General features: G+C 64.7%; 50 protein-coding genes (1 of these 50 cut by a window edge). 25 read left to right on the forward strand and 25 right to left on the reverse strand.

Going from position 1 to position 57420, the window contains the following annotated elements; all coding sequences use genetic code 11:
• The 4 genes in view from mch to fae are tightly spaced (at most 1 nt apart) and all read left to right on the forward strand, a layout consistent with a single transcriptional unit that may run on beyond the window.
• Positions 1-839, forward strand: partial view of a methenyltetrahydromethanopterin cyclohydrolase gene (gene mch, locus L5014_RS22435; protein ID WP_238465937.1) — the 3' portion only. 199 nt of this gene lie to the left of the window's left edge; the window shows 839 of its 1038 coding nt (coding positions 200-1038); its start codon lies beyond the left edge, outside the window; its stop codon occupies positions 837-839.
• A 1-nt stretch (position 840) separates the two neighbouring features.
• Entirely contained in the window at positions 841-1803 is a 963-nt protein-coding gene (locus tag L5014_RS22440) for an ATP-grasp domain-containing protein (protein WP_238465938.1), read from the forward strand.
• Positions 1800-2807: a triphosphoribosyl-dephospho-CoA synthase gene (locus tag L5014_RS22445; protein ID WP_238465939.1), complete on the forward strand. Its 1008-nt coding sequence runs from the start codon at positions 1800-1802 to the stop codon at positions 2805-2807. The genes L5014_RS22440 and L5014_RS22445 overlap by 4 nt, the downstream gene beginning before the upstream one ends.
• Positions 2795-3304, forward strand: coding sequence for a formaldehyde-activating enzyme (gene fae, locus L5014_RS22450; RefSeq protein WP_238465940.1), 510 nt, complete (start codon positions 2795-2797; stop codon positions 3302-3304). The genes L5014_RS22445 and fae overlap by 13 nt, the downstream gene beginning before the upstream one ends.
• Positions 3305-3421: 117 nt before the next feature.
• Here fae and L5014_RS22455 read toward each other — a convergent pair whose 3' ends face one another.
• Positions 3422-3946, reverse strand: a complete 525-nt coding sequence (locus tag L5014_RS22455; protein ID WP_420800114.1) for a dihydroneopterin aldolase — start codon at positions 3944-3946, stop codon at positions 3422-3424.
• A gap of 333 nt (positions 3947-4279) precedes the next feature.
• Between L5014_RS22455 and L5014_RS22460 the strand changes: the two genes are divergently transcribed.
• The 4 genes from L5014_RS22460 to L5014_RS22475 all read left to right on the forward strand — a co-directional run bounded on the left by L5014_RS22460 (position 4280) and on the right by L5014_RS22475 (position 7701).
• A complete protein-coding gene (locus L5014_RS22460) occupies positions 4280-4903 on the forward strand; it encodes a flavoprotein (protein WP_238465941.1) in 624 nt (207 codons plus the stop codon).
• 66 nt (positions 4904-4969) lie between these two features.
• Positions 4970-6367: a DUF6513 domain-containing protein gene (locus L5014_RS22465; RefSeq protein WP_238465942.1), complete on the forward strand. Its 1398-nt coding sequence runs from the start codon at positions 4970-4972 to the stop codon at positions 6365-6367.
• On the forward strand, positions 6368-6988 hold the full coding sequence (locus L5014_RS22470; protein WP_238465943.1) for a DUF447 domain-containing protein: 621 nt from the start codon (positions 6368-6370) through the stop codon (positions 6986-6988).
• Between the two features lie 17 nt (positions 6989-7005).
• Positions 7006-7701: a (5-formylfuran-3-yl)methyl phosphate synthase gene (locus tag L5014_RS22475; RefSeq protein WP_238465944.1), complete on the forward strand. Its 696-nt coding sequence runs from the start codon at positions 7006-7008 to the stop codon at positions 7699-7701.
• A gap of 661 nt (positions 7702-8362) precedes the next feature.
• Here the strand turns inward: L5014_RS22475 and L5014_RS22480 are convergent.
• The 3 genes from L5014_RS22480 to L5014_RS22490 are packed head-to-tail and all read right to left on the reverse strand — an operon-like array spanning position 8363 to position 11159.
• Positions 8363-8953 (reverse strand): amino acid kinase family protein, encoded by a 591-nt coding sequence (locus L5014_RS22480; RefSeq protein WP_238465945.1) that lies wholly within the window; start codon positions 8951-8953, stop codon positions 8363-8365.
• Positions 8954-8989: 36 nt separating this feature from the next.
• Positions 8990-10048, reverse strand: coding sequence for a hydantoinase/oxoprolinase family protein (locus L5014_RS22485; protein WP_238465946.1), 1059 nt, complete (start codon positions 10046-10048; stop codon positions 8990-8992).
• Entirely contained in the window at positions 10038-11159 is a 1122-nt protein-coding gene (locus tag L5014_RS22490; protein ID WP_238465947.1) for an ATP-grasp domain-containing protein, read from the reverse strand. The genes L5014_RS22485 and L5014_RS22490 overlap by 11 nt, the downstream gene beginning before the upstream one ends.
• Before the next feature lie 12 nt (positions 11160-11171).
• Between L5014_RS22490 and L5014_RS22495 the strand changes: the two genes are divergently transcribed.
• The 5 genes from L5014_RS22495 to L5014_RS22515 all read left to right on the forward strand — a co-directional run bounded on the left by L5014_RS22495 (position 11172) and on the right by L5014_RS22515 (position 17133).
• Positions 11172-11942: a HisA/HisF-related TIM barrel protein gene (locus L5014_RS22495; protein WP_238465948.1), complete on the forward strand. Its 771-nt coding sequence runs from the start codon at positions 11172-11174 to the stop codon at positions 11940-11942.
• 439 nt (positions 11943-12381) lie between these two features.
• Positions 12382-13665, forward strand: a complete 1284-nt coding sequence (locus L5014_RS22500) for a molybdopterin-binding domain-containing protein (protein WP_238465949.1) — start codon at positions 12382-12384, stop codon at positions 13663-13665.
• The gene (locus L5014_RS22505; RefSeq protein ID WP_238465950.1) at positions 13662-15362 is read left to right on the forward strand and encodes a formylmethanofuran dehydrogenase subunit A; all 1701 of its coding nucleotides are present in this window, start codon (positions 13662-13664) and stop codon (positions 15360-15362) included. Before L5014_RS22500 ends, L5014_RS22505 begins: the two co-directional genes overlap by 4 nt.
• The gene (gene fhcD, locus L5014_RS22510; protein ID WP_238465951.1) at positions 15359-16309 is read left to right on the forward strand and encodes a formylmethanofuran--tetrahydromethanopterin N-formyltransferase; all 951 of its coding nucleotides are present in this window, start codon (positions 15359-15361) and stop codon (positions 16307-16309) included. Before L5014_RS22505 ends, fhcD begins: the two co-directional genes overlap by 4 nt.
• Positions 16306-17133 carry a formylmethanofuran dehydrogenase subunit C gene (locus L5014_RS22515; RefSeq protein ID WP_238465952.1) on the forward strand — a complete coding sequence of 276 codons (828 nt, stop codon included), beginning with the start codon at positions 16306-16308 and terminating at the stop codon, positions 17131-17133. Before fhcD ends, L5014_RS22515 begins: the two co-directional genes overlap by 4 nt.
• A gap of 615 nt (positions 17134-17748) precedes the next feature.
• Here L5014_RS22515 and L5014_RS22520 read toward each other — a convergent pair.
• A complete protein-coding gene (locus tag L5014_RS22520) occupies positions 17749-18660 on the reverse strand; it encodes a LysR family transcriptional regulator (RefSeq protein WP_238465953.1) in 912 nt (303 codons plus the stop codon).
• 265 nt (positions 18661-18925) lie between these two features.
• Between L5014_RS22520 and glyA the strand changes: the two genes are divergently transcribed.
• From glyA to L5014_RS22555, 7 genes are all read left to right on the forward strand, one after another.
• A complete protein-coding gene (gene glyA, locus L5014_RS22525; protein ID WP_238465954.1) occupies positions 18926-20221 on the forward strand; it encodes a serine hydroxymethyltransferase in 1296 nt (431 codons plus the stop codon).
• Between the two features lie 95 nt (positions 20222-20316).
• The gene (locus L5014_RS22530; protein WP_238465955.1) at positions 20317-21576 is read left to right on the forward strand and encodes an aminotransferase class V-fold PLP-dependent enzyme; all 1260 of its coding nucleotides are present in this window, start codon (positions 20317-20319) and stop codon (positions 21574-21576) included.
• A gap of 74 nt (positions 21577-21650) precedes the next feature.
• Positions 21651-22607, forward strand: coding sequence for a D-2-hydroxyacid dehydrogenase (locus L5014_RS22535; protein WP_238465956.1), 957 nt, complete (start codon positions 21651-21653; stop codon positions 22605-22607).
• Between the two features lie 57 nt (positions 22608-22664).
• Positions 22665-23843, forward strand: a complete 1179-nt coding sequence (locus L5014_RS22540; protein ID WP_238465957.1) for a malate--CoA ligase subunit beta — start codon at positions 22665-22667, stop codon at positions 23841-23843.
• Between the two features lie 10 nt (positions 23844-23853).
• Positions 23854-24759, forward strand: coding sequence for a succinate--CoA ligase subunit alpha (gene sucD, locus L5014_RS22545; protein ID WP_238465958.1), 906 nt, complete (start codon positions 23854-23856; stop codon positions 24757-24759).
• Positions 24737-27658: a phosphoenolpyruvate carboxylase gene (locus L5014_RS22550; RefSeq protein ID WP_238465959.1), complete on the forward strand. Its 2922-nt coding sequence runs from the start codon at positions 24737-24739 to the stop codon at positions 27656-27658. The genes sucD and L5014_RS22550 overlap by 23 nt, the downstream gene beginning before the upstream one ends.
• Positions 27659-27725: 67 nt before the next feature.
• Positions 27726-28712, forward strand: coding sequence for an HpcH/HpaI aldolase/citrate lyase family protein (locus tag L5014_RS22555; RefSeq protein WP_238465960.1), 987 nt, complete (start codon positions 27726-27728; stop codon positions 28710-28712).
• Between the two features lie 741 nt (positions 28713-29453).
• Here L5014_RS22555 and L5014_RS22560 read toward each other — a convergent pair.
• From L5014_RS22560 to L5014_RS22645, 18 genes are all read right to left on the reverse strand, one after another.
• Entirely contained in the window at positions 29454-30902 is a 1449-nt protein-coding gene (locus tag L5014_RS22560) for a pyridoxal phosphate-dependent decarboxylase family protein (RefSeq protein ID WP_238465961.1), read from the reverse strand.
• A 78-nt stretch (positions 30903-30980) separates the two neighbouring features.
• Positions 30981-31880, reverse strand: a complete 900-nt coding sequence (gene folD / locus L5014_RS22565) for a bifunctional methylenetetrahydrofolate dehydrogenase/methenyltetrahydrofolate cyclohydrolase FolD (protein ID WP_238465962.1) — start codon at positions 31878-31880, stop codon at positions 30981-30983.
• Between the two features lie 6 nt (positions 31881-31886).
• On the reverse strand, positions 31887-33245 hold the full coding sequence (locus L5014_RS22570; RefSeq protein ID WP_238465963.1) for an FMN-binding glutamate synthase family protein: 1359 nt from the start codon (positions 33243-33245) through the stop codon (positions 31887-31889).
• A gap of 16 nt (positions 33246-33261) precedes the next feature.
• Positions 33262-33960, reverse strand: coding sequence for a GltB/FmdC/FwdC-like GXGXG domain-containing protein (locus tag L5014_RS22575; RefSeq protein WP_238465964.1), 699 nt, complete (start codon positions 33958-33960; stop codon positions 33262-33264).
• Positions 33948-34856, reverse strand: coding sequence for a class II glutamine amidotransferase domain-containing protein (locus L5014_RS22580; RefSeq protein ID WP_238465965.1), 909 nt, complete (start codon positions 34854-34856; stop codon positions 33948-33950). The genes L5014_RS22575 and L5014_RS22580 overlap by 13 nt, the downstream gene beginning before the upstream one ends.
• Positions 34857-34915: 59 nt before the next feature.
• Positions 34916-36244, reverse strand: a complete 1329-nt coding sequence (glnT, locus tag L5014_RS22585) for a type III glutamate--ammonia ligase (RefSeq protein ID WP_238465966.1) — start codon at positions 36242-36244, stop codon at positions 34916-34918.
• A 130-nt stretch (positions 36245-36374) separates the two neighbouring features.
• On the reverse strand, positions 36375-37088 hold the full coding sequence (locus tag L5014_RS22590; RefSeq protein ID WP_238465967.1) for a hypothetical protein: 714 nt from the start codon (positions 37086-37088) through the stop codon (positions 36375-36377).
• Positions 37085-40048: a glycine cleavage T C-terminal barrel domain-containing protein gene (locus tag L5014_RS22595; RefSeq protein ID WP_238465968.1), complete on the reverse strand. Its 2964-nt coding sequence runs from the start codon at positions 40046-40048 to the stop codon at positions 37085-37087. Before L5014_RS22595 ends, L5014_RS22590 begins: the two co-directional genes overlap by 4 nt.
• Positions 40049-40306 (reverse strand): sarcosine oxidase subunit delta, encoded by a 258-nt coding sequence (locus L5014_RS22600; protein WP_238465969.1) that lies wholly within the window; start codon positions 40304-40306, stop codon positions 40049-40051.
• Between the two features lie 15 nt (positions 40307-40321).
• Positions 40322-41563: an FAD-dependent oxidoreductase gene (locus L5014_RS22605; protein WP_238465970.1), complete on the reverse strand. Its 1242-nt coding sequence runs from the start codon at positions 41561-41563 to the stop codon at positions 40322-40324.
• 71 nt (positions 41564-41634) lie between these two features.
• Positions 41635-42495, reverse strand: coding sequence for a formyltetrahydrofolate deformylase (gene purU, locus L5014_RS22610; protein ID WP_238465971.1), 861 nt, complete (start codon positions 42493-42495; stop codon positions 41635-41637).
• Between the two features lie 796 nt (positions 42496-43291).
• Positions 43292-43672, reverse strand: a complete 381-nt coding sequence (locus L5014_RS22615) for a hypothetical protein (protein WP_238465972.1) — start codon at positions 43670-43672, stop codon at positions 43292-43294.
• Positions 43659-44372, reverse strand: a complete 714-nt coding sequence (locus L5014_RS22620; RefSeq protein ID WP_238465973.1) for a hypothetical protein — start codon at positions 44370-44372, stop codon at positions 43659-43661. Before L5014_RS22620 ends, L5014_RS22615 begins: the two co-directional genes overlap by 14 nt.
• Before the next feature lie 89 nt (positions 44373-44461).
• On the reverse strand, positions 44462-45853 hold the full coding sequence (locus L5014_RS22625; protein ID WP_238465974.1) for an APC family permease: 1392 nt from the start codon (positions 45851-45853) through the stop codon (positions 44462-44464).
• Positions 45854-45928: 75 nt separating this feature from the next.
• Positions 45929-46069, reverse strand: a complete 141-nt coding sequence (locus L5014_RS22630; protein ID WP_238465975.1) for a hypothetical protein — start codon at positions 46067-46069, stop codon at positions 45929-45931.
• A gap of 4 nt (positions 46070-46073) precedes the next feature.
• Positions 46074-46457, reverse strand: coding sequence for a hypothetical protein (locus L5014_RS22635; RefSeq protein WP_238465976.1), 384 nt, complete (start codon positions 46455-46457; stop codon positions 46074-46076).
• Between the two features lie 54 nt (positions 46458-46511).
• The gene (locus L5014_RS22640; RefSeq protein WP_238465977.1) at positions 46512-46838 is read right to left on the reverse strand and encodes a hypothetical protein; all 327 of its coding nucleotides are present in this window, start codon (positions 46836-46838) and stop codon (positions 46512-46514) included.
• A 191-nt stretch (positions 46839-47029) separates the two neighbouring features.
• Positions 47030-47395, reverse strand: a complete 366-nt coding sequence (locus L5014_RS22645) for a group II truncated hemoglobin (protein WP_238465999.1) — start codon at positions 47393-47395, stop codon at positions 47030-47032.
• 327 nt (positions 47396-47722) lie between these two features.
• Between L5014_RS22645 and L5014_RS22650 the strand changes: the two genes are divergently transcribed.
• The 5 genes from L5014_RS22650 to fusA all read left to right on the forward strand — a co-directional run bounded on the left by L5014_RS22650 (position 47723) and on the right by fusA (position 54165).
• Positions 47723-48856, forward strand: coding sequence for an aminodeoxychorismate synthase component I (locus L5014_RS22650; RefSeq protein WP_238465978.1), 1134 nt, complete (start codon positions 47723-47725; stop codon positions 48854-48856).
• A 136-nt stretch (positions 48857-48992) separates the two neighbouring features.
• Positions 48993-50129 (forward strand): porin, encoded by a 1137-nt coding sequence (locus tag L5014_RS22655; RefSeq protein WP_238465979.1) that lies wholly within the window; start codon positions 48993-48995, stop codon positions 50127-50129.
• A 226-nt stretch (positions 50130-50355) separates the two neighbouring features.
• Entirely contained in the window at positions 50356-51486 is a 1131-nt protein-coding gene (locus L5014_RS22660; protein WP_238465980.1) for an aminomethyl transferase family protein, read from the forward strand.
• A 55-nt stretch (positions 51487-51541) separates the two neighbouring features.
• Positions 51542-51823, forward strand: coding sequence for a hypothetical protein (locus tag L5014_RS22665; RefSeq protein WP_238465981.1), 282 nt, complete (start codon positions 51542-51544; stop codon positions 51821-51823).
• Positions 51824-52116: 293 nt separating this feature from the next.
• Entirely contained in the window at positions 52117-54165 is a 2049-nt protein-coding gene (fusA, locus tag L5014_RS22670) for an elongation factor G (RefSeq protein ID WP_238465982.1), read from the forward strand.
• A 165-nt stretch (positions 54166-54330) separates the two neighbouring features.
• On the opposite strand, the gene L5014_RS22675 is transcribed toward fusA, so the two are convergent.
• On the reverse strand, positions 54331-55899 hold the full coding sequence (locus tag L5014_RS22675; protein WP_238465983.1) for a DUF1254 domain-containing protein: 1569 nt from the start codon (positions 55897-55899) through the stop codon (positions 54331-54333).
• 93 nt (positions 55900-55992) lie between these two features.
• Positions 55993-57408 carry a DUF1254 domain-containing protein gene (locus tag L5014_RS22680; RefSeq protein WP_238465984.1) on the reverse strand — a complete coding sequence of 472 codons (1416 nt, stop codon included), beginning with the start codon at positions 57406-57408 and terminating at the stop codon, positions 55993-55995.
• Between the last annotated feature and the right edge of the window lie 12 nt (positions 57409-57420).

Genomic DNA, 57420 nt, shown 5'->3' on the forward strand with positions numbered 1-57420 from the left:
GCGCCGAGATCGCCGCGATCTGCATGGGCGGGCTTGGCACGGTGCGCGTGCGCGCGAGCAGCGGCGCCAGCGCGCGCGACGAATGGCCCACCGTGGTCGAGATTGCGAGCGCGCAACCCGTGCTCGCCTGCCTCGCAAGCCAGTACGCGGGCTGGAGTCTTTCCGCCTCGAAAGAGGAGACCGGCGGCAAGAAGTTCTTCGCGCTCGGCTCGGGACCGGCGCGCTCGCTCGCCTGCAAGGAGCCGCTTTACGAGGAACTCGGTTATCGCGACGTCTCGAAGCGCGGCTGCCTCGTGCTGGAGGTGGACCGCGCCCCGCCCGAAGTCGTCATCGACAAGATCTTGCGCGATTGCGCGCTGCAGGCGCACGAGCTCACGCTGATCCTCACGCCCACGGCCAGCCGCGCGGGCACGACGCAAGTGGTCGCGCGCGCGCTCGAAGTGGCGCTGCACAAGGCGCATGTGCTGGGCTTCGCGCTCGGCGACATCGTCGAGGGCAGCGCAAGCGCGCCGCTGCCGCCGCCCGCGCGCGAAGCGATCGACGCGATGGGCCGCACCAACGACGCGATTCTCTATGGCGGACGCGTCCACCTTACCGTCAATGGCGGCGACGAAGCCGCGCGCGATCTCGCGCAGCGCCTGCCCTCGTCGGCCTCGCGCGACTTCGGCCGCTCGTTCGCCGAAATCTTCACCGAATACGACTACGACTTCTATCAGATCGACCCGGCCCTGTTCGCGCCCGCCGAGGTCTGGGTCAGCAGTCTCGCGACGGGCCGCACCTGGCACGCGGGCGCGACACGCTTCGACCTGCTGCATCCGCTGTGGCTCGGCGAGGCGTGACATGAGCACAAGCGCGAACCCAAGCGGACCGCGCGTCGCCATCATGACCGACGAGACCGGCTGGCACACCTCGCGCCTGAAGCGCGCGCTGCGCGAGCGCGGCGCGCAAGGGCGCTGCGTGGATCTCGCTGACTGCCGCATCGATACCACCTGGGCCGCGCACGGCCTCGTGATTCCGGGCTATGGCCGCGGCCTGCCCGATGCCGTGATCGTGCGCGGTATCGCGGGCGGCACGTTCGAGCAGGTGACCGTGCGCCTTGGCATCCTCCATGCGCTGCGCGAGCTGGGCGTGCCGGTCTACAACGACGCGCGTGCGATCGAGCGCAGCGTCGACAAGTCGATGACGTCGTTCCTGCTCCATCGCGCCGGTATCCCCACGCCGCCCGCGTGGGCCGGCGAGTCCGTGCCGCACGCGCGCCGCATCGTGATGCGCGAGGCGGCGGCGGGCCGCGAGGTCGTGCTCAAGCCGCTGTTCGGCTCGCAAGGCAAGGGGCTCGTGCGCCTTGCAGGAAGCGGTGAAAGCGGCTGCGCGGCGCTGCCTTCATTGCGGGCCTATGGCGGGCTCGCGTATATGCAGCGCTTCGTCCCGCCGGTCGCCACACCCGGCTTCGACTGGCGCGTGCTGGTGGTGGGCGGCAAGGCGGTCACGGCCATGCGGCGCGTGAGCGAGCACTGGGTTCACAACGTCGCGCAAGGCGGACGCTGCGAAGCCCAGCCGCTGACGCCCGCACTCGCGCAGCTCGCCGAGCGCGCGAGCGCCGCGCTCGGGCTCGACTATGCCGGCATCGATCTGGTGCCTTGCCGCGCCACCGACGCTGGCGCCCAGGTCATCGAAGTCAACGGCGTGGCTGCGTGGCGCGGTTTGCAGTCCGTAACATCGTTCGATATCGCAGGCTGTATCGTCGACGACTTGCTCACGCGCAGGCTCGGGTACGTATGCACGCCGCGCGAGGCGGTCGCATGAGCGCGCGGCCGGAACAGAAGTTCATCCCCGCAGCGACGACAGCGACGGTAGCGGCGATCGAAGCCGCATTTCTCTGGGCCTGCGAGCAGGACGTCGTGTGCGCGAAGCCCGGCAACGTCAGCGTCGCCTCAGCCGGGCACGGCATGAACGCGGAACATTTTCTCGCCAGCGCGCGAGCGGCCTGCACGCCGCTCGCGCGTGCCGGCGCGTCGGTGGGCGCACGCATCGAGGCGGCCATCGCCAGCACGCGTGCCGTGGCCGGGTGCAATACCAATCTCGGCATCGTATTGCTCTGTGCACCGCTTGCTGCCGCGTTCGCTGCCGCATTCGAAGCCAGTACGACGCCGGCCGCATTGCCCGCCGCATTGCCCGCCTGCGCGGCATCCTTGCGAGAGGTACTGCGCGCATTGAGCGTGGAGGACGCCTGCGCCGCCTATCGCGCGATCGCGCTTGCGAATCCAGGCGGACTCGGCGCGGCGGACAGCCAGAGTGTCGGCACGACGCCCACGGTCGATCTGCGCGCCGCCATGACGCTCGCCGCCGGGCGCGACAGCATCGCGCGCCAGTACGCCGAAGACTTCCGCGACGTGCTGGGCTTCGGCCTCGCCACGTTTCGCGCGGCCTGCGCCGCACGGTCCACTGCGCGGTCCGCCGCACGGTCCGCTTCACCCACGCCCCTCGCCGACGCGGTGCTGCTCACCTGGTTCGGCTTCCTCGCGCGCTGGCCCGATTCGCACATCGCGCGCAAGCACGGCAACGCCTGCGCGCAGCGCGTTTCGGACGAAGCGGCGGCGTGGCTCGCGCAGGGCGACGCGCGCCTTTGCGCACCGCATGCGCTCGACGACTGGGACGCGGCGCTCAAGGCCAGCGGAATCAATCCGGGCACGAGCGCGGACCTCACGGTCGCGACGCTCTTCGCGGCCGCCTGCCTCGACCCGTCGATGATTGCGCCTTTAACCGATTTTTCACTGGCTTCAACGGAGACAACCACATGGCAAAGATAGATCGCGTACTCGTTGGCGAATCGCTCGTGGGCGAAGGCAACGAAGTCGCGCACATCGACCTGATCGTCGGCCCGCGCGGCTCGGCGGCGGAAAGCGCGTTCTGCAACGCACTCACCAACAACAAGGATGGCTTCACCTCGCTGCTCGCCGTGGTCGCGCCCAACCTGCTCGCCAAGCCCAACACGGTGCTGTTCAACAAAGTGACGATCAAAGGCGCGAAGCAGGCGGTGCAGATGTTCGGCCCGGCGCAGCGCGCGGTGGCGCTCGCGGTTGCGGACAGCGTGGAAGACGGCACGATTCCCGCCGACGAAGCCGACGACGTCTTTATCAGCGTGGGCGTGTTCATTCACTGGCAGGCCGAGGACGACCAGAAGATCCAGGACTACAACTATCGCGCGACGCGCGAGGCGCTCAAGCGCGCCGTGAACCGCGAACCGCGCGCGGCCGAGGTGGTGCGCCGCAAGGGCGAGACGAAGCATCCGTTCGCCGCGAACTGAGCGGCGCGCGCGACCCAGGCACTCAACTCATCGAGCGCACCGGGCGGGGCGCTCCTGCGTTGCACACCACACCGGCGACACCGGACGGAGCTTGACAAGCCCCGTCCGTCTGCCCGTTCAAAACGTCCCTTCCGGCGGAAACATACCCGCGCCGAGCAGCGCAAGCGCCGCGCCCTCGCGCTTGTACGCGGGGGCCACACTCGCGCGACGCCGCTCGATCGTCACGCCCACCGCCTTCACATTCGCGAACTTGTTCGGCTTCACTAGCGCAACCCGCACCCAGTGCGCGCCGAAATCGACCAGCAGCATTTGCGCAATCACCTCGGCCAGCGCCTCGAGCAGTTGCACGCCATGATTCGACAGCAAGGCCTGCAACGCACCGTGGACTTTCCCATAGTCGATGGTGTCGTTGATCGCGTCGGTATCGCACGCGCGGCTGCGCGGCAGGCCCGCCCAGAGATCGATCTGCACCGGTTGCGGGTCGTGGAGTTCCTCCGGGTCGATGCCGATCACCGTCTCGCCGGTAAAGCCCTCGATAAAGATGAGATCCATCGGTTGCGCGCCCTCGCCTTCAATGTGGCGCGCCGCGTTGGCTGCCCGCCTCGCGGGCCGGTCGAACATGCTGGTGTCGATTGCGTTCATGCTTGCTCCTCTCGCTTGCCCTGGATGGGTCGGCCCGATCCCATGCAAGAACCGTCCCAGGCACGAATGTCGCAAGTAGAACCCGCGTAATGGCTCACGGCAGGTTCACGGCAACGCGACAGTGCGGCAAATACGCGGCAAATACGCGGCAAATACGCGGCAAAACGCGGTTCTGGCGTGGCAAAGCGCATCTGGCACGCCGCGCGCCCGGTGACACTGTGTATCGCAAACTGCGCAAGCTGCCAGCCGAATCAAAAATCGCATGTGAACACCGCGCCCGACAACGACCCGATAACGACCCCACAACGACCCGATAACGACAGCAGACAGACAATGACCCGAGCGCATCCATCGAACCAGGCGCACCCAACCCACGAAGGCCAGGACGACGCGGCACTGGCGAGGCCTCGCCTTGCATGGGCCATCACCGGATCGGGGCATTGCCTCGAAGAATCGCTCGCGCTTGCCGCCGAGATGCCGAACGTCGACCTGTTTCTCTCGCGCGCCGCCGAGGAAGTGCTGCCGCTCTACAAGATCGGCATCGCGCAGCTAAAGGCGCGCTTTCGCGTGTTCCGCGACAACAGCGCGAGCGCCGTGCCGGTGGGCATGTTCTACGAAGCGGGTCTCTATCACACGCTCGTGATTGCCCCGGCCACCAGCAACACCGTGGCGAAATGCGCGTTCGGCATCTCGGACACGCTGCCGACCAATCTGTTCGCCCAGGCCGGCAAGCTCGGTATTCCCGGCATCATCTTTGCATGCGACACGGAACCGGTCGTGGTCACGAAAAGCCCGTTGGACTGGGTCGAACTGCGGCCGCGCAACATCGAGTTGCACAACGTCGAGCGCCTGCGCCAGATCGATCACTGCGTGGTAGCCAATTCGATCGATGCGCTGCGCGCGGCGCTCGACACGCGCTATCGAACGCTCGGCCTGCTTGCGGCCGTGTCTGAATAACCCGGTTGGTTGACGATAAAAGCGACGATCAAAGCAACGATCCAAAGCGAGCCCGACTCACACACCATGGAACACATCGTCTTTCTCACCGGACGCCTCGCCCAGCCCGGGCTCGAACGGGTGCTGCGCAGCCTCGAGCCCGCGCCGTTCACCTGGGAGATTCGCGAGATCGGCCTGCAAGTGGCCGCGCTGATGACGGCGGACATGATCCGCCGCCGCGTGAGCGCGCCCATCGCGGCCGACCGCGTGATCGTGCCAGGCCGCTGCCGGGGCGATCTCGACGCACTCTCGGCCCACTACGGCATCCCCTTCGCGCGCGGCCCCGAAGAGCTCAAGGACCTGCCCGCCTACTTCAACCGCGCGGCGCGGCCCGTCGATCTCTCGAAGTACGACATCGCCATCTTCGCGGAGATCGTGGATGCGCCCCGGCTCGACGTCGAGGCCATCTGCCAGCGCGCCGCACAGCTTCAGGCCGACGGCGCCAACGTGATCGATCTCGGCTGCCTGCCCGCCACGCCATTCCCGCATCTGGCCGACGCGGTGCGCGCGCTCAAGGAGCGCGGCTTCGCGGTCAGCGTCGACTCGATGGACGCGAAAGAACTCGTGCGCGGCGGCCGCGCTGGCGCCGACTATCTGCTCAGCCTCTCGACCGAAACGCTGTGGATTCTCAACGAGGTCGAATCGACGCCCATTCTGGTGGCGCGCGAGAGCGCCGACGAAGCGTCGCTCTTCACCGCGATCGAAACCGTGAGCGCGATGGGGCGGCCGTTTCTCGCCGATCCGATTCTCGATCCGATTCCATTCGGTCTCCTGAAATCGCTGATGCGCTACCAGCGCGTGCGCGACGCGTTCCCCGATGCGCCCATCATGATGGGCGTGGGCAACGTCACCGAGCTTACCGAGGCCGATACGTGCGGCATCAACGCCGTGCTGCTCGGCATGGGCGCGGAACTGGGCATTGCCGCCATCCTGACGACTCAGGTCAGCCAGCACGCCCGCCGCGCGATTCGCGAAGCGGACGTCGCGCGGCGCGTCATGTACGCCGCGCGCGAGCAGCGCACGCTGCCCAAGGGCATGTCCGACGCGTTGATGACGGTTCATGCGAAGCGGCCCTTTCCCGACTCGCCCGAAGAGATTGCAGAAACCGCGCGTGCGATCCGCGATCCGAATTTTCGCGTGCAGGTATCGAGCGCCGGCGTGCACGTCTACAACCGCGACGGCCACCATGTCGCCATCGATCCGTTCGCGCTCTGGCCGCGTCTGAAGCTCGAAAGCGACGGCGCGCACGCGTTCTATATGGGCGTGGAACTCGCGCGCGCCGAAGTGGCGTGGCGCCTCGGCAAGCGCTACGCGCAGGATCAGTCGCTCGACTGGGGCTGCGCCGCGGAGCGCGACGCTGCGCGTGATGCCGATAATCTGCTCGAACAATGCGCGCCAGGCACGACGCTGCGTAAGGAGGCCTGAATGATCCACGAAACTGTAGTCACCACCTGCTCATCCGACGGCACGCCGCATATCGCGCCGATGGGCGCACGCCTCGAGCGCGACCGTGTGGTGCTGATGCCGTTCACGCCATCGACCACCTACGACAACATCATGACGAGCGGCTATGCGGTGATGAATTTCACCACCGACGTGCGCGTGTTTGCCGGCTGCGTGACGGACCGCCGAAGCTGGCCGACGCTGCCTGCCGGGACGGTGCCGGGCGTGCGTCTCGCGGGGGCGCTCGCGCATACCGAATTGCGTCTCGTCGACACGAGCGGCGACCCGGCCCGCCCGGTGCTGACGTTGCGCCGCGTGGCCGAGGCAACGCACGCACCGTTCACGGGATTTAACCGCGCGCAGGCCGCCGTGATCGAAGCCGCCGTGCTGGTGAGCCGCCTGCACCTGCTGCCGCGCGAAAAGATCGAAACGGAAATGGCGTGGCTCACGATCGCCATCGAGAAAACGGCAGGCCCCGCCGAGCGCGAAGCCTGGCGGTGGCTGACCGAAGCCACGGCTGCTTACTATTCAAACAGCGGTTCCATCAACGAATCCCTCCACGACTCACACAACGAGCGCGCCTGCATGCGCGAACCGACATGATCCGACTCCTTACCAGTGTGCGCGACCTCGCCGAGGCGCGTGAAGCAGCCGCCGCAGGCGCGGATTTCATCGACCTCAAGGAACCGCGCGCGGGAGCACTGGGCGCATTGCCGGCGACGCGCGTCGCGAGCATAGTCGGTGCGTTGCGCGAGAGCTATCCGGACCTGCCCGTGAGCGCGACGATTGGCGACCTGCGCCCCGGCGACCACGCGGCCGTGGCGCATCATGCGAACCGTATTGGGCGCTGCGGCGTGGATTACGTGAAAGCGGGCGTGGCCCCAGGGCCCACGGCGCGCGAGACGCTCGAACGCATGCGTGCGCTGCGCTGGAACATGGTGCCGGTGCTGCTGTGCGACGACGGGCTCGATCTCAGGCTGGTTGAATATGCGTGCGAGTTGAAGTTCGCTGGGGTGATGGCTGATACGCAGCGCAAGGAAGCGGGCAGCCTGTTTCATTGCGTGCCGCTTGCTGTGCTCGATAGCATGGTGCAGATTGCGCGGGCGCATGAAGTGATGGTGGGAATTGCTGGTGCGCTGCGGGTTGAGCATGTGCCGCGCGTGCGGGCGCTGTTGCCGGATTTTGCGGGGTTTCGGAGTGCGTTGTGTGATGGGGCTCGGACGGGAAGGCTTGAGGGTGAGAGGGTGCGGGCGCTGCGGGTCGCGTTGAAGGGGGGAGTGGAAGCGGTGTCGTGTGAGCCACTTCAGGCTGCGTGATTTATGGTGGTCGTGGGTTCTGGTGCGGGTTCTGGTTTGTTGTCGCGTTTCCTTAGGTTCGCGGTGGCTATTGTCGCGTTTCCTTGTATTCGCGGTGGTCTATTAGCGTTGCCCCTGTGCGGGGCGGCACCTACTTTTCTTTGCAGCCGCAAAGAAAAGTAGGCAAAAGAAAGCGGCTCAAACCGCTAGTGTGACGCAGTACACCTCTTGCCGTTGATCGAAGTGGTTCCGGGGCATCTGTCACCTCGCACCTTTAAACGTAGTGACAAAGGGCTCATTCATCCCGCTGCTCGCTACGCGCGCAGCGGTCGGGTATGCATGGGAAACCAGGGGTTCTGCCTGGGCACTCGAATACGCATGCGCTGCATCGATTCGTATGTATTCCTCTGGTTTTGGATTATGCCCCACGGCGCGCGAAGCGCCGCCGGAGGAATGAGTCCTTAGTCACTCCGTTGTACGGCGCGTGGTGACAGACGCTCCGGAACCACTCCGATTACAGGCAAGTGGTGGACGGCGTCACACTAGCGGTTTGAGCGGCTTTCTTTTGCCTACTTTTCTTTGCCGCGGCAAAGAAAAGTAGGTGCCGCCCCGCACAGGGGCAACACTAATAGACCGACACGAATACAAGGAAACGCGACAACCCACGCCCAAAAAACCACCATCAAGAAACATCCACATTCAACAGCAACTCCCGAACCCTCCCCCAATCGTTTTTATTAAGGATATCCACCGGATAAGAAGCCTCCCTGATAACCTCAGAAAATCGCTTATCAACCACCCCTTTCTCAGCATATTGCGCGAAGTCGCAAGCAAAATCGACCTCACACGACTTAACGACCATCAACCGTTCAGCATTAAGCCGATTAGCCAGCCACGCCGCCAGCGAATCCGACGTCACATCCCAGCTCGTGAGCGTATCGGCCTCCTGCCGCATCAAACCGAACGGCGCCCAAACAGCGGTCCGTCCTTCATGCAACGCATGCCGAATCTGCGACTCGGTCGCCGCAACCACGAGCCTGCGGCACAAACCCTGCATCATCAACGCATGCTGCGCCATGGCAAGCACCGCCATATTGTGCGCAGCAAGATCATCGAATCGCCAGATCGCCTGATGCTCGCGCACTTGATCTGCGAAGCCGCCGCCGCCCGGCACGATCACCACGCGCCCACCGCCCAGTTCGTTCAATTCGCGCAGCCACGTTTGCAGTAACGGGTCGCGGCTCATACTCCCGCCGATCTTCACCACCCACATAGGCGCTCCCCCAACGGCACCGGCCATCCCGCCGTGTCACACGAGCGCCGCATCGGCTGTCTCCGCGAACAGCAGCGCAACCGCCGCGCTCGGCGCGCAGACCTGCGCCCATCCAGCCGCGCCGCCCGGCGCCTCGACGAGCTTGCCGAAGCGCACGGTCTCATACCCGCACGAACGCGCGAGCGCCTCGACCAGAAATGCGCCGCAGCCCGCCGCCACCAGCCGCACGGCACCGCGCGCCGGACCGACCTTCCCCAGCACCCGCGTGAGATTCGCGGCCAGATACCCGAGTTGCAGATCGCGCCATTGGCAGGCGAAGGCAATCCATTCGGATTCCGATGCATCTCTCGCGTCATGGCCAATCATGCGCGCGAGCCGCCGGTGCGTGGCCACGGCGTCCTTGCTTGCGCCGTCCGCGGCGGGATGCTGATCGTGCATGGGGGCAAGCTCGCCGGTGAGACGGTACACGTCGGCCGTGGTCGCGAAGTGCTCGTTCATGACGTTCCAGGTTTCACCGCGAAAGCCGATGCGCTGCGCGAGCGCGCATAGCGGCGTGCGCACGACGCCCTGATAGACCAGTTCCCCCGTGCGCAGACGCGCCGCGTCGTCGGCGCCGCGCGCGGCGATCCGGCCACCGCGCACCATGATCAGGTCCGTCGTCGTGCTGCCGATGTCGACCAGCACTGCATTCGGCACCCGCCGCGCAACCACCTGGGCGGTGGCGAGCCAGTTGGCCGAGGCGATGTGCGTCCAGTGCGCCGCGACCTCGTCCAGCGCGCACCAGCGCCCCTCGCCTGCATAGAAGGCCACGCGCTCGCCCAGACGCGCAGCGAGTCGCTGCGCAAGCGCGGCCACGCCGGCCTCGCGATGCTCGAAGAGATCGACCATCTCGCCCGTCATCGTCACCGCATGGCAGGCCTCGCGATAATCGGGCCAGCGCGCGGCGGCCTGGGCCAGCACCGCGTCCAGTTGCACGAGGCCTTGCCAGAGCGGGCAGGGCCATTGCACGACGTCGATCACGCGGCCCTCCTCCACGCGCGCCGCCTTCACGTGCGCGCCCCCGATGTCCCAACCGATCACGAGGTCATGCGACATGGCAGATCTGCTCGGCGGTGTCATGTGCCGTGTCGTGTGCCGTGTCGTGTGCCGTGTCGGGCGCCGTGTCGGGCGCCGTGTCCTGCGTGATGTCGTGCATCCCGTCGCTCGCTTCGTGTTCGAGTTCGTGCTCAACTTCGTATTCACGTTCGCGCTGAAATTCGCGATGCGCCGCCAGCACGCGCGCCGCGAGATTCATGTCGAGCCGCGCCGCAAGCCCCGCATAGGCGCAGGTCACGCGCGGATTGATTTCGACGATCACGGGTCCCCGCTCGCGATGCCAGACCACATCGATACCGACGAAGCCCGCCAATCCCGGCAGCGTGCGCGCCACCCGCGCCGCCAGCTCCGCGCAGGCGCGGCCAACGAGACTGTCGAGCGCAATCGCGCCCACGGTGACGCCCTCATAGGCGAGGCGTCCCTGCGTGACGTTCACGTGCTGCCAGTTGACGCTCAGCAGTTCCGCGCGGCCCCGCGTGCACAGCAGCGAAAGACTCAGCGCGTCGCCTTCCACCCATTCCTCGAGAGTCACGTCCTCCTGTGCCGCGAGGCGCGCGAGAAACGCGGACTGGGCCGCACGAAAGTCGTGATAGACATGGGTATCGATTGCGCCTGCACCGTCGTCGGGCTTGACGACCCACGCGCTAGCGCCGGGCTCCAGCGGCGCGTCGGCCGACCAGGCGCGCGTGGTTGCGATGCCCGCTTGCGCGAGATGCCGCGCCGTCCTGCGCTTGCTGCTTGCCACCTGGAGCGCGGCGGCATCGCAGCCGATCCAGCGCGACGCGCCCACCGCGCCGCACAGCGCGGCCAGCACGCCGTCCGTCTCGGGCGCAATCACCCAGACCGCGTCGTGACGCTGCGCCTCTTCACCCACGAACGCAACGGGGTCATGCCCGCGCGGCGGCACACGCCACGTCAGCGAAGGCGCGCGCGGCGCAGCGGCCGTATCGCCCGCGGCACAGATGCACGTCACCTCCACGCCCGCAGTGCGTGCGAGGTCGCCGGCCACCGGATCGCGCATCGCGCGCCCCATCGCGAGCATCTCGGGCCTGGCAGCCGCCGACGCATCGCCGCCCGCACTGATATATTCGTAGACCAGCACCTTCGTCATCGCTCGCTCCCCATGCAAATCATTCCCGTTATCGACGTGCTCGGCGGCATCGCAGTGCGTGCCGTACGCGGCGAACGCAGCCGCTATCGCCCGCTCGAATCGCAACTGTGCAGCGGCAGCGATCCGGTGGACGCCGCGCGCGCCCTCCTCGACTACTGTGGCGCCTCCGTGCTCTATGTCGCCGATCTCGACGGCATCGTGCACGGCGCACCGCAACGCGACCTGCTCGCCCGGCTCGCCGGCGCGCTGCCCGGCGTCGAGCTGTGGCTCGATGCGGGCTTTGCCGATCCTCACGCGGCCAGCGCACTGCTTGCTCCACTGCGCGAAAGCGGCACCACCGGCAGCGCTTCCCGCAGTGCTTCCGTCGGTGCCGCCCGCAGTGCCCCCCGCAGTGCCCCTCGCAGTGCCCCCCGCAGTGCCCCCATCACGCCCGTCTTCGGCAGCGAATCGCTGCAGCCCGGCGCAATGCCCCATCTGCCCGCCGATGCGCTGCTCTCGCTCGACCGCCGTCACGACACGCCGCTCGGCGATCCGCACTGCTGGACCGACACGTCGCACTGGCCCGCGCGCCTGATCGTCATGACGCTGGAGCGCGTGGGCTCGTTCGACGGCCCTGCGCTCGACACGATCGCCGAGGTCCGCGAACGCGCGGGGCAGCGGCAGATCATCGGCGCGGGCGGCATTCGCAACGCCGACGATCTGCAAGCGGCGGCCACCTCGGGCGCGAACGCGTGGCTTGTGGCCTCCGCGCTGCACGAGCGGCGTATTCCCGCGGCGTCCTGAATGGAATACGCGACCCGCGTGCGGCACCGTCCACATCGCGACAATCACGTTTCGTGCCAACGGCGCCAATGCGCGCGCGCAAAACATCGCGCCGGTGTTTAACGGCTCGTGAGGGTAGTCGGTAGCACCCCAAGGCAGCGTGCTGCGTTGCGCGTTTGATGGTGCATTGGCGTGCGCATTGGCGAGTGCGTTGGTGAGTGCGTTTGCGAGTGCGTTGGCGGCCAGAGCGGATACAACGCCGATACGAACCGCGCGTGACAATGTGTGACGCGCTCACGAATCCCCGTGCGCATTGTGTACCGCGCATGGCGCGCGCCGTGGCCCGCCCAGCGTGCGGAGCAAGACGCCAATCCGTCTGCAAAGCGGCTCGCAGGTCGCGTTGCCGGCGCACGCACCGCTGCAACATCACGCATGGCATAGCCCTTGCAAATCGGCAGGCATGGATGCGACTCTTCACTCCCCACCCTGGACCTGCCCGTTCTGCGCGCTGCTGTGCGACCGCTTCGGCGTCGCTCAAGGCGAAACGCTGACACCGGCGGGCACGAGCTGCCCGCGCGCCGCGCGCGCGCTCGCCCAATTCGGCGGCGCGCCGTCCTCGGCGACACCCGCCGTGAACGGCCAGCCGGTCGCCGCACAGACCGCGCTCGACACCGCCGCGCAGTGGCTCGCCCGCGCGCGCCAGCCGCTCTTCGGCGGCATGGTCACCGACGTGGCCGGCGCGCGCGCGCTCTATCGCGTCGCCAACGCGTGCGGTGCGATTGTCGACCACGCGCATGGTCGCGCGCTGATGCACGGCTTGACGGCCATGCAGGACCGTGGCGCGTTCACGACGACCCTCGCCGAGATCCGCAATCGCGCCGATCTGATGGTCTGCATCGGGTCCTCGCCATCGACGCGTTATCCCGAGTTTTTCTCGCGCTGCGCCGTGGGTGGCGAAACGGGCGGCGTCGGACCGGCACCGCGCACCGTCGTCTTTCTCGGTTGCGAGATCGACGCCGCGCTCGCGCAGCGCGCCGGAGTCGAAACGCTCGCGGTGCCCCTCCAGGGCGACCTCTACGACACGGTGGCCACGCTCAACGCGCTGCTCGCCGGCAAATCCCTGCGAGCACCCGCCGATCCCGCATTGGCCGCGCTCGTGGAGCGCATGCTCGCGGCGGACTATACGGCAATCGTTTGGATTCCTGCTGATCTCCCAGGCACCCATGCCACGCTGCTTGTGGAAGGATTCGACCGCCTGCTGAAGACGCTCAACCGCATGCGGCGCGCGGGCGGCCTCGCGCTCGGCGGCGACGACGGCGGCGCGAGCGTCAATCAGACGCTCACCTGGCTCTCCGGCTTGCCGTTGCGCACGGGCGTGCATCGCAGCGGACTAGAACATGCGCCGCAGCGCTACGACACGGCGCGCCTGCTCGCGGATCGCGACGTCGATGCGCTGGTCTGGGTCGCGAGCTTCGGCGCGGACCTGCCGCCGCCGCGCACCGCTCTCCCGACGATCGTGCTCGGCCATCCGGGCCTCGCCGCAACCTGCACGGACCGCGAAGGTCCGACCGTGTTCGTGCCCGTTTCCACACCGGGCATTGGCTCGGCGGGCCATCTGTTTCGCGCCGATGGCGGCGTCGTGCTGCCGCTCACGCCGGTCTACGCAGACACGCTGCCCACCGTGGCCGCATTCGCGGGCCAGTTGGGCGCAAAGCTCGCATCGTGCAAGGAGAACGCCGCATGAGCACGTTTCGTCTGCGCGGCGGCCGCGTATTCGACCCGGCAAGCCGCATCGACGGCCAGATTGCCGACCTCTGTGTGCGCGACAGCCGCATCGTCCATCTGGACGCCGAGGAAGTCGTGGACCGCGAATACGACATCACCGGCATGACGGTGATGGCGGGCGGCATCGACATGCATTCGCATATCGGCGGCGGCAAGGTGAACCTCGCCCGCATGCTGATGCCCGAGGATCACCGGATCCGGATGCAGCGCGAGCAAGCCGAAAACGCGCTGGAGCTGGCCTCGTGCGGCGTCTGCACGCCCGGCACGCTCGCAACGGGCTACCGCTACGCCGAGATGGGCTACACGGCCGCATTCGAGCCCGCGATGATCGCCTCGAACGCGCGCCACACGCATCTGGAAATGGGCGATACGCCCATCATCGATCACGGCGCCTACGTGATGCTCGGCAACGACGAGCTGTTCCTGCGCATGCTTGCGCAAGGCGAGGACTTCGAGCGCCTGCGCGATTACGTGGGCTGGTCCATCAACGCCACGAAGGCGCTGGGCGTGAAGGTCGTCAACCCGGGCGGGATTTCGGCCTTCAAGTTCAATCAGCGCAGCCTGAACGTGGACGAAACGCATGCGCACTACGCGATCACGCCCCGCCAGGTGCTGCATACGCTCGCGCGCACGCTCGCGGAACTGGGCGTGCCGCATCCGCTGCATATCCACGCGAGCAACCTGGGTGTGCCAGGCAATGTGGATTCCACGCTCGCGACGATCGACGCACTCGAAGGACTGCCCGGCCACCTCACGCATATCCAGTTCCATAGCTACGGCACCGAAGGCCCGCGCAAGTTCTCCTCGGCGGCCGAGCGCATTGCCGAGGCCGTCAACGCGCATCCGAACATTTCGATCGATGTGGGCCAGATCATGTTCGGACAGACCATCACCGCGTCCGGCGACATCATGAAACAGGTCAAGCAGGCCGACTTCGCCTCGCCGCGCAAATGGATCGCCGGCGACATCGAATGCGACGCGGGCTGCGGCATCGTGCCATTCCGCTATCGCGAGCAAAGCTACGTCAACGCGCTGCAATGGACGATCGGCCTCGAACTGTTCCTGATGGTGAAGAACCCCTGGCAGATCACGCTCACGACTGATCACCCGAACGGCGGGCCGTTCACGAGCTACCCTCACCTGATCCGGCTTCTGATGGACAAATCGTTCCGCGACGAGCAGCTTGCGAAACTGCATCCCGAGGTCGCGCAGCAATCGGCGCTTGCGAGCATGACGCGCGAACTGAGCTTCGAGGAGATCGCGATTCTCACGCGCGCCGCGCCCGCGCGCCTGCTCGGGCTGCGCGACCGTGGCCGGCTGAGCGCGGGTGCCGCCGCCGACATCGCGGTGTATCGCGACGACGCCAACCGCGAAGTCATGTTCAGCACACCCGAATATGTATTCAAGGACGGCGAGCTGGTGGCGCGCAACGGGCGCATCGTGGCAACACCCGTGGGCGGCACGCATTTCATCGAGCCGGAGTTCGACCGTTCGATCGAGCGCACGCTGGACGAATACGGCGAACGCCATCTCGCGTACAACTTCCGCCACGCCGCCATCGGCCGCGACGAGCTGTGCTCGTGCTGCAACGGCGGCCGGCTCCTGCCCGCGGCCTGCGTCGCACACGGCAACAGCACAGGAGAGCAGCCGTCATGAGCGCAAGCGCGAGCACCACGGAGAACCCGCCGCTCACCATCAACGGCGTCACCATCGACGACACATTCGCAGAAGCCTTCCCGATGAAGGCCACGCGGCTCGTGATCACCGCGCGCAATCTCACCTGGGCGCGCCACGCCGCCGTGGCCGCGACCGGCTTTGCGACCTCGGTGATCGCCTGCGGCTGCGAGGCGGCCATTGAACGCGAGATCGAACCGGACGCATCGCCCGACGGCAGGCCGGGCATCGCGGTCCTGCTCTTCTCGATGTCGGGCAAGGAACTGGCCAAGCAGGTCGAGCGACGCGTGGGCCAGTGCGTGCTGACCTGCCCGACCAGCGCGGTCTATGCGGGCATTACCGAGGGCGAAGCCATCGCGCTCGGCAAGAACCTGCGCTTTTTCGGCGACGGCTGGCAAATCTCGAAGCTGATCGACGGCGCGCGCTACTGGCGCGTGCCCGTGATGGACGGCGAATTCGTTGCGCAGGAAACGACCTGCGTGATCAAGGGCGTGGGCGGCGGCAACCTGCTGCTGCTTGCGCGCGACCCCGACGCCGCGCTCGCGGGCGCCGAAGCGGCTGTGGAAGCGATGCGGCGTGTGCCCGGCGTCATCATGCCGTTTCCGGGCGGCGTGGTGCGCTCGGGCTCGAAGGTCGGCTCGAAATACGCTGCACTGCCCGCCTCGACCAACGACGCGTTTTGCCCCACGCTCGCGGGCCTCGCCGCGCGCACGGCCTTGACCGACGAGACACGCTGCGTGCTGGAAATCGTCGTCGACGGAATCAGCGAAGCGGACGTCGCGAACGCGATGCGCGCCGGTATCGAAGCCGTGACCGCGCGTGGCGCACGAGCCGGCGTCACGCGCATTAGCGCGGGAAACTACGGCGGCAAGCTCGGCCCGTTCCACTTTCATCTGCACCGTCTGTGCGGCAACGGAGACACCCCATGAAGCGCATCACGCTGCGCGTGAAGACAGCGCCCGCGCTGCGCATCGACGCACGCTCGCTCCTGCCCGCCGCACTCGCTTCCCTGAGCGACAGCGAAGTCGCGCGCCTGCCGCTCTGGCACGGCACCGAGCGCATCGCGCTTGCGGATCTCTTCGATGTGCGTATGCAGACGACACCCGACGCCGAGGCTTGCATCGCATTTGAAGGCGACTTGAGGCGCTTCGACCGGGTCGGCTGTGCGCTGGATGGCGGCGCGATCGTCGTAGAAGGCGACGTGGGCGATCTCGCGGGCGCGCAGATGAGCGCCGGCACGCTCGCCGTGCGTGGCAGCAGCGGCGCCTTCGCGGCGTGCGAAATGGCGGGCGGGCGCATCGAGATCGGCGGCAATACCGGCGATTTCGCGGGGGCGGCGTTGCCGGGCAGCATGGATGGGATGCGCGGCGGAACGCTTATTGTGCGTGGCCACGCTGGCGAGCGCTTTGGAGACCGCATGCGGCGCGGCACGGCGCTCGTGTTTGGAAATGCCGGGGCGTTTGCTGCCTCGCGGATGGTGGCGGGTACGATTGGCATCGCCGGCAGCGTGGGCGAGCATCCCGCTTATGGTATGCGGCGTGGGTCGCTGATTCTGCTTAACCTCCGGCATGTGGCGGCGACCAATCGGTTTGTGGAGATTCACGCCGAGGTAAGCGTTTTTTGGCGGCTCGTTGCGCGTAGTCTTTCTAAGGAAGGCGGGGCGTTTGCTGAGATCGGGGGGTGGTCGCCGCGGCGGCTCGTTGGGGATGTTTCTGTTGATGGAAGGGGTGAGGTTTTTGTTGATGCGATGTGAGGGCGGTTTTTTTTGTTTTTCGCGTTTCCTTGTGTTCGCGGTGGTCTATTAGCGTTGCCCCTGTGCGGGGCGGCACCTACTTTTCTTTGCAGCCGCAAAGAAAAGTAGGCAAAAGAAAGCGGCTCAAACCGCTAGTGTGACGCAGTGGACCACTTGCCTTATATCGAAGTGGTTCCGGGGCATCCGTCACCTCGCACCTTCAACGTTAGTGACAAAGGGCTCATCCATCCCGCTGCTCGCTACGCGCGCAGCGGTCGGGTCTGCAAGGGAAACCATGAGTACTCCCTGGGTAAGCGAATGCGCATGCACTGCATCGATTCGTATGCATTCCTCTGGTTTTGGGTTATGCCCCACGGCGCGCGTAGCGCCGCCGGATGGATGAGCCCTTTGTCACTCTGTTATACGGCGCGTGGTGACAGACGCTCCGGAACCGCTCCGATCACGGGCAAGAGGTGTACTGCGTCACACTGGCGGTTTGAGCGGCTTTCTTTTGCCTACTTTTCTTTGCCGCTGCAAAGAAAAGTAGGTGCCGCCCCGCACAGGGGCAACCCAGGCAGACCGACACGAAAACAAGGAAACGCGACCATACCAAACCACACCAAACCCCTCCCCCATCTACACTTCATCCATAACCTTCTGCGCCTCACCAAGAAGCGTCCGCTTAAACGCCTCCACAGCAGCAGAAAGCCGCTTATTCTCGCGATGCACGATATACAGATACCTCACGATAGGAAACCGCTCCACATCCAGCACTTTCAAGCGCAAGGTCTCCAGCTCCGGCAGCACTGTCTGCAACGGCACAACAGCGAGCCCCATGCCCACGTGAACACAGCACTTAACAGCCTCATTACTACTCACCTCAAGCCCCGGCCGAAACCGGATCCGATGCTCCGCAAAGAATCGCTCCATCGCGCGCCGCGTGCCTGAACCCGGCTCGCGCACCACGAACACTTCATCCTCCAGCGCCGCAAGCGCAATAGCACGTTGCCGCGCAAGCGGATGATCGGGCGGCGCAATCGCCACCAGCGGGTTCTTCATGAATGGCTGCGCCACGAGCCCCTGCCCTTCGGGCGGTTGCCCCATGATCGCCAGATCGGCCTCATTTCCAGCCAGCGCGCCAAGCACGCTCTCACGATTACCGAACTTCAGCCGCACGCGCACACCAGGAAACGCCTTCGTATAGCGCGAAATACACGCCAGCGAGAGATGACCAGCGGTTCCCGTCACCGCCGAAACGCGAATTTTCCCCTGCGTGGTGTCGCGCAACTGATCGAGCGACTCCTCGAGTATCGACAGTTGCTCCTGAATCGAGCGCGAATGGCTATAGACCTCGCGGCCCGCCTCGGTGAGAAAGATGCGCCGCCCGATCTGCTCGAACACCTTCATGCCGATGGTCTCTTCGAGATGCTTGAGCTGTGCGGACACGCCCGGCTGTGTCAGATGCAGTTCTTCGGCCGCGCGCGAAAAACTCAGGTGACGCGCCGCCGCCTCGAAGACCCGCAATTGCCGCAATGTCAGGTTAAGCATCCGCTTCCTCTTCAGGCCATCAACCTCCGTTGGACCCCCGAAAAAGGCGTCCGTCCCATGCCTTCACTCTACCAGCGCGGGCCAGTGCGGCAATGCCCACGACGAGGTATTCCCGCGTGCCAGAGCCCCGCCCGCATTGGCTTCCAGACCGGGTTATGGGTTGGATAACAAACCGGAATGAGTGTTTTCCGCGCGGCGCCACTACCATCGATCTCAAGTTCCAGACACCGTCCATCGACCGAACATCGACACAGAGGCGACCCACATGTTCAGCTTCCAGCAGACCATCGCAGCAACCGACCCGGAATTGCGTCAGGCCATCGTGGCGGAATCCACGCGACAGCAGGATCACATTGAACTGATTGCATCGGAAAACTATACGTCGCCGGCCGTGATGGAAGCGCAGGGCTCGCTTCTCACCAACAAGTATGCCGAGGGCTATCCGGGCAAGCGCTACTACGGCGGCTGCGAACACGTGGACGTGGCCGAGCAGCTCGCCATCGACCGCGCGAAGAAGCTGTTTAACGCCGAATATGCGAACGTGCAGCCGCACTCGGGCTCGCAGGCGAATCAGGCCGTCTATCTTTCCGTGCTCAAGCCCGGCGACACGATCCTCGGCATGTCGCTCGCGCACGGCGGCCACCTCACGCACGGTGCTTCGGTGAACGTGAGCGGCAAGCTCTTCAATGCCGTCGCGTACGGACTCCATCCGGATACCGAAGCGATCGACTACGACGAGGTCGAGCGCCTCGCGCACGAGCACAAGCCGCGCATGATCGTCGCGGGCGCCTCGGCCTATGCGCTCACGATCGACTGGCAACGCTTTCGCAAGATTGCGGACAGCGTGGGCGCGTGGCTCTTCGTCGATATGGCGCACTATGCGGGACTGATTGCGGCGGGCCTCTACCCGAGCCCGGTGGGCATTGCCGACTTCGTCACCTCGACGACCCACAAGACGCTGCGCGGCCCGCGCGGCGGCCTGATCCTCTCGAGCGCCGAGCACGAGAAGGCGCTCAACTCCACGATCTTCCCCGGCATCCAGGGCGGTCCCCTCATGCACGTGATCGCGGCCAAGGCGGTCGCGTTCCGCGAGGCGATGAGCGACGAGTTCAAGCACTACCAGCGCCAGGTGATGATCAACGCGCGTGCCATGGCCGAGACGCTTCAGGAGCGCGGGCTGCGCATCGTGTCGGGGCGCACGGAGTCGCATCTCTTTCTCGTCGATCTGCGCGCAAAGAGCATCACCGGCAAGGATGCCGAAGCCGCGCTCGGCAAGGCGGGCATCACCGTCAACAAGAACGCCATTCCGAACGATCCGCAAAAGCCCTTCGTCACGAGCGGCATCCGCGTGGGCTCGCCTGCGATGACCACGCGCGGCTTTGGCGAGACCGAAGCGCGGCATCTCGCGCATCTGATTGCCGACGTGCTCGAAGCGCCCGCGAACGATCTCGTGATCCGCCGCGTGGCCGATTCCGTGCACGCCCTCACGACGCGCTTCCCGGTCTATGGCGACGCGCCCGAGCATCGGCACAGCGCCACGGCCCACCGGCCCGCAGTCTGATCCCACTGCCCGAGCGGGCGCTTCATCCATAACTGCTTACCTTCGTAGCTTCATACCTTCGTACCGTGCTCATCCCATCCATCAGGAGTGCAGACATGTCGAATACCACTGGAACGCGTATCCCGGGTCGCAACATTCTCGCCGTGCCCGGCCCCACCAACATTCCCGACGCCGTGCTGCGCGCGATGGTCGTGTCGATGGAGGACCACCGCTCCACGCGCTTTCCCGAGCTTACGAACGGCGTGCTGAGCGACCTCAAGCGCCTCTACAAGACCACGAGCGGCCAGCCGTTCATCTTTCCGTCCTCGGGCACGGGTGCCTGGGAGGCCGCGCTGACCAACACGCTCTCGCCCGGCGATCGTGTACTGGTTGCGCGCTTCGGGCAGTTCAGCCATCTGTGGGCCGATATGGCTCAGCGGCTGGGCTTCGAAGTCGAGATCGTCGACGTCGATTGGGGCGAGGGCGTGCCCGTCGAGCGCATCGAGGAAGTGCTCAAGGCCGACAAGAAGCATCAGATCAAGGGCATTCTCGCCTGCCACAACGAGACCGCCACGGGCGTCACGAGCGACATTGGCGCACTGCGCCACGCGATGGACAACGCGCATCACCCCGCGCTGCTGTTCGTCGACGGCGTGAGCTCGATCGGCTGCATCGATTTCCGCATGGACGACTGGCGCGTCGACCTGGCCGTGACCGGCTCGCAAAAGGGGCTCATGCTGCCCGCGGGCCTCGGCATTCTGTGCGTGAGCCCGAAGGCGCTCAAGGCGATGGAGCATGCGAAATCCAAACGCTGCTACTTCGATCTCGGCGACATGATCAAGGCCAACGCGACCGGCTACTTTCCGTACACGCCCGCGCTGTCCCTGCTCTACGGCCTGCGTGCGGCGCTCGACCTGATCTTCCAGGAAGGACTCGATAAGGTGTTCGCGCGCCACCATTACCTCGCTCAGGGCGTGCGCGCCGCCGTGACCGAAGGCTGGGGGCTCGAGTTGTGCGCCAAGGGGCCGAAGTGGTATTCGGATACGGTCAGCGCCATTGTCGTGCCGCAGGGATTCAATGCGGCCAACGTGATCGACGTGGCCTTCCGGCGCTACAACCTCGCGCTCGGCGCGGGCCTCTCGAAGGTCGCGGGCAAGGTGTTCCGCATCGGCCACCTCGGCGACCTCAACGAACTGATGCTCGCGAGCGCCATTGCGGGCGCGGAGATGGCGATGCTCGACGTGGGCATCGACGTGCGCCCCGGCAGCGGCACGGGCGCGGCCACGCAGTACTGGCGCACGCACGATCCGCGCAAGGCGCAGACGCAGCAGCACGCGGATCAAGTCGAGCCGCTGCGCCGCGTGGCCGCCGCCTGAGCCGCGTTCGCCGCGGACTTTAACCGCGCCTCGCGCGCTCAATGTCCCAAGAAAAAAGGCAGGATACCGAAATCATGCGTCATGAAATCGTCTTTCTCGACCGCTCCACGTTGAAGGCCGATGTACGGCGTCCCGCCTTCGATCACTGCTGGGCGGAGTACGACGTGAGCGCGCCGCACGAGGTGGCCCAGCGTCTCGAAGGGGCCACTATCGCGATCACCAACAAGGTGCCGCTGCGTGCCGAGACGCTGGCGAAGCTGCCGCGTCTCGCTTTGATCGCGGTGGCCGCCACGGGCTACGACGTGATCGACACGGCGTACTGCCGCGCGCACGGCATTGCCGTGGCGAACATCCGCAATTACGCCACGCATACGGTGCCGGAGCATACCTTCGCGTTGATCCTCGCGCTGCGCCGCAATCTGCTGGCGTATCGCGAGGACGTGCGGCGCGGCCGCTGGCAAGCGTCGAATCAGTTCTGCTTTTTCGACCACCCGATTCGCGACCTGCATGGGGCCACGCTCGGCATCGTTGGCGACGGCTCGCTCGGCCGGGGCACGGCGGCCATCGCGCGCGGCTTCGGCATGCGCGTGGTGTTCGCGGAACATGCAACGACGAAGGACAAGCCGCACGACGTCGCCTTCATGCCGCTCGAACAGTTGCTGCGCGAGTCGGACATCGTCTCGCTGCATACGCCGCTGCGCCCTGAAACACGCAACATGATCGCGCTCGAGCAGTTGCAGACGATGAAGCGCAGCGCGCTGCTCATCAATACGGCGCGCGGCGGGCTCGTCTGCGAGCAATCGCTCGCGACGGCCCTGCGCGAAGGGTTGATCGCGGGCGCGGGCTTCGACGTCTTGACCAGCGAGCCGCCTAAAGCCGGCAATCCCCTCCTTGAACTCGATCTGCCGAATTTCATCCTCACGCCGCATGTGGCCTGGGCATCGGACGGCGCCATGCAGTTTCTCGCCGACCAGCTGATCGACAACATCGAGGCTTACGTGAGCGGCGAACCGCAACATCTGGTCGCCTGAGCATCGGGCGGCGTTTTCAATCTCATACCGCTTTTCTCATTCGCACGGAACACCATCATGGACATCCACGAATATCAGGCGAAGGAACTGCTGTCCGGCTTCGGCGTGCCCATCCAGCGCGGGCTCGTCGCCTATACGCCGGATCAGGCCGTCTATTGCGCCACCGAACTCGGCGGCTGGCACTGGGCCGTCAAGGCGCAGATCCACTCGGGCGCGCGCGGCAAGGCCGGCGGCATCAAGCTTTGCGAGACTTATCACGACGTCCACTCGGCGGCCACGTCGCTGTTCGGCAAGCGTCTCGCCACCACGCAAACCGGCCCCGAAGGCAAGGTCGTCGAGCGCGTTTATATCGAAGTGGCCGAGAAGTTCGAGCGCGAAATTTATCTGGGCATCGTGCTCGACCGCAAGGCCGAGCGCGTGCGCGTGATCGTCTCCGCACAAGGCGGCATGGACATCGAAGAAGTCGCGCGCACGAATCCCGAGGCCATTTTGCAGGTGATCGCCGAACCGGCCGTGGGCCTGCAACCGTTCCAGGCGCGCGAGCTGGCCTTCGGCCTCGGCCTGAACATCAAGCAGGTGAGCCGCGCCGTGGCGGCGATCATGGGCGCCTATCGCGCGTTTCGCGACCTCGACGCGACGATGGTGGAGATCAACCCGCTCGTCGTCACCACCGACGACCGCGTGCTCGCGCTCGACGCCAAGGTCACCTTCGACGACAACGGCCTGTTCCGGCACCCGCATGTCTCGGAGATGCGCGATGCCTCGCAGGAAGACCCGCGCGAATCGGAGGCGGCGCAGTTCGGGCTGAACTACGTGGGCCTCGATGGCGACATCGGCTGCATCATCAACGGCGCCGGCCTCGCGATGGCCACCATGGACACCATCAAGTACGCAGGCGGCGAGCCCGCGAACTTCCTCGACGTGGGCGGCGGCGCATCGCCCGAGCGCGTCGCCGCGGCGTTCCGGCTCGTGCTTTCCGATGCCAACGTGTCGGCCATTCTCGTCAACATCTTTGCGGGCATCAACCGCTGCGACTGGGTGGCCGAGGGCGTCGTGCAAGCCGCGAAGAACCTGCGCGTGCCGCTCGTCGTGCGGCTCGCGGGCACGAATGTCGAAGAGGGGCGGCGCATCATTCGCGAGAGCGGGCTGCCGATCATCGCAGCCGACACGCTGCTCGAAGCGGCCCAGAAAGCCGTAGAAGCGTCCAAGGCGCACCGCGCCAGAAAGAGCAAATAGGAGCGTACCCATGAGCATCCTGATCGACGAAAATACCCGCGTGATCGTGCAGGGCTTCACCGGCGACAAGGCGACCTTCCACGCGAAAGAGATGATCGCGTATGGCACCAATGTAGTGGGCGGCGTGACGCCCGGCAAGGGCGGCCAGCGCCATCTCGACCGCCCCGTGTTCAACACCGTGAAGGAAGCCGTGCAGGCAACCGGCGCCACGGCGAGCCTCGTGTTCGTGCCGCCGCCCTTTTGCGGCGACTCCATCATGGAAGCGGCCGACGCGGGCCTGCGGCTCGTATGCTCGATCACCGACGGCATTCCGGCGCAGGACATGATGCGCGTGAAGCGCTACCTGCTTCGTTATCCGAAGGAAACGCGCACGATGCTGGTCGGGCCGAACTGCGCGGGCATCATCAGCGCAGGCAGAGCCATGCTCGGCATCATGCCCGGCAATATCTACCGGCGCGGCTCGGTTGGTATCGTCTCGCGCTCGGGCACGCTCGGCTATGAGGCAGCCGCGCAACTCGACGCGCTGGGTCTGGGCGTGACGACGAGCGTGGGCATCGGCGGCGATCCGATCAACGGCAGCTCGTTCCTCGACCATCTGCGGCTCTTCGAGAACGACCCCGAGACCGATGTCGTGATCATGATCGGCGAGATCGGCGGGCCGCAGGAAGCCGAAGCGGCGCGCTGGGTCCAGGAGAACATGACCAAGCCCGTGGTGGGCTACGTCGCCGGCCTCACGGCCCCCAAGGGCCGCCGCATGGGCCACGCGGGCGCGATTATCTCGGCTGCGGGTGACAGCGCCGCCGAGAAGGCGGAAATCATGCGAGCCCACGGGCTTTTCGTTGCACCCAGCGCCTCCGAGCTGGGCTCCACTGTCGCTGCGGCGCTGACGCAAAATGATGCCCGCCGCGTCGCTTGATGCCATTGAGGCCGGCGGGGCCGAGGCTCGCACCGTGACGTTGCGTGGCGTGGAGGCGCCGCGCCGTCAATCGGCTGCATCGCCGCCTTCGGTCCCGCTTACGCCTGCACTTTCAGCGGCTGAGCCGCCCTCGCTACTCGACCGCCTTGCCACGGCTTCGGCGGCGTTGCCCACGCTCGATGCTCAGGCCTACGAACCGTGTGTGGTCGATCTGCTGTTCGGCTTGCTGTGCGACGTCGCACGGCGCCGCCAGCCCCAGATCGAACTCGCGCTGCGCGGCGAGCAACTGCCCCCCGACGTGCCGCGCGCGGTGTGGCGGCGCAGCCTGCAAGCCCAGGGCATCTGGTTCCAGCTACTGAGCGTGGCCGAGCAAAGCACCGCCATGCGCCGCCGCCGCGAAATCGAGATCGAGAGCGGCTATGCGCGGCTCACGGCCTCGTTCTCGCGCGTGGTGGCCGATGCGGCTGCGGCCGGCGTGCCCGCCGACGAAGTCCGCGCCGTGCTCCAGCATCTGAAGATCCGCCCTGTCATTACCGCGCATCCGACCGAAGCCAAGCGCGTCACCGTGCTCGAAATTCATCGGCGCATCTATCGCAAGCTGATGGATCTGGAGTCGCCGCGCTGGACGCCGCGCGAGCGGCGCAAGCTCGTGGGGCAGCTTGGCAACGAGATCGAATTGCTCTGGATGAGCGGCGAGCTGCGCCGCGAGAAGCCCACCGTCTCGCAAGAGGTGGCGTGGGGGCTGCACTTCTTCGGCGAAACGCTGTTCGAGGCCGTGCCGCTCTTGTTCGAGCGGCTCGAAGACGCCCTGCACCAGTTTTACCCCGGCGAGCACTTCGAAATGCCGCGCTTCTTCCAGTTCGGCTCGTGGATCGGCGGCGACCGCGACGGCAATCCGTTCGTCAACAACGACGTCACGCGCGCGACGCTCTACGACAACCGGCTCGCGTGCCTCAAGCGCTACCGGCAGCAACTGCTCGATCTCGCACAGACGCTCAGCATCACCGCCGAGGCACTGCCCGTGCCTGAAGCGTTCGGTGCCGAACTCGCGCGCGTGCTCGAGCAAAGCGGCGACGGCACGGCCATTGCCACACGCAATCCGGGCGAGGTGTTCCGCCAGTATCTGACCTGCATGCTGCGCAAGCTCGACACCACGCTCACCGACGCGCAACGGCGCGGCGCGGGCACCGCCATTCTCGGCGGCTACGCGAGCGCCGACGAACTGGCCGCCGAGCTGCGTGCGATGGAACTGGCCCTGCTCGCGACCGGCAGCGACACGCTTGCCGACTCCTACGTCCGACCGTTGCGCCATGAAGTCGAAACGTTCCGCTTCAGCACGGTGCAACTCGATCTGCGCGAGAACTCCACCGTCATCAACAAGACCCTGCTCGCGCTTTGGCAAGCACGCGCCAAACCCGGCACCGAGCCGCCCGATCTGGACTCCGAAGCATGGAAGGCGTGGCTGCTCGCGGAACTCGCACGCCCGCTCGCCCCGGGCGAAGCCAGCGACGCGTTGCCGGAGTCGCTCGCCGAGATCGAAGCAGAAACGGTCCAGATCTTCCGCATGGTCCGCACGATGCGCCAGCAGGTGGACCGCAATGCCTTTGGCGCGTTCATCCTGAGCATGACGCACCACGCGACCGACGTGCTCGGCGTCTATCTGCTCGCGAAACAGGCGGGGCTGTTCAGCGATGCCGCTGGCGTGGAAAGCTGCACGCTGCCGGTCGTGCCGCTGCTCGAAACCATCGACGACCTGCGGCGCGCGCCTGAAATCCTGCGCGAACTGCTGGCCGTGCCGATGGTCAAGCGCAGCATCCGTGCGCAAGGCGGCGTGCTGGAGGTCATGATCGGGTACTCCGATTCGAACAAGGACGGCGGGTTCTTCGCGAGCAACTGGGAGCTTTCGAAGGCGCAGACGAAGATCACGCGCGTCGGACGCGAACTGGGCATCACGATTTCGTTCTTCCACGGCCGTGGCGGCTCGGTGAGCCGGGGCGGCGTGCCGGCGGGCCGCGCCATCGCCGCGTTGCCCGCCGGCTCCGTCAACGGACGCTTTCGCGTGACGGAGCAAGGCGAGGTGGTCTCGTACAAGTACGCGAATCGCGGCACGGCGCAGTATCACGTCGAGTTGCTCGCGTCGAGCGTGCTGGAGCACACGTTCAAGTCCGAGCGCGAAGAAGAACTGCTGCCGCGCGGCGAGTTCGACGACGCGATGGAAGCACTCGCGGGCGCCTCGCGCGCGGCCTATGTGAAGCTCGTCGAGCAGCCCGAGTTGATCGCGTATTTTCAGGCGGCCAGCCCGCTCGAAGAGCTTTCGATGCTGAACATGGGCTCGCGCCCTGCCCGGCGCTTCGGCGCGCGCAGCCTCGAAGACCTGCGCGCGATTCCGTGGGTGTTCGCGTGGTCGCAGAACCGCCACGCTCTCACGGGCTGGTACGGCGTGGGCAGTGCGATCGCGTCGTTTCTCGCGGTGCGCCAGGAACGCGGCCTCGATCTGCTGCACAGGATGTTCAACGAGTCGCGCCTGTTCCGGCTGATCGTCGACGAGGTGGAGAAGACGCTCGCGCAGGTCGATCTCGACATCGCGCGCGGCTACGCGGACCTCGTACCCGACGCGCGCTTACGCGAAACGATCTTCGCGCAAATCGAGGCCGAGTATCGCCTCACCACGGAGATGGTGCTGAAAGTCAGCGGCGGCGCCACCGTCGCGGACCGCTTCCCGCAGTTTTGCGAGCGGCTCGCGCGCCGGCTGCCGGCCATCAATCTCGTGAGCCAGCAGCAGATCGAGTTGCTGCGACTTTACCGCTCGGCCAGCACCGACCAGGAGCGGCGCGGCTATCTGGTGCCGCTCCTGCTCTCCATTAATTGCATCGCATCGGGATTCGGCGCGACGGGCTAGGCCGCGTGCCTCGCTGTCTGCCCCGCTGCCTTCACTAATTGCGCTCTTACTATCGAGGAGATGACTCATGAGCTTTACTGCAATCGAACCGGCCACGCCACGGCTGCACCGCTCGGAGCTTGCCGTGCCGGGCTCCAACCCCGCCATGTTCGAAAAGGCCGCGCGCTCGGCCGCCGACATCGTCTTTCTCGACTGCGAAGACGCGGTCGCGCCCGACGATAAAGAACAGGCGCGCAAGAACATCATTGAAGGCCTGAACGACATCGACTGGGGCACGAAGACGGTGATGGTCCGCATCAACGGACTCGACACACACTACATGTATCGCGACGTCGTGGACATCGTGGAGGCGTGCCCGCGGCTCGACATGATCCTGATTCCCAAGGTTGGCGTGGCAGCCGACGTCTATGCGATCGACATGCTGGTCACGCAGATCGAGACGGCGAAGAAACGCACGCGACGCATTGGCTTCGAAGTCCTGATCGAGACCGCGCTAGGCATGGCGAACGTGGAGGCGATTGCTCAATCGAGCCGGCGGCTTGAAGCGATGTCGTTTGGCGTCGCGGACTATGCGGCCTCCACGCGAGCGCGCACGACCGTGATCGGCGGCGTGAACCGCGACTACGGCGTGCTGAGCGACAAGGACGCCGATGGAAAGCGCGAATACTTTTGGGGCGACCAGTGGCACGCCGCGCAGACGCGCATGATGGTGGCCTGCCGCGCCTATGGATTGCGGCCGGTCGATGGGCCGTTTGGTGACTTTAGTGATCCTGATGGTTATGATGCGGCAGCGAGGCGTGCTGCGGTGCTTGGTTATGATGGCAAGTGGGCGATTCATCCGTCGCAGATCGAGCTTGCGAATCGCGTGTTTACGCCTGACGATGCTGAAGTCGCTCGGGCGCAGCGCATTATGGATGCGATGGGGCAGGCCGCCAAGGATGGTAAGGGGGCTGTGTCGCTGGATGGGCGTCTGATCGACGCCGCTAGTATTCGGATGGCGGAAGCGCTGCTTTCTACTGCGCGAGCGATTGCGATGAGACCTGCGGTGGGCTGATTTTGGTGGGGCACCCAGCCTAGGCGATTTGGCGCGTTTCCTTGTGATCGTGGTGGCTTTTTCGCGTTTCCTTGCATTCGTGGTGGTCTATTGCTTTTTCGCGTTTCCTTGCATTCGTGGTGGTCTATTGCTTTTTCGCGTTTCCTTGCATTCGCGGTGGTCTATTAGCGTTGCCCCTGTGCGGGGCGGCACCTACTTTTCTTTGCAGCCGCAAAGAAAAGTAGGCAAAAGAAAGCGGCTCAAACCGCTAGTGTGACGCCGTACACCTCTTGCCCGTTATCGAAGTGGTTCCGGGGCATCCGTCACCCCGCACATTCAAACTGAGTGACAAAGGGCTCATTCATCCCGCTGCTCGCTACGCGCGCAGCGGTCGGGTATGCAGGGGAAACCACACCTACTGCACTTGCACTCGAATACGCATGCACTGCATCGAGTCACATGCATTCCGATGGTTTGGGGTTATGCCCCACGGCGCGCGCAGCGCCGCCGGAGGGATGAGTCCTTAGTCACTCTGTTGTACGGCGCGTGGTGGCAGACGCCCCGGAACCGCTCCGATCACAGGCAAGAGGTGGACGGCGTCACACTGGCGGTTTGAGCGGCTTTCTTTTGCCTACTTTTCTTTGCCGCTGCAAAGAAAAGTAGGTGCCGCCCCGCACAGGGGCAACGCTAATAGACCACCGCGAATACAAGGAAACGCGAAAAAAACGCGAAGAAAAAAAAAGCACACCCAAGAATGAACACTTACGCTTGCGCGGCCACGCGCTCCCCCTCGAATTGCACCTTCTCAACAGCCCGCCAGGCCTCGATCATCGACTCAGCGGCGCGATCGATATCATCCTCGGTAGTGGCCCACGCAATGACCGAAACACGCATCACCCGGCGCCCACGCCACTGCGCGCCAACCACAAAACACCCACCCGCCTGCTGAATGCGTTCTATCGTAGCGTCCGTAAGCACATTCCCAAGAGGACAAAATTCATCCCCACCAAACCGCACAACCACCTGATTCAACTCGACTTCGTTGAGCACCGCAACACCAGGCTCCCCAGCCAACCGACACGCGAGCCGTTGTGCAAGCACACAATGCCGCTCGACCATTTCCGCAATGCCGCGCCGGCCAAAAAAGCGCAACAGCGTCCACAAAACGAACCCACGCGCGCGCCGCGACAGTTCCGGCGCGTAATGCACGGGGTCGCGCACGCCCTCATCTTCAGCGGGCGGCAGATAGCCCGCACCAATCGTCATCGCACGCCGGTGCGCATCGGCATCGCGCACAAAAGCGCACCCGCACTCGTAAGGCGCCTGCAGCCACTTATGCGCGTCCGTGGCCCACGAATCCGCGTGCTCGATGCCCTGCGCCAGCGCCGCACGCGCCGGGCACGCCCTCGCCCACAAGCCAAAGGCGCCATCCACGTGCAGCCAGCCCCCTCGCTCGTGCACGAGTGCCGCAATCTCCCCGATGGGATCAAACGCTCCGGTCATGATGTGGCCCGCTTGCGCGATCACGAGATGCGGTCCATGGCAATGCGCGAGCGCGGCGCGCAGCGCGTCGGCACGCATGCGCCCCGCGTCATCAGTAGCAATCCTCACGAGTGAGCGTTCGCCAAACCCCAGATAGCGCAGCGCTGCAAACACACTCGCATGCGCATCTTCGCCGATAAAAACAGCAATGCGCGGCGCACCGAACAGGCCGTCCGCTTCGACATCCCAGCCCACGCGGCGCAGCAGTGCGCCACGCGCCGCCGCGAGGCAGACGAAGTTGCTCATCGTCGCGCCCGTCGTGATGCCCACCGAGCATTCGGGCGGGAGCCCCAGCAGATCGATCAGCCATTGCCCGGCGACCTGCTCGGCCACGGCAGCAGCGGGCGCGCCCTCGTAGCAGCCGGCATTCTGCCCCCAGACGCTCGTGAGCCAGTCGGCCGCAACCCCAACTGGATGCGAGCCGCCCACGACCCAGCCGAAAAAGCGCGGGCCCGCAGTCCCCATCAAGCCGGGTTCGGCCGCCGCCGCCAGTTGCTCGATGGCCTCGCTCGCGGGCACGCCGGTCTCGGGCGCAGGTCCGCCAAACGCGTCGAGCAACGCCGCAAAACCCGCCGTTGCAGCGGGCGGGCGCGTCGCGCGGGTACGATGAAACGCCAGCGCGTGCCGGTGCGCGGCGTCCAGCGCAGTGCGCGCATCATCGTCCGGCATCCTGATTATCTCGGCCACAGCGGCTCCTTTCCCCCGATGATGCCGCATGCGCCGCGTAGTCCCGCAGTTCGCACCGCGCTAACGCGCCGGCACTTGCCAGAACGGCTGTGCCGGATGAAACGCCTCGCCCTGCGCGAAACGCTCCGCCGAGCGCAGCGTGTTCTCGATCAGCATGGTGACGGTCATCGGCCCCACGCCACCGGGAACCGGCGTGATCCATGAGGCGCGCTCGCGCACCGCGTCAAAGTCGACGTCGCCCACGATGCGCCCATCGGCGAGCCGGTTGATCCCCACGTCGATTACGATCGCGCCTTCCTTCACCATCTCGGCCTTGATAAGCCCGGGCTTGCCAGCCGCCACTACGAGAATGTCCGCATGGATGGTGTGATGCGCGAGGTCGCGGGTTTTCGCATGGCAAATGGTGACCGTGGCTTCCTTCTGTAGCAGCATCAGCGCCATGGGTTTGCCGACGATATTGCTCGCGCCGACCACCACCACGTTCTTGCCCGCGACATCGATACCCGTGGTCTCCAGCAGCAGTTGGACGCCATACGGTGTACAGGGCGGAAAGATCGAATTGCCGACCACCAGCGCGCCCACGTTGTAGAGATGAAAGCCGTCCACGTCCTTGTCGACGACGATGCTCTCCAGCACGCGCCGCACGTTGACCTGCGGCGGCAGCGGCAATTGCACGAGAATACCGTGCGTGGCCGGATCCAGATTCAGCTCGCCGATGCGCTCGAGCAGTTCCGTTTCCGTGCAGCTCGCGGGGAACCGGTGCATGAACGATCGCACGCGGCTCTCCTCGCACGCCTTCACCTTGTTCGCGACATAGACCTGCGAGGCCGGATTGTCGCCCACCAGCACCACGGCGAGACCCGGCACGACGCCGCGCATGGAAAGCGCGGCGACGCGCTCGCGAAAGCGCGCCCGCAAGCGCCGCGCCAGGTGTTTCCCATCGATGGTCTGTGCCGTCATGGCGCTTCAGACCACACCCGGGATCCAGTTGGTGCCCGCGAGCGGCACACGCGCCATCGCCGCTGCCTCGACCGTGAGCGCGACGAGATCTTCGGGCTCCAGGTGATGCACGTTCTGCTTGCCACAGGCGCGCGCGATCGTGGTCAGTTCCATGTTCAGCGTCTTCAGGTAGTTGCGCAGGCGCTTCGCGCCCACGTCGGGCTGCAACCGCTCCTGCAACACGGCATCCTGGGTGGTGATGCCGACAGGACACTTACCCGTATGGCAGTGGTGGCAGTAGCCCGGCGCCGTGCCCAGGTTTGCGTAATCGTCGAGCGCCTGCACGTGCTGGCCGTTCTCGATATACGAAGCGCTGTTGCAACCCAGCGAGACCAGCACGCCCTGCCCGATCGCCACGGCATCGGCGCCCATCGCCAGTGCCTTGGCGACATCGGCGCCGCTACGGATGCCGCCCGAGACGATGAGCTGCACCGTGCCCTTCATGTTGAGGTCTTCGAGTGCATCCACGGCCTGGCGCAATGCGGCAAGCGTAGGAATCCCAACGTTTTCGATAAAGCACGTCTGCGTGGCCGCCGTGCCGCCCTGCATGCCGTCCACCACGATCACGTCCGCGCCCGCGTGCACGGCGAGCTTCACGTCGTTGAAGGTGCGCGTTGCGCCCACCTTCACGTAGATCGGCTTTTCCCAGTCGGTGATCTCGCGCAGCTCCTGGATCTTGATGAGCAGATCGTCGGGGCCGGTCCAGTCGGGATGGCGGCAGGCCGAGCGCTGGTCGACGCCTTCGGGCAGCACGCGCATCTTCGCGACGCGCGGCGAGATCTTTTGCCCGAGCAGCATGCCGCCGCCGCCCGGCTTCGCGCCCTGGCCGATCACCACTTCGATGGCGTCAGCCTTGCGCACGTCGTCGGGATTGAAGCCATAGCGCGACGGCAGGCATTGATACACGAGCGTCTTCGACGAGCGCCGCTCTTCCTGGGTCATGCCGCCGTCACCCGTGGTCGTGGAGGTGCCCATTTCGGTGGCCGCGCGGCCCAGCGCCTCTTTCACGTTCGCGGAGAGCGCGCCAAAGCTCATGCCTGCGACGGTAATCGGGATCGCCAGCTCGATGGGCTTTTTCGCGAAGCGCGTGCCCAGCACGGTCTTCGTGGTGCACTTCTCGCGATAGCCTTCGAGCGGGTAGCGCGAGAGCGAGGCGCCGAGGAACAGCAGGTCGTCGAAGTGCGGGACGTGGCGCTTCGCGCCGAGACCACGGATTTCATACAGCCCGTGCGCCGCGGCGTTCTGGATATAGTGGATCGTCTTGCGGTCGAAGCCCCAGGATTCTTCGGTGGCCAGTTGCTTCATGTGGATGGGCTTGATTTCCATGGTCGGGATCCTTGGGTCAATATTCCTGGTTCGCGTCGGCGTTCCAGTGATAGAGCGAGCGGGCCGAGGCAATGCGCTTGAAGTCCCTCGGTTCGAAGCCGGAGAATGCGGGGCCCGCTGCGCGCAGCAGTTGCGCCACCGCTTCGATGTCGGCAGCGGTCATCGGCTCTTCGCGCGCGTCCGCGCCCAGCGACTTGATGTTGCCGCGCACGTACAGCACCGCTTCGTATAACGAGTCGCCCAGTGCGTCGCCGGCGTCGCCGCAGATCACCAGCCGGCCCGCCTGCGCCATGAACGCGGAGAAGCTGCCCACCGATCCCTTCACGACGATATCGGCGCCCTTGAGCGAGATGCCGCAGCGCAGGCCCGCATCGCCTTCGATCACGAGCAGGCCGCCCTGCGCCGACGCTCCCGCCGCATTCGACGCGAAGCCCTTTACGTGCACGCGCCCGCTCATCATGTTTTCGGCGACGCCGGTGCTCGCGCTGCCCGCGATGGTCACCTTCGCCTCCTTGTTCATGCCGGCCGCGTAGTAGCCGGCATGGCCGTCGATCTCGACTTCGATCGGCAGATCGAGCCCGACCGCAATGTTGTGCGCGCCATCGGGGTTCGCGATGCGCACCGCCTGCACGCCCTTGTTGGCGGCGTCCTTGTGCAGGAACCGGTTGAGTTCGGTCACCGACGTGCTTGCCAGGTCAAAGTTCAGACTTTCCATACGTACATCTCCTCGGGAGCCGGTTCGAACACGCTTGCATGCTTGATGTCGGGAAGATGCGCCAGCGAGCGGAATTCGGACGCGATCGCCACGTAATCGTCGGTCTCGGCCACCACTGCGGGCTTGCACGCGAACGGATCGCGAATCAGCGCGAGCTTGTCGGGCGTACCCATGAGGAACGTGTAGAAGCCGTCGAGTTGCTCGAAGCCCTGTTGCAGCGCGACTTCGAGATCGTCGCCTTCGCGCAGCCGGTATTCGAGGAAGCGGCAGGCGGCCTCGGTGTCGTTGTCCGTATCGAAGTGGATGCCGTGCGGTTCGAGCATCCGGCGCACGCCAAACGGATTCGACAGCGAGCCGTTATGCACGAGGCAGAAGTCCTCGCCGGCCGTGAACGGGTGGGCGCGGTCGGGCGTCACCGCCGACTCCGTGGCCATGCGCGTGTGACCGACCAGGTGCGTGCCGGTGAGGTTCTGGAACGCGTAGCGGTCGGACACTTCCTTTGGCGTGCCGATATCCTTGTACAGGTCGATGGCGCGGCCCGTGGAGAGGATATGCAGCTTCGGATGCTGCTCGGCGATCCAGCGCTTCGCGGTCTCCGGCGCAATGCCCACGCTCAGCACCGCATGATTGCCCTTGGCCTGAACCGCAGCGCCAGCGCCCAGATGCGTGTTCATCTCGTGCGCGAGCCCTTGCCAGTTGAAATCCGCGGCCTCTTCCGTGAGGCCCGAATACAGGCTGATCTTGCGGGTCTCTTCGCCCACCGGCTCCGTGAACACGGCCAGTCCCGCCGAATCGGGCCCGCGCTCCGTCATGCCGAGCAGCATGGGCACCATCAGCTCGCCCAGTTGCTCACGCAACGACGGCTTCTTGATAAGTAATCCTACAATTCCACACATGAGTGATCTCCTGCACGTATTGCCTGCGTTTCATGGACGGCCGGCGTACCGGCGCCAGCTCAGAAAAATTCGAGGTAGGTCTTCTGCTCCCAGTCCGACACATGGCGCATGTACTCGATCCATTCCATGTGCTTCAGGCGAAGGAACTCGGTGCCAGCCGGGCCGAGCGCCTCCATCATGACTTCGTCGCGTTCCATCTCGCGCAATGCATCCTGGAGGTTCTGCGGCAAGATACTGATTTCGCGCTGGCGCAGCTCCTGGGGCGACATCTCGTAGAGGTTCAGGTTGCACGGCTCGCCGGGTTCGAGCTTGTTGTTCACGCCGTCGAGGCCAGCGGCGATCACGGCGGCCGTCGCGAGGTAGGCGTTGCACGCGGCATCGGGCAGGCGCAACTCGATACGGCCGCCCGGAATGCGGACCATCGACGAGCGGTTGTTGTCGCCATAGCTCACATAGGCTGGCGCCCACGTGGCGCCCGTCAACGAGCGGCCCACCACGAGGCGCTTGTACGAGTTGACCGTGGGCGCGCAAATGGCCGTGAGCGCGGCCGCATGCTTGAGCAGGCCGGCCGTCCAGTGATAGGCGAGCTTCGATAGCCCGAGCCCGCGCTCATCGTGCTTGTCGGCGAAGAGGTTGCGCTCGCCGTCCGAGATCGACATGTGCATATGCATGCCGTTGCCTGGCCGGTTCGAAAACGGCTTGGGCATGAACGAGCAAATCAGCCCGAGTTCGTTGGCGATCTCCGCAGCCGCCATCTTGAAGAACACGTATGAATCGGCGGATTTCAGGCAGTCCGAGTAGGTGTAGTTGATTTCGAACTGGCCGTTGGCGTCCTCGTGATCGATCTGATAGACGTCGATGCCGGCCTTGATCAGCGACTCGGTCAGGCGCTCGAGGAATACGCGCGAACGCGAGAGCCCCTTGTAGTCGTAGCACGGCTTGGGCAGCGCGTCGGAGTCGTCGCATGGCACGATGCGGCCATCGTCGGTGCGCCGCAGCAGCGAGAACTCGGGTTCGAGCCCGGTGTTGAGGATCCAGCCGTGCTCTTGCAGACGGGCGACCTGTTTTTTCAGCGTCACGCGGCTCTCGAACTGCCACGGCTCCTTTTTCACGTAGCCGTCGCAGGCAATGCGAGCGTAGCCCGGCTGCCACGGCATGAGCGTGAGCGTGTCGAGGTCGCCCACCGCCATGAAATCCGGTCCCTGCGGATCGATGCCGAGGCCCCATACCGCGAAGCCGGCGAAACCCGCGCCATCGGTCAGGATCAGGTCGAGGTGGGCAGCGGGTACGGACTTCGTCTTCGCGACGCCGTGAATGTCGACGAATTGCGCGAGTATGTACTTGACGTCGTTCTCTGCGAGGAACTGCTTGGCTTCTGCGGGTGTCATGTCGATTGTCCTCAAGCGTCGTGAATACGGTGTCGAGAAAGCATCCGGCGCTGCTTGCGCCGGACACCTCCGCCCGGGGGTGCCAGATGAGCCAGATGAACCAATGAGCCAGATGCAGGCCTGGCGCGGGTCAGCTGCTGGCCTGGTGCGATGGTGCCTGGTCGATTTCGTCGATCACGGCGAGACCGACCGGCCCGCCTCCCAATTCGGCAGCGATGCCGGCAAGGGTTTCCCACAAGTACACACCGTATGTACCGTCGGCCCACAGGCGGTAGTACGGACGGCCCAACCGCTCGCCCGGCAGGACGGTGACGGCGACCCCCGCCATCGAAGTCAGCACGACGGGTCGGGTTGCGAGGTCCAGCGCGCGAAAGTTGACGTTGCAGGTCTGTAGCAGCAACTCGTCGATCGCCTCGCCGCACAGCACTAGCGCCAGGTCCTGGCGCAGCACCGGATAGACCCGCAGCGCCGGCTCGCGATGGGCCAGCTTTGCCGAGGCGCGACCGCTAAGGCCGTCCTCGATCAGATACTCGGTGAGGCCCAGACGCGCGATCAACCCGCCGCTCGCGAGCGGCGCCCACGTGTTGGGCTGGGACAGCGCGGGCAGGCCCTGCTCCGCAAGCCAGGCGGCCACGCCCTGGCCCTTGAAGCCCATGCGGTACAGGTGCGAGACATCGGCAATGCCCGCGTTGCGTGCGTGCGCTTCGTCGTTCGCGCCGTGGCGCTCGACGATCTGCATGTTCTCGACCGTGCTCCACCGCGCCTCGGCGGGGTGGTGCGCGTCGCGGATGGGGCTCGTGCGCAGCGAGACGTTCGCTGCGCCCGCCAGGTTCGATGCGCTCATGCGGTCTCCTCCCTCGGTGCGGTGGCGTGCGCGGGTGCGGCGTCTTTCTGGCGCAGGTTTTCGGGGTCGTAAAAGGGCGTGGGCACCACCGTGGCCGACACCATGGTGCCGTCGCTCAGACGAAAGCGCAGATGCGTGCCCGGCTTCGCCATCACGGGCCGCACGAACGCGAGGCCGATCGTCTTCTTCAGTGTCTCGCTCCACGACACGCTCGTCACGCGGCCCGCGATCTCGGTGCCTTCAATCGCGAGATGGCACTCGCGCAAGGCCTCGTTCTTCACCCCGTCGTCCAGCGCGAAACCTACGAGGCGTTGCTGCTGCGCCTGGCTGTCGATGGCCTGCAAGCTGCGCTGGCCGACGAAGAACGGCTTGTCCATCTTGACCGCCCATTCCATCGCGGCATCGCGCGGCGTGGTCAGGCCGTCGGTGTCCTGGCTCACGATCACGTGGCCTTTCTCGAGACGCAAGAGCCGCTGCGCCTCCACGCCAAATGGGCGGATGCCGAATTCCTTGCCCGCTTCGTAAAGCGCGCTCCACAACGCCGGACCATATTCGGCGGGAACGTGAATCTCGTACCCCCATTCGCCGACGAAGCCCACCCGCATCAGCCTCGCCGGCACGCGGTTGGCGCCCAGCGCGATGCCCGTCACGCGGATGCCGAGATACGGAAATGCTTCGGATGACAAATCAAGGTCGACGAGCTTCGCGAGCACGGCGCGCGAGTAGGGGCCCGCGAGATTGATGGCCGCGTAAGCGCCCGTCACGTTGACGATGCCGCAATCGAGTCCCCAGATCGTGTTCAGGCGCGAGAGTTCGCGGTAGATCCCCGCCGCGCCCGAGGTCGTGGTCGTGAAGTAGAAGTGATCGTCGGAGAGGCGCGCGATCACGCCGTCGTCGATCACCACGCCGGCTTCGTCGCACATCAGCGCATAGCGCGTCATGCCGGACTTCAGCCCCGCATACTTCGACACATAGACGCGCTCGAGAAACTGCGCGGCTTGCGGCCCGCGCGCTTCGAGCTTGCCGAGCGTCCCCACGTCGATCATGCCCACGCCGGTACGCACCGCCTGCACCTCTTCCTGGATGCAGCGCGCGCGGTCCTTGCCCGCCATCGCGTAGTACTCGGGCCGCTGCCAGACGCCGGCCGGCATCCACTTCGCCGCAAGGCGCTCGTGCTGCGCGTGCATCGGCGTGCGGCGCTCGGGATTGAAGCCGCGCCCGGCGAGCAGCGCCATCGGCACCGGATGAAAGAACGGCCGCGCCGTGGTCGTGCCCACTTCCTGGGGCGCCTTGCCGGTCAGACGCGCGAGAACGCGCAGCCCATTCATGTTCGAGTGCTTGCCCTGGCTCGGGCCCATGCCGTTGGTCGAAAAGCGCTTGAGCAGCTCGATGTTATCGAAGCCTTCCTGTACGGCGTTTTCGAAATCCTTCAGTTGCAGATCTTCGTCGAAGTCGATGAAGTTCTTGCCGGCCGGATGCGCAACGATCGGCCACGCATGCGAGGGCGATTCGGGCTCGCGCGCGATGGGTGTGCTGCGCGAGTCGGGCGCGCCGCCCAGCAAACCGACATGCGCGGCGGCAAGCGCGCCCGCACGACGACCGTCCTGCAATTTGCTTTCAAAGGTATACACGCCGTTCACGCGGCCGCACGCAAACACGCCTTCGGGCAGCCGATCGGGTACGAACTGCTCGACATCCGTGTCGTAGCGCATCGCGGTGCCCGCCTGGTAGAGCAGGTTCGCGGCCGGCGCCCAGCCAACGCTCATCAACAGCGTGTCGCATTCGATCTGCCGGGTGTGCTCGTGCGAAAGGTCCATGCCCGCAGGTCGCATCGGTCCCACGCTCACCGCCGCAAGCCGATTACCCTCGGCGTTCGGCACGGCCTCGATCACGCAGCTCGACCCGAGCACTTCAACGCCGCGCGCCTCCAGCTCGCGGGCGAGCACGCCAAAGCGATGCGTCGCGCGCAGGTCGACCAGCGCCGTCACCTTGATGCCGCGCTCCAGCATGTCGAGTGCCGCGCGATAGGCGTCGGCGTTCGCGCCCAGCACCACCGCGCGCTGCCCCGGCGCCACCCCATAACGCCAGGCGAGCCGCTGGGCCGCCGAAGCGAGCATCACGCCCGGCAAGTCGTTATTGCGGAACACGGCGGGCTGCTCGAACGCGCCGCTGGCGACCACGACCGCCTTCGCACGCATCTTGGTGATGCGCTCGGGCTCGACGAGCGGGACCCAGTGGTCCGCATAATAAGCCGCGGCCAGCGTGCGGTTGAACATGCGTACACGCGGATGCGCACGAACCTGCGCTTCGAGCGCGCGCACGGCTTCCAGACGCTCCATGTCGCCGCCTGCCTGATACGTGCCGCTGCCGCCCGAGCGCGCATTCTCGTCGACGATCACCACGTCCGCGCCCTGCTTGGCCGCCTCCAGCGCCGCCGCCAGGCCCGACGGCCCGGCACCGATCACGAGCACGTCGCAGAATCCGTAGCGCTTGGGCGTGCGCACGTGCGGCGCGTTGAGATCGACCACGCCAAGCCCGGCCATCTTGCGGAACATGCGTTCCCAGCGCGGAAACCAGCGCTTGCTATAGAACGCCTTGTAATAGAAGCCGACCGGCAGGAACGGCGCGAGCTTGCCCATCCAGCGGCCACGGTCGGCAATCACGCCGCCCGCGGTGTTGACCGCGTGCCAGTTCGCACCCGCGATCAGCTCCGTCACATCGGCGCGCACGTTCAGGCGCGCGCCGTCCTGGAACATCGCGTTCACGTCGTGGTTCGCGAGCGAGAGCACGCCGCGCGGGCGGTGATACTTGAAGCTGCGCCCGAGCACCGAGACCTCCGACGCCCACAGGGCGCTCGTGATCGTGTCGCCTGCAAAGCCGGTGTAACGCTGCCCTTCGAAGCCGAATTCGATCTGCTTGCTGCGATCGATCCATTCGCCTGCATGCGGTGCCAGACGCATTTACGCCTCCTCGTCGTTCAGATACGTGCGGATGACACGATCCTTCGCGGTGTCACGCTCGGCGATGAACCAGGTGTTGCTCGGTGTGTGGCACCACCACTCCTTCTTCACGCCGGCGGCGCCGTTGCGGCAGTACACGTAGTCGGCCCATTCGTCGTCGCTCGCTTGCGCCGGGTCCGGCATCGCGCGCAGTTCGCCCCAGTAGACGAATTCCGAAACGGGCCGCGCGCCGTTCACAGGACAGGTCATGATCTTCATCGTCGTGCTCTCCGCTCAGTGTCCGACCGATGCCGCGCCCTTCTCGCCCGTGAGCGCATAGCGGCGGAAGCGATCGAGCGTGAAACCGTTGATCAGCGCATGGTTCGTATCGTTCGCAACGGTGTACGACATGGTCTTGCCGCACACGGGCGTGGCCTTGAAGCCCCACGTGCCCCAACCGGAGTCCAGGTAGAAACCCTCCACCGGCGTCTTGCCCATGATGGGCGCGAAGTCGGGCGTCATGTCCGCCATGCCCGCCCACTGGCGCATGACCTTCGCGGTCGAGAGAAACGGGAACATCTCGAGCATGTGCGCCGTGAGCCCTTCCACGAAATCGAGCGTCGAGCGCGTGGCATGCAGCTCGTAGGGGTCGAGCGATGCGCCCATCACAAGCTCGCCGCGCGCCGACTGGCTGATGTAGACGTGCAGGCTCCCCGAGACCAGGATCGGGTTGAGCCAGGGCTTGAGCGGCTCGCTCACCATCGCCTGGAGCGGATGAATGAAGATGGGCGTGCGCAGCCCGACCATGTCGGTGATGCGTGGCGTGGAGCCCGCCACCGCGCACAGCACCTTGTTGGTCGAGATATAGCCGCGCGAGGTTTTCACGCCCTTCACCTTGCCGCCCACCACGTCGATGCCCAGTACTTCGGTTTGCTGATGAATCTCGACGCCGCGCTGGTCGGCACCGCGCCCATAGCCCCAAGCCACGGCGTCGTGGCGCGCGACCGATCCCGGTGCGTGATAGAGCGCGCCCAGAATCGGGGCCACGCCGCCGCACGAGAGGTCGATCATGGGCGCGGCCTCCTTGACCTCTTTCGCGCCGACCACCTCCGAGTCCACGCCGAAGTGCTTGTTCACCTCCGCGCGCCAGCGCATCGTGCGCATGGCCGAATCGGTATGGGCGAGCGTGTAGTGGCCGCGCGTCGAATAAAACAGGTTCAGGTCGAAGTCCTGCGAGAGGTCTTCCCACAGCTTGACCGACTGATCGTAGAACTTCACGCCCTCGGGCGTCAGGTAGTTCGAGCGGATGATCGTGGTGTTGCGCCCCGTGTTGCCACCGCCGATATAGCCCTTTTCCAGCACTGCCACGTTCTTGATCCCGTGCTCGCGGGCGAGATAGTAGGCACTCGCGAGCCCGTGGCCACCCGCGCCGATGATCACAACGTCATAAGAACTGCGCAAAGTGTCATGCCGTGTGAACATCCGCGGCTCGGGGTGTTTCTTCGACATGGCAAAACGCACGAGACGCCACGGCATGGCTCACTCCTTGTTCTCGCCCGCGCGCACAGCGGCGCGCGGGCAAACCGGGTTGGACAGCAGGGCTGCTTTTAGCGCAGAACGATCGTCTTGTTGCCGTGTATCAGCACGCGGTCTTCGAGGTGATAACGCAAGCCTCGGGCCAGCACCGCCTTCTCGATGTCGCGGCCGAGACGCACGAGATCGTCGGGCCGGTCCGAATGGCGCACGCGAATCACGTCCTGCTCGATGATCGGCCCTTCATCGAGGTCTTCGGTCACGTAATGGCAGGTCGCCCCCGTGAGCTTCACGCCCCGCGTATAGGCCTGGTGATACGGTTTCGCGCCAACGAAGCTCGGCAGGAACGAATGATGGATATTGATGATGCGGCCCGGGTACGCTGCGCACAGCTTGGGCGAAAGCACCTGCATGTAGCGCGCGAGCACCATGGTGTCGGCGCGCGCGTCCTCGAAGAGGCGCTGCACTTTGTCGTAGGCCTGCTGCTTGGTGTCCGGCGTGACCGGCACGTAATGAAACGGAATGCCATGCCATTCGACGAAGCTGCGCCACGTTTCGTGGTTTGAGATCACACATGGAATCTCGATGTCGAGCTCGCCGGCCTTCCAGCGCGCGAGCAAATCGTAGAGGCAATGCTCGAGCTTCGAAACGAGGATCACGACGCGCTTTTTCTGCGAATGATCGGTCACCTTCCAGTCCATCGAGAACTCGCGGCCGATGCGGGCAAAGCGCTCACGAAACGTTTCGAGGCTGACTGGCAGCGAGTCGGTCGCGATTTCGTGGCGCATGTAAAAGCGCTTTTCGATTTCGTCGGCGTGGTGAGTCGCCTCGATGATCCAACCGTGATGCTCGGCGATGAACGCACTGACTGCGGCGACAATGCCGATCCGGTCGGGGCATGACAACGTCAGTGTGAAGCGGCGCGTTTCTGACATGAGGGGTACCCGGTTCTCGACAGGATTGAACTTGGGTTAAAAGTAATCAGCGGAATTTCGATTGTCAACGGGGATAAACTTTTTTTCTTGGTGGGAACCTAGTCTGGGGTATGTCTTGTGGGGTAAGAGATACTCTTTTGGGGGTATGCTTTGGTTCTCGATGGGGTGTTCATAGTTTGTGGTCTCGCGGTTTCGTGGTTTCGTGGTTTCGCGTTTCCTTGTTTTCGTGTCGGTCTATTAGCGTTGCCCCTGTGCGGGGCGGCACCTACTTTTCTTTGCAGCCGCAAAGAAAAGTAGGCAAAAGAAAGCGGCTCAAACCGCTAGTGTTACGCAGTGGACCACTTGCCTGTGATCGGAGCGGTTCCGGAGCGTCTGTCGCCACGCGCCGTACAACGGAGTGACTAAGGGCTCATACCTCCGGCGGCGCTGCGCGCGCCGTGGGGCATAACCCAAAACCAGAGGAATGCATACGAATCGATGCAGCGCATGCGTATTCGAGTGCCCAGGCAGAACCCTTGGTTTCCCGTGCAGACCCGACCGCTGCGCGCGTAGCGAGCAGCGGGATGAATGAGTCCTTTGTCACTAACGTTGAAGGTGCGAGGTGACGGATGCCCCGGAACCACTTCGATTAACGGCAAGAGGTGTACTGCGTCACACTGGCGGTTTGAGCGGCTTTCTTTTGCCTACTTTTCTTTGCGGCTGCAAAGAAAAGTAGGTGCCGCCCCGCACAGGGGCAACGCTAATAGACCACCGCGAAAACAAGGAAACGCGAAAAAACCACAAATCAACACCCTACCTACATGGCAGCAACTGCACACGATCGTTGCCTGAAACATTCCAACCGATACCTCGATACCGCATACGCATCGAGCACCGCAATCGCATAAACAAAGATGCCACCAGCATGCCGGCCAACGAACGATCGCTCGGGCGCAGCAAGTTGCATCGTCAGAAAACCCAGCAACAACATGAAGAACACCATGATGAGCGCACGCCTCGGCATGCGGTTGAGAACCTGCCCTGCGCCCGGCAATATCGCCGCAGCGGTCAGCACGACCCATGGATGAAAGGGGCGGCGCATGACCGGCTCCGGTGGCCGTTTTGGGGCTTGCTCAACGCCTTCGCAGGCCGCTTTATCGACACCTTCCTCTACTGCTTCGACTTCATGCGCTTGCATGCTCGCCTCCTCGCATCAGATCGGCGCATACGGTCGTCGCGCGTTCGAGCAGCGACTCGAGCAGCGCGATGCTCACTTGCGCCCCTTGAAACGTCGCGCGACGCAGCACCAGGTATTCGCTGCGGTCCGCTGCCTGAACCTGATAGACGATGCGCACGCCGCGCGGCATCACGACCAGCTCTTTCGAGCGCGGGTCCGAGAAAAGTGTCTTCACGTGCGGGTCGAGTACGTCGAGCGGTAATTCGGATGCCTCACGATCCGTCTTGAGCGAGGTATGGTCCGGCCAGTCGCGCGGCAGCGGCACGCACAACGGCAATGCTCCTGCCTGCGACCAGAATTCCACGTTCGCCCTGCGCGCCAGCAGATCGAATGTCCCGGCGACAGGCAAGTCCCGTCTCACGGACACGCTCAGCCAGAGCGATGGCACCTGCCGGAACACGACTTGATCCACGATGGGTTCGATCCGGACGCTGTGCTCGCGATACGAGCCCGTGAGCACGGGAAATGCAATGTCGTCCTGCGTCAGCGTGGCATGATCGAATAGCGCGATACACCCATCGAACAGTTTGCGGCGCTGCGTCCTGAGCGATTCGCGCGCACGTCGATTGAGGATGGCGAGTGTCACGGCAAATACCACGGCAAGTACCGCGGCAAATGCCGCAGCAAACGCCGTGGCAGGAGCGCTGCCTGCGACTGGCATGATGGAACCCTCCCGATACGAATGCGGCGCGGGCAGTATGACCCGCCCGCGCCGCTGCCACAGCTAGTGTCGATTTCAATGCCCGTGTATCAATAGTCCTTCGGTCGTGGCCAGTTCATCGTGAACTGGTCGCCGCGCTTGACGTATTTGTAGCGATGCAGCGCGAACCAGATCGACGCGACGATATAGAACGCCATGATCGACAGCAGCGAGGCGCCATAGCCGAGATAGGTGGCGAAATAGGTCGCGGAGCACAGGCAGGCCAGCACGATTGCCGGTATCGGGTGAAACGGATGGACGTAGCCTCGATTGATGCTGCCTAGCGGCCATTTGCGGCGAAACTTCACGATGTTGATCGACATGAACGTGTAGCCGAGCAGCCCGGACAAGATGGAAAATGTAATAACCTGGTCGAGCAATCCGGTGAACGCAAATGAAATCGCAATCGGCACCAGGAAGATGATCGCGCGGTACGGCGTGCGATAGCGCGGATGCACCGCGCCGAACCACATCGGCATATAGCGGTCGCGTGACATCGAAAACCACGCACGCGAAGCGTCGTTGATGCAGCCGTTGGCCGATGCGATGGCCGAGAACAGCGTGCCTACGAACAGCAGCGTTTGCAGCCCCTTGTTGCCCGTGAGGCGCGCGGCGTCGTAGAGCGGTGTCACCGCCTGGCCGAGATACTCCCATGGCATGAGCCCGCTGGCCACATACCAGGTCAGTGCGGCGGCAATCAGCAGTGTGATCATGCCGCACATCGTTCCAAGCGGAATCGAGCGTCCCGCCGAGCGCACCTCTTCGGCGGCCTGGCAGGTGCCTTCGATGCCCAGGTAATACCACATGCCGAACTGCAACGCGGCGACCACGCCGAGCCAGCCATACGGCAACTGCGTCAGCAACTGATGATGGAGCAGGACCTGGCCCGGGTTCCACGGCTGCACGCCGAAAAACAGTACGACGATGGCAAGAAAGGCAATCGCCGTGATCACGAAATTAACCGTGAGCGTGACGAACACGCCGCGGTAATTGAGCCACGCGAGAAAGGCAATCGTCAGGAGCGCGAACGGGCGCGAGTCGAGGGCATAACCCGAATCCGCCGCCACGGCTTTGATGAGGTCGCCCACCACGAGTGCGTCGGCTGCTTCCAGCATCGTATAGGCCATCACCAGATAGAGGCCTACATTGAACGCCATCAGCGGCCCGATGATGTGCTTCGCCTGCGTATACTGGCCGCCGGCCGCCGCGACTGTCGAGGTCACTTCCGAATCGATCATGGCGACGCACGTGTACAGCAGCCCGATGATCCAGCAGGCGATCAGCGACCCGTATGCACCGCCTTTGGCCACCGAAAAATTCCATCCCATGAACTCGCCCACGAGCACGATGCCCACGCCGAGCGCCCACACGTGAATCGGGCCCAGCACTTTCAGGAGTGCGATGCGCTCTCCTGACTGTTCTGCCATTGCTGCGTCGCTCATGCACCGCTCCTGTATTGGCTATCCAGACGGGTTGAGGCGGATCCGTCGCGGGGGTTCGCGGGGGTTTCGCGAGGGTTACTCGCTGCCTTCGGTCGAGCTCATCAGGAAATCGTCGTCGTATGCGCGGGAGACCCGCACCGCGTCGACAAGAATCCACGCGAACAGCAAGATTGCGAGCGCCCACGCGGCATGACTCAGCAATGACCAGAAGTTCATGGCGTCACTCTCCGAATTTTTCTGCGATCACCTGCCGATACTGCTTTTCCGACACGCGCAGCACGAATACGAAATAGCCGACGATCACGAGTGCCGTGACGATCAGCGAGCCCGGTTCCACTACGTAGTCGAACCGGGTGGTGATGATGGGCTTGGCCTGCTCGGCGTTGTAGCCGAGCTTCTGCCACTGCGCCTGCATGGTGGGATTCTGGCCCAGCGTCTGCCACGACACGTGGCCGGTTGCGGCCTGTGGCTGATCCGGCTGCTTGTCCGGCGCCTTGAGCAACAGCGGCCCGAGCAGGCTGCAATACACGAGCACGAGCAGAAACAGGCTATCCACCAGTTGCCCGAAGCCCTTCTGCACAGGGGGAACATATACGGATGCCATGTCGAGTTTCCTCTTCAGTCGGCATTGCGTTGAATGGTTTCAGCAGCGGGGAGGTCAGGCAAGCACTTCTTCTTTCTCGCTGTCGCGAAGCGCCGCCTTGCGCAGACGGTTCTCGTCGAGATGGTGGATATCCAGACCGTAGATATGATCCTTGTCTTCCTTGTAGTGCCGCACCATCGCGGTCACCGACGCGGTATTGAACACGACCACGCCTGTAGCGCCGACCGTCAGCGCAATGCGGACCGCAGGATCCACCGCCGACAGGCTCACCGCAAAGTAGACAAAGCCCAGCGCAACCCACAGCGCAAGCAATGCGATGCCCGCCATCAAGCGGTCCCGGGCAAACATGCTGTCGATGCGCTTTCGCAAGCGGTAACTCATGCTCAATCCCTCCATCAGTCACGGGGAAACAATTGGGGAATCCCGTACCGTTTCGGTCGTGTTTCCCGTTCAGCAACAAAGTTTCACCGTGGTATTTATTGTGGATGGAGCCCCGAGTGTCAATACTGTTTTTGTGGGTAGATAGAGACCCTGGGTGACCGCACGCCAGGGCATCGACAACGTGGTGCGAGCTACGGCGTATTGCGCAGCGCCTGTGCGGACCGCGTGAAGTGCCGCATCAGCGTCGCCGCGACGTCGGCGTCATAGTCGAGCTGCGCAATGGCCTTGCGCATGCATGTCAGCCATGCTTCGACCTCCGCCGGCCCGATCTCGATGTGCGCATGCATGGTGCGCAGATTCGCGTGCCCCATGCGCTCGAGGTAGTAGTGCGGGCCGCCGAAAAAGCCCGAGAGAAATTCGAACTGGGCCTGTCTGACATGGGCGAGACCGAAGCCCTTCAAATGCAGCGCGTGAATGCTCGCGCCTTCGGGATCGGTTTCGATGATGTCGTAGAACGTCTCGACAAGGCGCGCGAGCGCGGCCTCGCCGCCTATCATCTCGTGCACCGTCGGGGCGCGTTGGTGCGCCGCTCGATATCTTGTCTCCACGATTTCCTCGGATTCGTATTGTCCCGCTACCGCGGTGATGCCTGCGCCAAGCATAGGTGACGGTAAGCGACGGCCGCGTCTCCCCTAAGGGGTAGAGATGCCCTACCCCAACGCCGCAATGCTGACTGCTTGAGCCGTGCACTCCCGCAGACATGAGCACATCGTGAGCACATCGCGCGCCTACCCCATGGGGGATACCTACTACGAATCATTGATGGCGCACTTTTGGTCGTCGATGCTCGCCGCATTGATTCGTGGTTCCACTTTTCCTCGTCCATGGATACTTGCCGATTCGACGATTTCATTGCTGGACGTGCGCTCGTCATGCGCGGCCCGCACGCGCGGATCACGGCTCGGGATCGCCGCGAGTTCGCGGGTGCGATGCAGGAAATCGACGCGGCTCGCGCGAGAGGACACTGGATTGCCTTGATCGCCGATTATGAGGTGGGGTATTGGCTCGAGCCGTCACTGCATGAATGCAACGATGAGGACAACGCACAGCGCGCGCCTCTGACCGCGCTCGTTTTCGACGATGCGAATGAAGAGCCGTCGTGCGAAGCCCCCGCGAACGATGCCCAAAGCGATGCCCACAGCGAGATCATCTCGATCACGCCGCGCATCGGCAAGCATCGCTACATGGAGCAGGTGTCCGGGATCCGCAGCCTGATCGCCGCGGGCGAGGTTTATCAGATCAACTATACGTTTCCGCTCGACGTGAGTATGCGCGGCGATGCCGGATCGCTTTACCGGCGTCTGGCCAGCGCGAATCCGTCTGCGCATGCGGCGTATATCGAAGACGCCGATCGCCGGATTCTTTCGTTTTCTCCGGAACTGTTCCTGCAGCACAGCGACGGCAAGCTCACGACACGGCCCATGAAGGGAACCGCGCCACGCGATCCCGATCCCGAGCGAGACGGCCGCTTTGCTGCGCAATTGCAGGCGAGCGCGAAGGACAAGGCCGAGAACCTCATGATCGTCGATCTCCTGCGCAACGACCTCGGGCGCATTGCGCGCACCGGTTCGGTCGCGGTGGAGAAGCTGTTCGAGCTGGAACGGTACGCAACGGTTTGGACGCTCACCTCCACGATCACCGCCGAGATCGGGGAGCCGAATCTCGAACGCATCCTGCGCGCGCTCTTTCCGTGCGGCTCGGTCACGGGCGCACCGAAGATCGCCGCGATGCGCCATATCCGCCGCCTCGAAATCGCGCCGCGAGGCGTCTATTGCGGAAGCATTGGATGGCTCGCGCCAGATGGTCGATTCTCGATGAATGTCGCCATACGCACCCTCGTTCTCGATCGCAGCGGCGAGGGCGTGTACTGCGTGGGCGGCGGCATCGTCATGGATTCCGACCCGGCGCGCGAGTGGGAAGAATGCAAGTGGAAGTCCCGCATCATCGGTTCATGGTGAATGTCTCGCCTGCATCGTTCGCATCATTGGCGAGCTATCAATGCAGTTCTGTACGGGCTCCGGGCGCCCGGCAAAACTTCAGCACCAGCACGAACTCCCCTGTCTCGCCCGTCAAATCAGGAGCCAACGCTAGCTCATGAACAAGCACCTTCCTTGCGCCGCCCTCGCGGCACTTTTCGTAGCCGGCCACGCCCATGCGCAGAGCAGCGTCACGCTCTATGGCGTAATCGACGACGGCTTGAACTACACGTCGAACGCGCGTGGCCATAGTGCTTACGCGATGGTCAGCGGCGACGCCAACGGGTCGAATTTCGGGCTCAAGGGCGCCGAGGATCTCGGCGGCGGCCTTTCCGCCATCTTCACCCTCGAAAACGGCTTCAATGTCAGCAACGGCGCGTTGAGCATGAACGGCACGCTTTTTAGCCGCCAGGCATTCGTCGGGCTCAGTTCAGCGGCCTATGGCACGTTCACGTTCGGGCGCCAGTACGACGCAATCGTCGACATGTGGAGTCCATTCACGGCGGCGGGCAACACCATCGGCGACCTCGCGGCGCATCCGTTCGACAACGACAACTCGGACCAGGACTTCCGCTTTAACAACGCGGTCAAATATGTGAGCCCGACATTCGCGGGGTTTCAGGCCGAGGGCGTTTATGGCTTCAGCAACGCCACCAACTTCGCCAGCAACCGCGCTTATAGCGCAGGGGTCACCTATGGCGCCGGGCCGTTCTCGGCTGCGGTGGCCTACATGCGTCAGTCCAACGGCAATCTGAACAGCACTGGCGCAGTGGGCGGCGACGGCGTATTTATCGCCGCGCGCCAGCAGAATATCGGCGCAGGCGTGAAATGGACCTTCGGCGACGGCTCGAATATCGGCCTTGCCTACTCGCACGTCGACGTCTATCAGCCAACCGGCAACGCCTATGCGCCCAACATCGGCACGCAAGCGTGGTCGTCATGGAAGTTCGACAACGTCGAAATCAACGGCCAGTACTTCATCGATCCCGCGCTGTCCGTCGCCGCTGCATACACCTTCACGCACGGCCATCTCAAGGAGACGTCGGGAGGATCGAGTCCGAACTGGCATCAGGCCGCACTGGCGCTGAACTATTCGCTCAGCAAGCGGACCTCGGTCTACGCGCAAGGCGCGTATCAGCACACGAACGGCAAGACGGGCACCGACCTCGATGCGGCGCACATTGTGGGCGCGGCAGACCTCTCTTCGAGCGAGAACCAGGCCGTGGTCCGCATCGGCTTTCTGCATCGCTTCTAACGTATTCGTGATGCACATTTAAAGCACTGCCAGGCACCGCGCGCATGGTGCCTGCCGCTACCACGTTGGGCATACCCCCTCTTCTGGATAGCGGCCCCAACAGCGTTCGTAAACAATGCAGGTTAAGGAAACTGTGTGCGTCGGCATGATGCATTCGGCAGTATCGAGGCCTGCCGGCGCTGCGCGGTTCGCCAATCCCTCATCGCTACTTTACGGAGCGTTATCCATGGCAAATTCATGGCGTATTTCGGCACTCGCGGACCGTCATCGCGCGCTGGGTTCCAACCTGGAAGACTGGAACGGCATGGGCATGGCATGGAGCTATGCGGCGGATCTCGCGGACCATCACGAGGCGATCCGCACCAAGGCGGGCCTCATGGATGTCTCGGGCCTGAAGAAAGTCCATTACGTCGGCCCGCACGCCGAGAGTTTGCTGAACTGGGCAACCACGCGCGATATCAGCAAGCTCTATCCGGGCAAATCGGCCTACGCGTCCATCCTCAACGAAGACGGCAAGTTCATCGACGACTGCATTGTCTACCGCACCGGCCCGAACGCTTTCATGGTCGTGCATGGCGCGGGCACCGGCTACGAGCGGCTCGTGCGCTCCGCCCAGGGCCGTCAGGTTGCCGTGCTGTTCGACGACGATTTGCATGACCTCTCGCTGCAAGGACCGGCCGCTGTGGACTTCCTTGCCGAGCATGTTCCTGGCATACGCGAGCTGCCCTATTTCCACCACATACAGACGCGCCTTTTCGGCCGGCCTGTCACCATCTCGCGCACCGGTTACACGGGCGAGCGCGGCTACGAAATTTTCTGCAAGGCCGTGGATGCCCCGTTTATCTGGGACACGATCCTCTCGAAAGGCGCGGGCTTCGGCATCATTCCCTGTGCGTTTGCGGCGCTCGACTGGCTGCGCGTGGAGAGCTATCTGCTGTTCTTTCCCTACGATAATTCGGAAACCTATCCATTTGCCGACGAGAAGGCCGGCGACACGCTGTGGGAGCTGGGTCTCGACTTCACTGTGTCGCCGGGCAAGACGGAATTCTGCGGCGCCAGCGAGCATTTCCGTCTCGCCAACAAAGCGCGCTTCAAGATCTACGGCGTCGATGTCAGTGCGTCTCGCGCCACGGCTGCGGGCGACACGTTGTGGCAGAACGGCCGCCAGGTTGGCGTCATTACCTGCGGGATGTACTCGCGGCTTACCCGGCGCTCGCTCGCGATCGCACGCGTGGACGTGGACCACGCACGCGACGGCATCGCGCTGGAAGTCAGGGGCAGTATCGAGACGCGCGGCGTGACCGCCGCTCTGCCCTTCGACGACCCTGAGAAAAAGAAGCGCACTGCGTTGGGCTGATTGCCGATCAGCCGGATCAGCCAGGCCGGCGTGGTCAACGCGGGAACCGTGAAAAATGAACCGCACTGAAACGAGAGTCCTCGTCAAGCGGGTCGCGCAGGGCCGCGACCCGCAGGCCGCACTGTCGCTGTACGAGCACAGCATGGCCGCCGGGCACAAGCGGATCGCTTTGCTGCGTTATATGGATGCGCGCGATTTGTGCGTGCCCATGACGCAGCAGCATCATGCTTACGCATGCGCCGTCGCGAACGCCCTCAGCGACCACGAAATGGCGGCCATCGCGCAGCAGGCACTAAAACGCAGCCGGGAACGCAGCCAGGAACGCAGGGCGCAATGAACTTGTAAAGTAAGCCCTGGTGACGGTTCGCTTCAAAAAAATTTGTCCCGCTAACCCACCGCTTCAAAGACACCGCCCCCCCTTCGACAGCCGGTGAGGCATTCGTCAGAGGGATTTTGGCGCGCCATCCGCCCCGCACCGGACACCTGCCAGCAGCCGGACCCAAATGGACCCCACTGGACCCCAATGGACCCAATCGGGCTAATCCGGTTGACAGGGCATTGATTACACAGTGAAATCACCCAATAGCCGTAGATCACGCTGGATGACCCCGTTTAGCGAGGGATCTAACAATGGATTACAGCCCCGAAGCCATCCGCACGGTCGCGCTAGTTGGGCACGCCGGTTGCGGCAAGACCTCCCTCGCGGAAGCGCTGCTGCATCAAGGCGGCGCGCTCCACGCACCCGGCAGCGTGAACCGCGGCACCGCCCTGTGCGATTTCGATCCGCTAGAGCGTAAATACCATCACTCGCTGAATTCCGCGCTCGCGCATCTCGACCACGAGGACACGCGCATTTATCTGCTCGATACGCCGGGCTACCCCGACTTCGCGGGCCTGTCCATCAGCGCGCTCGAAGCCGTGGAAACGGCAGCCGTCGTGATCGACGCGCGCACCGGCATCGAAATGACCACCAGCCGCATGATGGCCTGGGCGCAGCAGCGCAAGCTGTGCCGGATGATCGTCGTGAACGGCATCGACGGGGAAAAGGTCGATCTTCCCGGCCTGCTCGCGCAAATCCAGGAGATGTTCGGCAAGCAGTGCCTGCCCATCAATCTGCCCGCGAAAGGCGGCGCCGACGTGGTGGACTGCTTTTTCAATCCGGCGGGCGAAGCCGATTTTCATTCGGTGGAAGCGGCGCACAATGCGCTCGTGGACCAGGTCATCGAACTGGACCCCGAATTGATGGAGCTGTATCTGGAGCAAGGCGAAGCCATTCGCCCCGAGCAGTTGCACGAGCCCTTCGAGCGCGCGCTGCGCGAAGGGCATCTGGTGCCGGTCTGTTTCACGTCGGCGGCAACGGGCGCGGGCGTTGCGCAATTGCTCGACGTGTTCGTGCGGCTCCTGCCCAATGTCACCGAGGGCAACCCGCCGCTCTTCTATCGCGAGACCGAGGGCAAGGCCACGCCCATGCGCGCGGAGCCGGACCCGGAGAAGCACGTGCTCGCGCACGTGTTCAAGATCGTGGTGGACCCGTATATCGGCAAGGTGGCCGTGTTCCGCATTCATCAGGGCACGGTCTCGCGCGACAGCCAGCTTTATATCGGCAACGGCCGCCAGCCCTTCAAGGTCGCGCATCTGTTGACGTTGCAGGGCAAGGATCACACCGAGATCCAGCGTGCCGGCCCCGGCAATATCTGCGCGGTGGCCAAAGCCGACGACATCAGCTTCGACGACGTGCTGCACGACGCGCCCGAGGACGGCGACATCCATCTCACGCCGTGCGAGTTTCCCAATCCGATCTATGGCCTTGCCATCGAGCCGGCGCGGCGCGGCCACGAGCAACGCCTCTGGGAAGTCCTGCAAAAGCTCGCGGCCGAAGACCCTTGCCTGCTGATCGAGCATCCCGTGGGCACCAACGAAACCGTCGTGCACGGCCTGGGCGAACTGCATCTGCGCTACATGCTCGAGCGCCTCACCGACCAGCACAAGCTCGAAGTGATTACGCGGCCGCCCACCATCGCGTGGCGCGAAACCATCGGCGGCAAGGCGGAGGGCCATTGCCGCCACAAGAAGCAAACGGGCGGCGCGGGCCAGTTCGGCGAAGTCATGCTGCGCGTGGAGCCGCTGCCGCGCGGCGCGGGATTCGAATTCGTCGATGCGGTCAAGGGCGGCGCCATTCCCTCGCAATTCATTCCCGCCGTGGAGAAAGGCATTCAGCAGGTCATCGATAACGGGCCGCTCGCGGGCTTCCCGATGCAGGACGTGCGCGTGATCGTGTTCGACGGCAAGAGCCATCCGGTCGATTCGAAGGAAGTGGCGTTCGTCACGGCGGGACGCAAGGCCTTTATCGATGCGGTGCTCAAGGCGCAGCCCATCGTGCTCGAACCCATCGTCGATATCGAGGTGATGACGCCCGAAGCGGCGATGGGCGACATCATCGGCGATCTATCCTCGCGGCGCGGGCAGGTGCACGGCACGCGCACGGTGAGCGGCAACGCCATGGTCATTGCGGGCAAGGTGCCGCTTGCCGAGCTCAACGACTACCAGTCGCGCCTGAATTCGCTCGCGGGCGGCCACGGCAACTACAGCATCCAGTTGAGCCACTACGATCCCGTGCCGCCCGCGCAGCAGGAAAAGCTCGCGGCCCAGCACAAGGCGCGCGGCGAGAGCGTGGAGTGAATCTCGCGGGCATGGGGGCCTGAGCCCAACCGCCCGGCATGCGCAGCATTTCGCGCGTCTGGACGATCTGCCCGCGTGCCGCGGCGATCTGCCGGTAGACTCGCCCGTTGTCCGCGCGCGCCTTGCAGCGGCACCCTGGCTTCCAGTCCGGTCGTGTTTTTCCCTTCATGGGCCTCGATGGTGTACGCGAGGATCTGGCGCGTCCACGTTGACGCCCGGCGGCGACCATTGCCCCTGCACGGCGGCCGGCCTCGGCCCGTAGGCGCGCAGATAGAGCGAGAAGTCGGCTTTGGCAGGCGCCGGCAGCCAGTTGGCGCGTTGCTTCGGATCTCTTGGCGCGTCGGCCTGAATATAGATCGTTAGCGAGCCGTCGGCGTTGTACTGGAGGTCCTTGTTCTTGGTGCCCACCGAGAAGCGTTTGAGCGCGTTGGGTACGAAGAAGTGCGCCGCGTCGTACAGCGTGAGCGACCAGAAACCGTCCACCGGCGGCGTTTGCCCCGCAGGAAACGTCATGGTGTAGCGGCGCGCGCCGTTCAGACGCGTGCCGTCCGCGCCGAGGTCCTGGTAGAAGTACTTCGTTTCCCGCTTCGCGTTGACGAGAATATTGGACCTGGCCACTGCCGTGCGTGTGAAGTAGTCCGTGCCGAACGCAGCGCCATTCGAAATCGAGGACCAGTGGAACGGCAACGGATCGCCCCAGTGACGGAATTGCAGCAACGGATCGATCAGTTCCTTTTGGGTCTGAGCGGCTTCGTCGATCATGGCCTTCTTCAGCGCCGGATCGTGCTTCGCCGCTTCCAGCACGGCGCGGATCTGCGCGTAAAGCCCCTGTTCGCCCGGCAGCGCGGGCGCATCGGCCATGACGACCGGCAGTTCGTCGAAGAACTTCCCGGGGAGCACCCAGTTCGTCTCTCCGGTCGTGCCGGTATTGGCCGGCTTGGGGAAAGCCGGAAGCGCCGCCCAGTCGCGGCGCTTCATCTTCCCGTCGAACTCGCTCAGCGGATAGACGTCGATGCCCTGGATGACGGCCCTGACCGCCTTCCTGTCGGCGGGGGTATCGTCCATGAACACGCGCGGCACGACCGTGCCTGTCTGGGTGGTCGAGCGGAAAACCCGCGTGATGCCGGCGGGCACCTTGCCCTTCCAGTTCGGGCCGGCCAGCAGATAGAAGCCCGGCTTGGTGCCGTACATCTTGCCGAGCCTGGCGAAGCTGTCGGTGCGCGTATCGACCACCTGATACACCCAGAAGCGGGTGCCGAAGTCGGGCACCTGCACGACAACCGGACTGACGTCGAGCGCGAGCACGCTGCCGCCGTAGACGACATCCTGATTGGGACAGGCGACGTCGCGCTCCTGCGGTTCCACGTAGTCGTGCAGCATGGCGAGCCGGTTGAGCGGCGCCATGGGCAGGATGCCGCCGATCAGTCCCACACCCGGCGCCTGCTGGAAGGCAAGGCGCCGGTTGTACATGTCGACGAGGGGCCAGCCCCAGAAGTAGGCCTCGCGCGCCACCATGCGCGCATACGCTTCGGTGATCCGGGCGGTGCTGTCGGGTCCCAGGGGCAAGGCCGGAAGGCTGCCCGCCGCGCCGCTTGCTGGTTGGGCCGTGGCGGTGGCCGTGGCCGTGGCCGTGGCCGTGGCCGGTGAACCGGCGGTGCCGGCGAGCGCCGCACCCGGCATGGTCGACGCCGCCACCAGGCCGGCGACCAGGATCGCAATGTGAGATTTTTTCATGATGAGGTTTTTTGAGCAGCGGAGCGCCGTCAAACCGGGATGCGTCATTTGCCTGCGCATCCCGCCGCCCCGAAACCCGTACACGAATGGGGGTTACGGGGTCTTGTGCAACTGCGGTGCGTGCCACTGGCCATCCAGCATGGCCTTGTCAGGCCAGTAGGTGCGCAGCACCATCGCGAACGGACCTTCGGGCGCCGGCAGCCAGTTCGATTCCTTGTCCTTGCCCGGGCTGTCGTGCTGGATGTACAGCGTGATGCCGCCATCCGCGTCCTTCTTCAAGTCGGGCAGCATCGGCGAATTAATGAGGTAGCGGTGCAGCGGATTGGCGACCAGCAATTGCGAAGGCAGTTCATACAGGGTCAGCGACCAGAACGCATGGACCGGCGGGAGCTGGCCCTTGCCGAAATGCAGCGCGTAGTGATGCGCTCCGCTGAGATCCGCGCCCGTCTGGTCCTTGTTGTAAGGCAGATAAATCGCCTCGTCCGCCGAATTGCCGTAAATGCCGGCCACGTCGCCGTACATCCGGTAGGCGTAGTTGTTCTTGAGGACCGCACGCGTGCCGAACACGTCGCCGCTGGAGATCTTCCCGGCCACGAATGCCGCCTGGGTCTTCTGGTAGGTTTGCCAGGCATCGGCAATGCCGTCATGGAAGGCCTGCTTCATCTGTGGCGAGAGGGCCGCGAAGTCGATCTTCTTGCCGGCGCCCACGTCGATGCGGGCGAATCGCTCCATCAACGGCTTTTCACTGGGGTTGGGCGGGCAAAATTGCAGCACATAGCCCATGAGGTTGAAGGCTTCGAGCGAGCTGCGCTGCTCCTGTTCGCTCAACGGTTTCGCGAAGTCGATTGCCGGCGCGGCAGGCGGCGCCGGCTGGCCGAGGTAGGCCGAAAGCGTCTGGACCTTGTAGCCGGCCTGAATCTTCCTGACGTTGCCGATGTCCTGCGGGCTGAAAAGCTGGGTACGGAAGAAAACGAAGGCGAAATCGGTCTCGCTGCGCAAGACCTTCTTGATGCCGGGCGGCGTCGCGCCATGCCAGTTCGGACCGGCAAGCAGGAAGCTGCCCGCCTGATTGCCCGTGGTGCGCGTGCCCGCATAGGCAAAATTGAAGGTGTACATGTCGATGAACTGCAGCGAGTAATAGCGGTTCTTCTCGATTTCCGGCACCGAAATCACGACAGGCTCGGCCCGCAAATCGGCGCCCAGCTGCGAATAGGGCGTATCCGAATTGGGCGTCTGCATGGCCTTGTCGTCGGGCGTGTACACGTGCGCGCTGTTGTGGATCGTGTTCCACGGGCCCTTGTACTCCGGGCTCTGCTTGTCGGCGAAGTACGAATACTGGATCCGGTAGTTGTCGATGACCGGATAGCCGTAGATATAGGCATCGCGCGCGATGGCCCGCACTTCCTCGGGCGAGACCGCGGGCGCTGCCGCTGTGGCGCGCACGGCGAAGCCCAGCGCGCACGATGCGCCAACCAGCAATAAGGCAATCGAAGTAAATCGCTTTTTCATGTGGAAACGTCC

The organism is Paraburkholderia tagetis, assembly GCF_022213065.1.
In the GTDB taxonomy this organism is placed as follows: Bacteria; Pseudomonadota; Gammaproteobacteria; order Burkholderiales; family Burkholderiaceae; genus Paraburkholderia; species Paraburkholderia tagetis.

Excerpts from the sequence above, each read along its gene's own strand:
- L5014_RS22550 (WP_238465959.1), top strand. The coding sequence starts at position 24,737 with ATGATGCCCGCCGCGTCGCTTGATGCCATTGAGGCCGGCGGGGCCGAG.
- L5014_RS22680 (WP_238465984.1), bottom strand. The coding sequence starts at position 57,408 with ATGAAAAAGCGATTTACTTCGATTGCCTTATTGCTGGTTGGCGCATCG.
- L5014_RS22660 (WP_238465980.1), top strand. The coding sequence starts at position 50,356 with ATGGCAAATTCATGGCGTATTTCGGCACTCGCGGACCGTCATCGCGCG.
- L5014_RS22600 (WP_238465969.1), bottom strand. The coding sequence starts at position 40,306 with ATGAAGATCATGACCTGTCCTGTGAACGGCGCGCGGCCCGTTTCGGAA.
- L5014_RS22500 (WP_238465949.1), top strand. The coding sequence starts at position 12,382 with ATGGATGCGACTCTTCACTCCCCACCCTGGACCTGCCCGTTCTGCGCG.
- L5014_RS22590 (WP_238465967.1), bottom strand. The coding sequence starts at position 37,088 with ATGAGCGCATCGAACCTGGCGGGCGCAGCGAACGTCTCGCTGCGCACG.
- L5014_RS22595 (WP_238465968.1), bottom strand. The coding sequence starts at position 40,048 with ATGCGTCTGGCACCGCATGCAGGCGAATGGATCGATCGCAGCAAGCAG.
- L5014_RS22645 (WP_238465999.1), bottom strand. The coding sequence starts at position 47,395 with ATGATAGGCGGCGAGGCCGCGCTCGCGCGCCTTGTCGAGACGTTCTAC.
- fae (WP_238465940.1), top strand. The coding sequence starts at position 2,795 with ATGGCAAAGATAGATCGCGTACTCGTTGGCGAATCGCTCGTGGGCGAA.
- L5014_RS22455 (WP_420800114.1), bottom strand. The coding sequence starts at position 3,946 with ATGAACGCAATCGACACCAGCATGTTCGACCGGCCCGCGAGGCGGGCA.
- L5014_RS22530 (WP_238465955.1), top strand. The coding sequence starts at position 20,317 with ATGTCGAATACCACTGGAACGCGTATCCCGGGTCGCAACATTCTCGCC.
- folD (WP_238465962.1), bottom strand. The coding sequence starts at position 31,880 with ATGACGGCACAGACCATCGATGGGAAACACCTGGCGCGGCGCTTGCGG.
- L5014_RS22515 (WP_238465952.1), top strand. The coding sequence starts at position 16,306 with ATGAAGCGCATCACGCTGCGCGTGAAGACAGCGCCCGCGCTGCGCATC.
- L5014_RS22505 (WP_238465950.1), top strand. The coding sequence starts at position 13,662 with ATGAGCACGTTTCGTCTGCGCGGCGGCCGCGTATTCGACCCGGCAAGC.
- L5014_RS22635 (WP_238465976.1), bottom strand. The coding sequence starts at position 46,457 with ATGGCATCCGTATATGTTCCCCCTGTGCAGAAGGGCTTCGGGCAACTG.
- L5014_RS22675 (WP_238465983.1), bottom strand. The coding sequence starts at position 55,899 with ATGAAAAAATCTCACATTGCGATCCTGGTCGCCGGCCTGGTGGCGGCG.
- L5014_RS22520 (WP_238465953.1), bottom strand. The coding sequence starts at position 18,660 with ATGCTTAACCTGACATTGCGGCAATTGCGGGTCTTCGAGGCGGCGGCG.
- L5014_RS22580 (WP_238465965.1), bottom strand. The coding sequence starts at position 34,856 with ATGTGTGGAATTGTAGGATTACTTATCAAGAAGCCGTCGTTGCGTGAG.
- L5014_RS22485 (WP_238465946.1), bottom strand. The coding sequence starts at position 10,048 with ATGTCGCATGACCTCGTGATCGGTTGGGACATCGGGGGCGCGCACGTG.
- L5014_RS22615 (WP_238465972.1), bottom strand. The coding sequence starts at position 43,672 with ATGCAAGCGCATGAAGTCGAAGCAGTAGAGGAAGGTGTCGATAAAGCG.
- glyA (WP_238465954.1), top strand. The coding sequence starts at position 18,926 with ATGTTCAGCTTCCAGCAGACCATCGCAGCAACCGACCCGGAATTGCGT.
- L5014_RS22640 (WP_238465977.1), bottom strand. The coding sequence starts at position 46,838 with ATGAGTTACCGCTTGCGAAAGCGCATCGACAGCATGTTTGCCCGGGAC.
- L5014_RS22460 (WP_238465941.1), top strand. The coding sequence starts at position 4,280 with ATGACCCGAGCGCATCCATCGAACCAGGCGCACCCAACCCACGAAGGC.
- L5014_RS22555 (WP_238465960.1), top strand. The coding sequence starts at position 27,726 with ATGAGCTTTACTGCAATCGAACCGGCCACGCCACGGCTGCACCGCTCG.
- L5014_RS22625 (WP_238465974.1), bottom strand. The coding sequence starts at position 45,853 with ATGAGCGACGCAGCAATGGCAGAACAGTCAGGAGAGCGCATCGCACTC.
- purU (WP_238465971.1), bottom strand. The coding sequence starts at position 42,495 with ATGTCAGAAACGCGCCGCTTCACACTGACGTTGTCATGCCCCGACCGG.
- glnT (WP_238465966.1), bottom strand. The coding sequence starts at position 36,244 with ATGACACCCGCAGAAGCCAAGCAGTTCCTCGCAGAGAACGACGTCAAG.
- L5014_RS22440 (WP_238465938.1), top strand. The coding sequence starts at position 841 with ATGAGCACAAGCGCGAACCCAAGCGGACCGCGCGTCGCCATCATGACC.
- L5014_RS22540 (WP_238465957.1), top strand. The coding sequence starts at position 22,665 with ATGGACATCCACGAATATCAGGCGAAGGAACTGCTGTCCGGCTTCGGC.
- L5014_RS22575 (WP_238465964.1), bottom strand. The coding sequence starts at position 33,960 with ATGGAAAGTCTGAACTTTGACCTGGCAAGCACGTCGGTGACCGAACTC.
- L5014_RS22650 (WP_238465978.1), top strand. The coding sequence starts at position 47,723 with ATGGATACTTGCCGATTCGACGATTTCATTGCTGGACGTGCGCTCGTC.
- L5014_RS22495 (WP_238465948.1), top strand. The coding sequence starts at position 11,172 with ATGCAAATCATTCCCGTTATCGACGTGCTCGGCGGCATCGCAGTGCGT.
- L5014_RS22605 (WP_238465970.1), bottom strand. The coding sequence starts at position 41,563 with ATGCCGTGGCGTCTCGTGCGTTTTGCCATGTCGAAGAAACACCCCGAG.
- fusA (WP_238465982.1), top strand. The coding sequence starts at position 52,117 with ATGGATTACAGCCCCGAAGCCATCCGCACGGTCGCGCTAGTTGGGCAC.
- L5014_RS22480 (WP_238465945.1), bottom strand. The coding sequence starts at position 8,953 with ATGTGGGTGGTGAAGATCGGCGGGAGTATGAGCCGCGACCCGTTACTG.
- sucD (WP_238465958.1), top strand. The coding sequence starts at position 23,854 with ATGAGCATCCTGATCGACGAAAATACCCGCGTGATCGTGCAGGGCTTC.
- L5014_RS22630 (WP_238465975.1), bottom strand. The coding sequence starts at position 46,069 with ATGAACTTCTGGTCATTGCTGAGTCATGCCGCGTGGGCGCTCGCAATC.
- fhcD (WP_238465951.1), top strand. The coding sequence starts at position 15,359 with ATGAGCGCAAGCGCGAGCACCACGGAGAACCCGCCGCTCACCATCAAC.
- L5014_RS22445 (WP_238465939.1), top strand. The coding sequence starts at position 1,800 with ATGAGCGCGCGGCCGGAACAGAAGTTCATCCCCGCAGCGACGACAGCG.
- L5014_RS22470 (WP_238465943.1), top strand. The coding sequence starts at position 6,368 with ATGATCCACGAAACTGTAGTCACCACCTGCTCATCCGACGGCACGCCG.
- L5014_RS22560 (WP_238465961.1), bottom strand. The coding sequence starts at position 30,902 with ATGCCGGACGATGATGCGCGCACTGCGCTGGACGCCGCGCACCGGCAC.
- L5014_RS22665 (WP_238465981.1), top strand. The coding sequence starts at position 51,542 with ATGAACCGCACTGAAACGAGAGTCCTCGTCAAGCGGGTCGCGCAGGGC.
- L5014_RS22465 (WP_238465942.1), top strand. The coding sequence starts at position 4,970 with ATGGAACACATCGTCTTTCTCACCGGACGCCTCGCCCAGCCCGGGCTC.
- L5014_RS22570 (WP_238465963.1), bottom strand. The coding sequence starts at position 33,245 with ATGGAAATCAAGCCCATCCACATGAAGCAACTGGCCACCGAAGAATCC.
- L5014_RS22655 (WP_238465979.1), top strand. The coding sequence starts at position 48,993 with ATGAACAAGCACCTTCCTTGCGCCGCCCTCGCGGCACTTTTCGTAGCC.
- L5014_RS22535 (WP_238465956.1), top strand. The coding sequence starts at position 21,651 with ATGCGTCATGAAATCGTCTTTCTCGACCGCTCCACGTTGAAGGCCGAT.
- L5014_RS22490 (WP_238465947.1), bottom strand. The coding sequence starts at position 11,159 with ATGACGAAGGTGCTGGTCTACGAATATATCAGTGCGGGCGGCGATGCG.
- L5014_RS22620 (WP_238465973.1), bottom strand. The coding sequence starts at position 44,372 with ATGCCAGTCGCAGGCAGCGCTCCTGCCACGGCGTTTGCTGCGGCATTT.